The sequence below is a fragment of the Delftia sp. GW456-R20 genome (assembly GCF_001622915.1).
GTDB lineage: Bacteria > Pseudomonadota > Gammaproteobacteria > Burkholderiales > Burkholderiaceae_C > Comamonas > Comamonas acidovorans.
Map to the genome: position 1 here is coordinate 113,986 of NZ_LWCN01000005.1, position 54,719 is coordinate 168,704.

General features: G+C 66.2%; 56 protein-coding genes (2 of these 56 only partly in view). 29 read left to right on the forward strand and 27 right to left on the reverse strand.

The window, feature by feature from the left end:
- Together clpB and A4F85_RS24500 are read right to left on the reverse strand one after the other, a co-directional pair.
- Positions 1-2,299 carry the 5' portion of an ATP-dependent chaperone ClpB gene (gene clpB / locus A4F85_RS24495; protein WP_012207006.1) on the reverse strand. The gene continues 314 nt to the left of window position 1, outside the view, so only the first 2,299 of its 2,613 coding nucleotides appear in the window; it begins with the start codon at positions 2,297-2,299; the stop codon falls past the left edge of the window.
- 133 nt (positions 2,300-2,432) lie between these two features.
- A complete protein-coding gene (locus A4F85_RS24500) occupies positions 2,433-3,341 on the reverse strand; it encodes an AraC family transcriptional regulator (protein ID WP_063328118.1) in 909 nt (302 codons plus the stop codon).
- A gap of 68 nt (positions 3,342-3,409) precedes the next feature.
- On the opposite strand from A4F85_RS24500, the gene A4F85_RS24505 reads away from it, so the two are divergent.
- A complete protein-coding gene (locus A4F85_RS24505; RefSeq protein WP_063328585.1) occupies positions 3,410-4,336 on the forward strand; it encodes a DMT family transporter in 927 nt (308 codons plus the stop codon).
- A gap of 12 nt (positions 4,337-4,348) precedes the next feature.
- Here A4F85_RS24505 and A4F85_RS24510 read toward each other — a convergent pair whose 3' ends face one another.
- Positions 4,349-4,810, reverse strand: coding sequence for a molybdenum cofactor biosynthesis protein MoaE (locus tag A4F85_RS24510; RefSeq protein ID WP_047469218.1), 462 nt, complete (start codon positions 4,808-4,810; stop codon positions 4,349-4,351).
- A 105-nt stretch (positions 4,811-4,915) separates the two neighbouring features.
- Here A4F85_RS24510 and A4F85_RS24515 point away from each other — a divergent pair, with 105 nt between their 5' ends.
- The 3 genes from A4F85_RS24515 (at position 4,916) to dapA (ending at position 6,743) form a co-directional block, all read left to right on the forward strand.
- The gene (locus tag A4F85_RS24515) at positions 4,916-5,170 is read left to right on the forward strand and encodes a hypothetical protein (RefSeq protein ID WP_012207010.1); all 255 of its coding nucleotides are present in this window, start codon (positions 4,916-4,918) and stop codon (positions 5,168-5,170) included.
- 8 nt (positions 5,171-5,178) lie between these two features.
- The gene (locus A4F85_RS24520; protein WP_043789837.1) at positions 5,179-5,523 is read left to right on the forward strand and encodes a hypothetical protein; all 345 of its coding nucleotides are present in this window, start codon (positions 5,179-5,181) and stop codon (positions 5,521-5,523) included.
- Positions 5,524-5,807: 284 nt separating this feature from the next.
- Positions 5,808-6,743 carry a 4-hydroxy-tetrahydrodipicolinate synthase gene (gene dapA, locus A4F85_RS24530; RefSeq protein WP_063328119.1) on the forward strand — a complete coding sequence of 312 codons (936 nt, stop codon included), beginning with the start codon at positions 5,808-5,810 and terminating at the stop codon, positions 6,741-6,743.
- Here dapA and A4F85_RS24535 read toward each other — a convergent pair.
- The 7 genes from A4F85_RS24535 to A4F85_RS24565 form a co-directional block, all read right to left on the reverse strand.
- Positions 6,689-7,042: a recombinase family protein gene (locus tag A4F85_RS24535; RefSeq protein WP_016447744.1), complete on the reverse strand. Its 354-nt coding sequence runs from the start codon at positions 7,040-7,042 to the stop codon at positions 6,689-6,691. The genes dapA and A4F85_RS24535 overlap by 55 nt on opposite strands.
- A gap of 5 nt (positions 7,043-7,047) precedes the next feature.
- Positions 7,048-7,311: a molybdopterin converting factor subunit 1 gene (moaD, locus tag A4F85_RS24540; RefSeq protein ID WP_034396626.1), complete on the reverse strand. Its 264-nt coding sequence runs from the start codon at positions 7,309-7,311 to the stop codon at positions 7,048-7,050.
- On the reverse strand, positions 7,308-8,543 hold the full coding sequence (locus A4F85_RS24545) for a molybdopterin molybdotransferase MoeA (RefSeq protein ID WP_063328120.1): 1,236 nt from the start codon (positions 8,541-8,543) through the stop codon (positions 7,308-7,310). Before A4F85_RS24545 ends, moaD begins: the two co-directional genes overlap by 4 nt.
- A gap of 9 nt (positions 8,544-8,552) precedes the next feature.
- Positions 8,553-9,113, reverse strand: a complete 561-nt coding sequence (gene mobB, locus A4F85_RS24550) for a molybdopterin-guanine dinucleotide biosynthesis protein B (protein ID WP_034396637.1) — start codon at positions 9,111-9,113, stop codon at positions 8,553-8,555.
- 46 nt (positions 9,114-9,159) lie between these two features.
- Positions 9,160-10,587, reverse strand: coding sequence for a threonine synthase (gene thrC / locus A4F85_RS24555; RefSeq protein WP_063328121.1), 1,428 nt, complete (start codon positions 10,585-10,587; stop codon positions 9,160-9,162).
- 140 nt (positions 10,588-10,727) lie between these two features.
- On the reverse strand, positions 10,728-12,077 hold the full coding sequence (locus tag A4F85_RS24560) for a homoserine dehydrogenase (protein WP_012207018.1): 1,350 nt from the start codon (positions 12,075-12,077) through the stop codon (positions 10,728-10,730).
- Between the two features lie 108 nt (positions 12,078-12,185).
- Positions 12,186-13,421 carry a pyridoxal phosphate-dependent aminotransferase gene (locus A4F85_RS24565; RefSeq protein WP_013801028.1) on the reverse strand — a complete coding sequence of 412 codons (1,236 nt, stop codon included), beginning with the start codon at positions 13,419-13,421 and terminating at the stop codon, positions 12,186-12,188.
- A 170-nt stretch (positions 13,422-13,591) separates the two neighbouring features.
- Here A4F85_RS24565 and A4F85_RS24570 point away from each other — a divergent pair, with 170 nt between their 5' ends.
- From A4F85_RS24570 to A4F85_RS24585, 4 genes are all read left to right on the forward strand, one after another.
- Positions 13,592-13,960, forward strand: coding sequence for an Mth938-like domain-containing protein (locus A4F85_RS24570; protein ID WP_012207020.1), 369 nt, complete (start codon positions 13,592-13,594; stop codon positions 13,958-13,960).
- Between the two features lie 138 nt (positions 13,961-14,098).
- Positions 14,099-14,584 carry a peroxiredoxin gene (locus A4F85_RS24575; protein ID WP_013801026.1) on the forward strand — a complete coding sequence of 162 codons (486 nt, stop codon included), beginning with the start codon at positions 14,099-14,101 and terminating at the stop codon, positions 14,582-14,584.
- A gap of 176 nt (positions 14,585-14,760) precedes the next feature.
- Positions 14,761-16,572 carry a PhoH family protein gene (locus tag A4F85_RS24580; RefSeq protein ID WP_063328122.1) on the forward strand — a complete coding sequence of 604 codons (1,812 nt, stop codon included), beginning with the start codon at positions 14,761-14,763 and terminating at the stop codon, positions 16,570-16,572.
- A 3-nt stretch (positions 16,573-16,575) separates the two neighbouring features.
- Complete coding sequence (locus A4F85_RS24585) at positions 16,576-16,974, forward strand: hypothetical protein (protein ID WP_013801024.1); 399 nt, start codon at positions 16,576-16,578, stop codon at positions 16,972-16,974.
- A 73-nt stretch (positions 16,975-17,047) separates the two neighbouring features.
- On the opposite strand, the gene dnaB is transcribed toward A4F85_RS24585, so the two are convergent.
- The 5 genes from dnaB to rpsF form a co-directional block, all read right to left on the reverse strand.
- A complete protein-coding gene (dnaB, locus tag A4F85_RS24590) occupies positions 17,048-18,481 on the reverse strand; it encodes a replicative DNA helicase (RefSeq protein ID WP_012207024.1) in 1,434 nt (477 codons plus the stop codon).
- Between the two features lie 132 nt (positions 18,482-18,613).
- Positions 18,614-19,066, reverse strand: a complete 453-nt coding sequence (rplI, locus tag A4F85_RS24595; RefSeq protein WP_063328123.1) for a 50S ribosomal protein L9 — start codon at positions 19,064-19,066, stop codon at positions 18,614-18,616.
- Positions 19,067-19,077: 11 nt separating this feature from the next.
- The gene (gene rpsR, locus A4F85_RS24600) at positions 19,078-19,359 is read right to left on the reverse strand and encodes a 30S ribosomal protein S18 (RefSeq protein WP_012207026.1); all 282 of its coding nucleotides are present in this window, start codon (positions 19,357-19,359) and stop codon (positions 19,078-19,080) included.
- A gap of 18 nt (positions 19,360-19,377) precedes the next feature.
- Positions 19,378-19,668: a primosomal replication protein N gene (gene priB / locus A4F85_RS24605; protein ID WP_012207027.1), complete on the reverse strand. Its 291-nt coding sequence runs from the start codon at positions 19,666-19,668 to the stop codon at positions 19,378-19,380.
- A gap of 26 nt (positions 19,669-19,694) precedes the next feature.
- Positions 19,695-20,057 carry a 30S ribosomal protein S6 gene (rpsF, locus tag A4F85_RS24610; RefSeq protein ID WP_012207028.1) on the reverse strand — a complete coding sequence of 121 codons (363 nt, stop codon included), beginning with the start codon at positions 20,055-20,057 and terminating at the stop codon, positions 19,695-19,697.
- A 307-nt stretch (positions 20,058-20,364) separates the two neighbouring features.
- On the opposite strand from rpsF, the gene grpE reads away from it, so the two are divergent.
- The 3 genes from grpE to dnaJ all read left to right on the forward strand — a co-directional run bounded on the left by grpE (position 20,365) and on the right by dnaJ (position 24,217).
- A complete protein-coding gene (gene grpE / locus A4F85_RS24615; protein ID WP_063328124.1) occupies positions 20,365-20,910 on the forward strand; it encodes a nucleotide exchange factor GrpE in 546 nt (181 codons plus the stop codon).
- Between the two features lie 114 nt (positions 20,911-21,024).
- Entirely contained in the window at positions 21,025-22,974 is a 1,950-nt protein-coding gene (dnaK, locus tag A4F85_RS24620) for a molecular chaperone DnaK (RefSeq protein WP_063328125.1), read from the forward strand.
- A 100-nt stretch (positions 22,975-23,074) separates the two neighbouring features.
- Positions 23,075-24,217: a molecular chaperone DnaJ gene (dnaJ, locus tag A4F85_RS24625; RefSeq protein ID WP_013801020.1), complete on the forward strand. Its 1,143-nt coding sequence runs from the start codon at positions 23,075-23,077 to the stop codon at positions 24,215-24,217.
- Between the two features lie 69 nt (positions 24,218-24,286).
- Here the strand turns inward: dnaJ and A4F85_RS24630 are convergent, their stop codons facing one another.
- Complete coding sequence (locus tag A4F85_RS24630) at positions 24,287-25,549, reverse strand: tetratricopeptide repeat protein (RefSeq protein WP_170962008.1); 1,263 nt, start codon at positions 25,547-25,549, stop codon at positions 24,287-24,289.
- A 241-nt stretch (positions 25,550-25,790) separates the two neighbouring features.
- Here A4F85_RS24630 and A4F85_RS24635 point away from each other — a divergent pair, with 241 nt between their 5' ends.
- From A4F85_RS24635 to accD, 13 genes are all read left to right on the forward strand, one after another.
- Positions 25,791-26,735, forward strand: coding sequence for a LysR substrate-binding domain-containing protein (locus A4F85_RS24635; protein ID WP_012207033.1), 945 nt, complete (start codon positions 25,791-25,793; stop codon positions 26,733-26,735).
- A gap of 63 nt (positions 26,736-26,798) precedes the next feature.
- Positions 26,799-28,220: a 3-isopropylmalate dehydratase large subunit gene (gene leuC / locus A4F85_RS24640; protein WP_034396655.1), complete on the forward strand. Its 1,422-nt coding sequence runs from the start codon at positions 26,799-26,801 to the stop codon at positions 28,218-28,220.
- A 31-nt stretch (positions 28,221-28,251) separates the two neighbouring features.
- A complete protein-coding gene (locus A4F85_RS24645) occupies positions 28,252-28,377 on the forward strand; it encodes an entericidin A/B family lipoprotein (RefSeq protein WP_012207035.1) in 126 nt (41 codons plus the stop codon).
- Between the two features lie 20 nt (positions 28,378-28,397).
- On the forward strand, positions 28,398-29,051 hold the full coding sequence (gene leuD, locus A4F85_RS24650; RefSeq protein ID WP_063328127.1) for a 3-isopropylmalate dehydratase small subunit: 654 nt from the start codon (positions 28,398-28,400) through the stop codon (positions 29,049-29,051).
- Positions 29,052-29,147: 96 nt separating this feature from the next.
- Positions 29,148-30,218: a 3-isopropylmalate dehydrogenase gene (gene leuB, locus A4F85_RS24655; RefSeq protein ID WP_012207037.1), complete on the forward strand. Its 1,071-nt coding sequence runs from the start codon at positions 29,148-29,150 to the stop codon at positions 30,216-30,218.
- A 75-nt stretch (positions 30,219-30,293) separates the two neighbouring features.
- Positions 30,294-30,506 (forward strand): hypothetical protein, encoded by a 213-nt coding sequence (locus A4F85_RS30760; RefSeq protein ID WP_156517057.1) that lies wholly within the window; start codon positions 30,294-30,296, stop codon positions 30,504-30,506.
- A gap of 99 nt (positions 30,507-30,605) precedes the next feature.
- The gene (asd, locus tag A4F85_RS24660) at positions 30,606-31,718 is read left to right on the forward strand and encodes an aspartate-semialdehyde dehydrogenase (RefSeq protein WP_013801017.1); all 1,113 of its coding nucleotides are present in this window, start codon (positions 30,606-30,608) and stop codon (positions 31,716-31,718) included.
- A gap of 367 nt (positions 31,719-32,085) precedes the next feature.
- Positions 32,086-34,992, forward strand: coding sequence for a FimV/HubP family polar landmark protein (locus A4F85_RS24665; RefSeq protein WP_197485529.1), 2,907 nt, complete (start codon positions 32,086-32,088; stop codon positions 34,990-34,992).
- Between the two features lie 113 nt (positions 34,993-35,105).
- Positions 35,106-35,954 (forward strand): tRNA pseudouridine(38-40) synthase TruA, encoded by an 849-nt coding sequence (gene truA, locus A4F85_RS24670; RefSeq protein ID WP_013801015.1) that lies wholly within the window; start codon positions 35,106-35,108, stop codon positions 35,952-35,954.
- A 32-nt stretch (positions 35,955-35,986) separates the two neighbouring features.
- Positions 35,987-36,709 carry a phosphoribosylanthranilate isomerase gene (locus A4F85_RS24675; RefSeq protein WP_013801014.1) on the forward strand — a complete coding sequence of 241 codons (723 nt, stop codon included), beginning with the start codon at positions 35,987-35,989 and terminating at the stop codon, positions 36,707-36,709.
- Positions 36,687-37,943: a tryptophan synthase subunit beta gene (trpB, locus tag A4F85_RS24680; RefSeq protein WP_012207042.1), complete on the forward strand. Its 1,257-nt coding sequence runs from the start codon at positions 36,687-36,689 to the stop codon at positions 37,941-37,943. Before A4F85_RS24675 ends, trpB begins: the two co-directional genes overlap by 23 nt.
- On the forward strand, positions 37,940-38,749 hold the full coding sequence (gene trpA, locus A4F85_RS24685; RefSeq protein WP_043821492.1) for a tryptophan synthase subunit alpha: 810 nt from the start codon (positions 37,940-37,942) through the stop codon (positions 38,747-38,749). Before trpB ends, trpA begins: the two co-directional genes overlap by 4 nt.
- Before the next feature lie 65 nt (positions 38,750-38,814).
- A complete protein-coding gene (gene accD / locus A4F85_RS24690) occupies positions 38,815-39,690 on the forward strand; it encodes an acetyl-CoA carboxylase, carboxyltransferase subunit beta (protein ID WP_013801012.1) in 876 nt (291 codons plus the stop codon).
- 105 nt (positions 39,691-39,795) lie between these two features.
- Here the strand turns inward: accD and A4F85_RS24695 are convergent, their stop codons facing one another.
- Positions 39,796-40,353, reverse strand: a complete 558-nt coding sequence (locus tag A4F85_RS24695) for a YggT family protein (protein WP_013801011.1) — start codon at positions 40,351-40,353, stop codon at positions 39,796-39,798.
- A 90-nt stretch (positions 40,354-40,443) separates the two neighbouring features.
- Here A4F85_RS24695 and A4F85_RS24700 point away from each other — a divergent pair, with 90 nt between their 5' ends.
- The 5 genes from A4F85_RS24700 to A4F85_RS24720 all read left to right on the forward strand — a co-directional run bounded on the left by A4F85_RS24700 (position 40,444) and on the right by A4F85_RS24720 (position 46,002).
- Positions 40,444-41,118 (forward strand): LON peptidase substrate-binding domain-containing protein, encoded by a 675-nt coding sequence (locus tag A4F85_RS24700; RefSeq protein WP_063328129.1) that lies wholly within the window; start codon positions 40,444-40,446, stop codon positions 41,116-41,118.
- 245 nt (positions 41,119-41,363) lie between these two features.
- Positions 41,364-42,923: a lysine--tRNA ligase gene (gene lysS, locus A4F85_RS24705; protein WP_013801009.1), complete on the forward strand. Its 1,560-nt coding sequence runs from the start codon at positions 41,364-41,366 to the stop codon at positions 42,921-42,923.
- Between the two features lie 92 nt (positions 42,924-43,015).
- Positions 43,016-44,032 carry a hypothetical protein gene (locus A4F85_RS24710; RefSeq protein WP_063328130.1) on the forward strand — a complete coding sequence of 339 codons (1,017 nt, stop codon included), beginning with the start codon at positions 43,016-43,018 and terminating at the stop codon, positions 44,030-44,032.
- Between the two features lie 110 nt (positions 44,033-44,142).
- Positions 44,143-45,225: a GGDEF domain-containing response regulator gene (locus A4F85_RS24715; protein WP_012207049.1), complete on the forward strand. Its 1,083-nt coding sequence runs from the start codon at positions 44,143-44,145 to the stop codon at positions 45,223-45,225.
- 108 nt (positions 45,226-45,333) lie between these two features.
- Positions 45,334-46,002 (forward strand): mechanosensitive ion channel family protein, encoded by a 669-nt coding sequence (locus A4F85_RS24720; protein WP_013801006.1) that lies wholly within the window; start codon positions 45,334-45,336, stop codon positions 46,000-46,002.
- Between the two features lie 67 nt (positions 46,003-46,069).
- On the opposite strand, the gene purT is transcribed toward A4F85_RS24720, so the two are convergent.
- The 10 genes from purT to rnc form a co-directional block, all read right to left on the reverse strand.
- Positions 46,070-47,287: a formate-dependent phosphoribosylglycinamide formyltransferase gene (purT, locus tag A4F85_RS24725; RefSeq protein WP_063328131.1), complete on the reverse strand. Its 1,218-nt coding sequence runs from the start codon at positions 47,285-47,287 to the stop codon at positions 46,070-46,072.
- A 110-nt stretch (positions 47,288-47,397) separates the two neighbouring features.
- Positions 47,398-48,060, reverse strand: a complete 663-nt coding sequence (locus A4F85_RS24730) for an HD domain-containing protein (RefSeq protein ID WP_063328132.1) — start codon at positions 48,058-48,060, stop codon at positions 47,398-47,400.
- 18 nt (positions 48,061-48,078) lie between these two features.
- A complete protein-coding gene (locus A4F85_RS24735) occupies positions 48,079-48,738 on the reverse strand; it encodes a DUF1294 domain-containing protein (RefSeq protein WP_063328586.1) in 660 nt (219 codons plus the stop codon).
- A 7-nt stretch (positions 48,739-48,745) separates the two neighbouring features.
- Positions 48,746-49,843 carry a 6-phosphofructokinase gene (locus A4F85_RS24740; protein ID WP_063328133.1) on the reverse strand — a complete coding sequence of 366 codons (1,098 nt, stop codon included), beginning with the start codon at positions 49,841-49,843 and terminating at the stop codon, positions 48,746-48,748.
- Between the two features lie 111 nt (positions 49,844-49,954).
- Entirely contained in the window at positions 49,955-51,046 is a 1,092-nt protein-coding gene (nagZ, locus tag A4F85_RS24745) for a beta-N-acetylhexosaminidase (protein ID WP_034396680.1), read from the reverse strand.
- Between the two features lie 59 nt (positions 51,047-51,105).
- Entirely contained in the window at positions 51,106-51,501 is a 396-nt protein-coding gene (gene acpS / locus A4F85_RS24750; RefSeq protein ID WP_013801000.1) for a holo-ACP synthase, read from the reverse strand.
- Between the two features lie 20 nt (positions 51,502-51,521).
- On the reverse strand, positions 51,522-52,295 hold the full coding sequence (locus tag A4F85_RS24755; RefSeq protein WP_063328134.1) for a pyridoxine 5'-phosphate synthase: 774 nt from the start codon (positions 52,293-52,295) through the stop codon (positions 51,522-51,524).
- Positions 52,292-53,062, reverse strand: a complete 771-nt coding sequence (recO, locus tag A4F85_RS24760) for a DNA repair protein RecO (protein ID WP_012207058.1) — start codon at positions 53,060-53,062, stop codon at positions 52,292-52,294. Before recO ends, A4F85_RS24755 begins: the two co-directional genes overlap by 4 nt.
- Positions 53,063-53,089: 27 nt before the next feature.
- A complete protein-coding gene (gene era / locus A4F85_RS24765) occupies positions 53,090-54,124 on the reverse strand; it encodes a GTPase Era (protein WP_012207059.1) in 1,035 nt (344 codons plus the stop codon).
- Positions 54,121-54,719, reverse strand: the 3' portion of a protein-coding gene (rnc, locus tag A4F85_RS24770) for a ribonuclease III (protein WP_012207060.1). It continues 85 nt past the right edge of the window; 599 of the gene's 684 nt are visible here — the last part of the coding sequence; its start codon lies off the right edge, out of view; it ends in the stop codon at positions 54,121-54,123. Before rnc ends, era begins: the two co-directional genes overlap by 4 nt.

Here is a 54,719-nt window from a genome sequence, read left to right on the forward strand (position 1 = left end):
CCACGGTTTCGTCGATGCGGTTGAGGAATTCGGGTCGGAAATGGTTCTTGAGTTCCCCCCAGACCGCATCTTTCACATCATCGTAATCCTCGCCGACCATGGCCTGGATCAGCAAAGAGCCTATGTTGCTCGTCATCACGATGACCGTGTTCTTGAAGTCCACGGTGCGGCCCTGGCCATCGGTCAGGCGACCATCGTCCAGCACCTGCAGCAGCACGTTGAACACGTCGGGGTGGGCCTTTTCCACCTCATCGAGCAGCAACACGCTGTAGGGCTTGCGGCGCACGGCCTCGGTCAGGTAACCGCCTTCCTCGTAGCCCACGTAGCCCGGCGGCGCGCCAATCAGGCGGGCCACGGAATGCTTTTCCATGAACTCGCTCATGTCGATGCGCACCAGATGGTCTTCGCTGTCGAACAGGAAGCCGGCCAGCGCCTTGCACAGCTCGGTCTTGCCCACGCCCGTGGGGCCCAGGAACAGGAAGGAGCCCGTGGGCCGGTTGGGATCGGACAGGCCCGAGCGCGAGCGGCGAATGGCGTTGGCCACGGCCGAGATGGCCTCGTCCTGGCCGACGACGCGGTCATGCAGCCGGTCTTCCATGCGCAGCAGCTTGTCCTTCTCGCCCTGCATCATCTTGGCCACGGGAATGCCCGTGGCACGGCTGACCACTTCGGCAATTTCCTCGGCGCCCACATGGGTGCGCAGCAGCCTGTGGGCGGGCGCGCCGCCCTGCCCCTGCTCGTTGGCCTGGGCTTCGTTGAGCTGCTTTTCCAGCGAGGGCAGCTTGCCGTACTGCAGCTCGGCCACCTTGTTGAAGTCGCCCTTGCGCTTGAGCTCCTCGATCTGGATGCGGATCTGGTCGATCTCCTTGCGGATCTGCTCGGAGCCCTGGGCGCTGGCCTTCTCGCTCTTCCAGACCTCTTCCAGGTCGGCGTACTCGCGCTCCAGGCTGCCGAGTTCCTCCTCGATCAGCTGCAGGCGCTTTTGCGAGGCCTCGTCCTTTTCCTTCTTCATGGCCTCGCGCTCGATCTTGAGCTGGATCATGCGGCGCTCGAGCTTGTCCATGACCTCGGGCTTGGAATCGATCTCGATCTTGATCTTGGCCGCCGCCTCGTCGATCAGGTCGATGGCCTTGTCGGGCAGGAAGCGGTCGGTGATGTAGCGATGGCTCAACTCGGCCGCAGCCACGATGGCCGGGTCGGTGATGTCCACGCCATGGTGGGCCTCGTAGCGCACCTGCAGACCACGCAGGATGGCGATGGTGTCCTCCACGGAAGGCTCTTCGACCAGCACCTTCTGGAAGCGCCGCTCCAGCGCCGCATCCTTTTCGATGTACTTGCGGTATTCATCGAGCGTGGTCGCGCCGATGCAGTGCAGCTCGCCGCGCGCCAGGGCCGGCTTGAGCATGTTGCCCGCGTCCATGGCGCCATCGGCCTTGCCCGCACCGACCATGGTGTGGATCTCGTCGATGAACAGGATGATGCGGCCCTCTTCCTGGGCCACTTCCTTGAGCACGGACTTCAGGCGTTCCTCGAAGTCGCCACGGTATTTGGCGCCGGCCAGCAGGCCCGCCATGTCCAGCGACAGCACGCGCTTGTTCTTGAGGCTTTCGGGCACCTCGCCGGCCACGATGCGCTGGGCCAGGCCCTCGACGATGGCGGTCTTGCCCACGCCGGGCTCGCCGATGAGCACGGGGTTGTTCTTGCTGCGGCGCTGCAGCACCTGGATGGAGCGGCGGATTTCGTCGTCGCGGCCGATCACCGGATCGAGCTTGCCGATGCGCGCGCGCTCGGTCAGGTCCATGGTGTATTTCTTGAGGGCCTCGCGCTGGCCTTCGCCTTCGGCGCTGTCCATGGTCTGGCCGCCGCGCACGGCGTTGATGGCCGACTCCAGGCTGGAGCGCGTCACGCCGCTTTCCTTGAGCAGTTGGCCTGCGCGCGTGGAAGAGCCGCTGCTGTCGGTCAGCGCCAGCAGGAACAGCTCGCTGGCAATGAACTGGTCGCCGCGCTTGAGGGCTTCCTTCTCGGTAGCCTGCAGCAGCCGGCCCAGCTCGGAGCCGACCTGCACCTGGTCCTGGTGCTGCACGCGCGGCAGATCAGCCAGGGCCTTCTCGGCCGCGGCCTGCAGCTGGCCCACGTTGGCGCCGGCGCGCTGCAAGAGCGAGCGCGGGCCATCGTCCTGGCGCAGCAGCGCCACGAGCAGGTGCAGGGGTTCGATATTGGATTGGTCACCGCCCAGGGCCAGCGTTTGCGCGTCGGCCAGGGCTTCCTGGAACTTGGTTGTCAGTTTGTCGATTCGCATGGTGTTTCTTTTCGCTCCTGAAACAGGGTCATTGCGATTTATCTGATACCGGCAGGGCAAATTTCAAGCCATGCCCGGCCTGCAAGGGCAGACGCTTGCGCCAGATCAAGGCCGGCGAGGCCGGCCATCCTTCTCAAGCATTGCGCTGAAAGATCGAGAACTGCGTAGGCGTAACGCCCAAATGCGCCCGGAAGCTGCGCACCAGGTGGCTGGCGCTGGAAAAGCCGCAATCCAGCGCCAGCTCGGCCAGCGGCGGCACGTTGCGCGCAGACAGGGCACGCCGTGCCCGGGCCAGGCGCTGCTGCAGCACCCATTCGTGCACCGTGCAGCCCATGCTCTGGCGGAACATGCGTGCGAAATGGAATTCGGAGAGGCAGGCCTGTCTCGCCAGTGCCGGCAGCGACACGGCCTTGGAGTCATGCAGATGCGCCTCGACATGGGCCAGCACCCTGCGCCGCATGGCCGCAGAAAGCCCGCCCAGCGGCCGCTGCAGCGCCAGCAGCTGGCGCGGCGTGGCGGACTGCAGCACCAGCCGGTCCACCAGCTGCTGGCCAATGGCATCGGCCGCCAGTTGCTGCTGCGGGTCCTGCCAGTCCAGCTGCATCAGCGCACGGGCACCGGCGTGGAAGGCCTGATCGTCCCCGTAGATCTGCGCACGCAAGGTGCGCGAGCGGGGCTCGGCATCCAGCATGCGGACCACGCGCCCCGCCCAGGCCAGGTCGGACACATACAGGTGCAGGAACTGCACGGGCGAGCGCACCAGCCAGTGCGATTCGTCCTCTGGCGTGAAGATGCAGATGCGCCCGGGCGCCCCCATGGCCTCGGGCCGCGCCTTGAGCTGCGAGCCCTCGCCCCCGGCCAGGTAGACCGACAGCGTGTGGTGACCGGGCTGGCAGTAGCGCACCTCGTCGTCCACATTGGCCCAGACGGCCAGCTCCACCCCTTCGCTCAGGCGCACGCGCCGCTGCAGCCGGGCCTTGGAGCGTGACAGCACCTGGCACAGGTGGCTGGAGGGCAGCTCGGGCAGCGGCGTGGGCGTCATGGCAGCGATTGTGGTCCCGCAGCCATACCGACGCATGGCGCCAGGCCATCAAACCGCAGGAATCTGCCATGCCCGCCCAGCCTGCGGCGCGATCATCACCGGCCATGACTGCCACCCTCTATGCCCTGGTCGTGCTGATCTGGGGTTCGACCTGGATCGCCCTGAAGCTGCAGCTGGGCGCCGTGCCCGTGGAGCTGTCCATTGCCTACCGCTTTGCTCTGGCCGCCGTGCTGATGTTCGCCTGGCTGGCCTGGTCGCGGCAGCTGCGCGTGCCCCGCGGCCCGGCGCTGCCGCGCGTGCTGGCGCAGGGCCTGTGCCTGTTCAGCTTCAACTTCGTGTGCTTCATGCATGCCAGCGAGACGCTGGCCAGCGGCCTGGCCGCCGTGGTGTTCTCCAGCGCCAATCTCTGGAACGCGCTGCTGGCGCGCATCATCCACGGCCGCAGGCTGGCGCCCCATGTGCTGGCCGGCAGCCTCTTCGGCCTTGCAGGCCTGGTGGCGCTGTTCTGGCCCGAGCTGCGCGCAGGCCGGCATGCCAGCCTGCCTGGCCTGGCCTGGGCGGTGCTGGGCACGCTGTGCTTTTCCTGCGGGAACATGCTGTCTGCCTCGCTGCAGTCCATGGGCTGGCGGCCGGCACAGACCAATGCCTGGGGCATGCTGGCCGGCACGCTGCTGCTGACCGGCTATGCGCTGGTGGCAGGCCTGCCCTGGCGCTTCGATACCAGCTGGACCTATGTGGGCTCCTGGCTGTACCTGGCCATTCCAGGCTCGGTGATTGCGTTCACGGCCTACCTGACCCTGGTGGGCCGGCTGGGTCCGGAGAAGGCGGCCTATGCGACGGTGCTGTTCCCCATTGTTGCGCTCAGCATCTCGGCCCTGTTCGAGGGCTATGTCTGGACGCCGCTGGCCGTGGGCGGGCTGCTGCTGGTGATGCTCGGAAACCTGCTGGTGTTCCGCCCGCCGCAATGGTTGCGGGGCGCCGCGCTCAAGGCCTGAAGGCCCGCCGCTTCACTGGCGCCAGCGCGCCAGCGCCTCTTCGTCGCTGACGCGCGCATCCACCCAGCGCGCGCCCTCGGGCGTCTGTTCCTTCTTCCAGAAAGGCGCCAGCGACTTGAGGTAGTCCATGATGTATTCGCAGGCCTGGAAGGCCATGCCACGGTGCGATGCGGTGACGGCCACGAGCACGATCTGGTCCATGGGCTGCAGCGGGCCGATGCGGTGGATGACGCGCGCGCCATGGATGCCGAAGCGCTGGACCGCCTCGTCGATGATGGCCTCGATGGATTTCTCGGTCATGCCCGGGTAGTGCTCCAACTCCATGCTGGCCACGGCGGCGCCCTCGTTGCGGTCACGCACCGTGCCGATGAAGCTGCAGACCGCGCCCACGCGCGCGTCGCCGCCGCGCAGGGCGGCGAGTTCGGCCGATACGTCGAAATCCTCGGTCTGGATGGATACACGGGCTGCTTGCATGCCCGCATTGTCGCAGGCGGCGGCGCACCAGGGTGCACCAGGGACTGGCGAACGCGGTAGCATTGCCCTCCCCCGCCGCTGGCCTTTTGCTGCAGCGGGCCATGCATGGCCACACTCACGATCACCACCCCCGAATACACGCTCTACCCGTCGCCGCGCAACGAGCAGCGTGTGGTCTACGAGCACCAGCTGTTCGTGTCCCATCCCTACACCATCATCCATCTGCCCGACTACAACTTTCGCGGCAAGGCCACGCTGTTCGCAGCCCACCGCCTGGCCGACGGCAAGATGGGCCAGCTCGTGAGCTGCGAGCTGGCCGAGGACCTTGCACGCTTCGAGCGCCTGTTCGAACCCGATTGAGGCGCGCCATGGACGAGACCAGCCAGATACAGCCGCCGCCGAGCTTTGCCGCCCTGTATGCCGACCGGCACGGCCGGCTCAAGGCATCGATTGCAGACGTGGTCGGGCGCTATGAACTGTGCGAGGACCTGGCCAGCCACCTGGTCGAGCAGGCGCAGACGCTCTATCACTCCGGCAACTCCTCGGAGCAAGGCGTGCTGCTGGGCATGCACGCGGGCCTGGCGGCCGAGGGCTCCATCGTCAGCCCTGGCGAGGCGCGCTGGATCGTGCAGCGCCTGGCCGAGCTGCTGGAGTGGCAGGCACCGCTGCTGCCCGATGCATCACCCCCTACCGGCGCCGAAGGCGCAGCCTGAAGGCCACCACCCTGGCGCTCAGGCGCGCTACACTGCGCGCCATGCCTTCAATCTTTGCCTTCCCCACATGCCACGGTGATGCCGTGCGCCTGTGCCTGGGCAAAGCCTGCAAACCCCAGCTCGTCTGACCGGAGCTGAGGTTCCGTCCAGATGAGCGACGGAACCGGCCCGGCAGCCTCCATCTCCCCTTCCCGCATCCCTTCAGGCGCCTGCCTTTCCGCCCTCGGTCTGGCCGGTGGCTGCGTCCGGTCGTTCATTGTTTGAATCACCCGAAGGGATCTTCCATGTCTTTGCCTTCCACCACCTCGCCACAAGCCCGATTCCAGGGGCTGTGGCTTCCGCTGGTCACGCCCTTTATTCCTGGAGATGAGGCGGCGGTGGACCACGGGGCGCTGCGCGCCCTGGTGCAGCACTACAACGCCAGCGGCATCGCCGGCTACGTGGCCTGCGGCTCGACCGCCGAGGCCGCCGCGCTGAGCGAAGCGGAGCACGATGCCGCCCTGTCCACCATCCTCTCAGCGGCCCAGGGCATGCCCGTGGTCATGGGCGTTTCGGACTGCCACCTGGGGCATGCGCTGGCCCGTGTCCAGGCACTGAACGCCCTGCCGTTGGCCGGCATTCTGGTGCCCGCGCCGCATTACATACGCCCGTCGCAGGCAGGCCTGCTGCAGTGGTTCACGGCGATTGCCGAGCGCAGCGCCCATCCGGTCATCGTCTACGACATTCCCTACCGCACCGGCGTGGTGCTGGAGCTGGCCACGCTGCGTGCGCTGGCCGCACATGAGCGCATCGTGGCCATCAAGGATTGCGGGGGCGATGCCGCCAAGACCCAGGCACTGATCGCCGATGGGCAACTGCAGGTGCTGGCCGGCGAAGACGCGCAGATCTTTTCCACGCTGGCCCTGGGCGGTGCGGGAGCGATTGCTGCCAGCGCGCACGCGCATACACAGCACTTCGTTGAGTTGATGCAATGCCTGGAGCGTGGCGACCTGCCCGCTGCCCGGGCGCTGTGGCAGCCGCTGCAGCCGCACATCGCCGCCTGCTTTGCCGAGCCCAATCCCGCACCCATCAAGGCCTTGCTGGCGCAGCAGGGCCGAATGCGGGCAACGCTGCGGGCGCCCATGCAGCCGGCATCGGCCGCGCTGGCGCAACAGCTGGCCGGGATTCAGCTGCCGCTGCTGCCGTCTGCAGACGGTGTTGCGGAGCGCAGGTCGGCATAGCGGTTCAGGATGCGTTGCACCTGACCGTGCGTCCACTCGCCGCCCCGGGCCGCGGCAATGCCGCGGGCATTGAGTTCGGCGGCCATGGCGCGGTGCGTCAGGCCGCGCGCCTGCAGTTCGGCGAACAGCGCCTCATGCTGCTGGGCGAAGGCATCGGCCGTGGATTTGCGCTTTTCCACGGTGGCGCGCAGGTTGTCTGCGCCTGCGCGGCCCAGTTGCACGCCGCGCGCCTTGGCTTCGGACAGGGCCTTGCGCGTGCGCGCACTGATGGCCTGGTCCACGGGCTTGTCGGTGGTCATTTGGGTCAACCTCCGGTCACGGGAGGGAAGAAAGCCACCTCGTCCCCCTGGCGAATGGCGGCACCGGCATCGCACAGGACCTGGTTCAGCGCCATGCGCACGGCCTTGCCCGGGGCCAGCGCTTCGGCGGCTGCACCGCCACGCGCAATCAGTTCCTCACGCAGCGCGCCCACGGTGGCGGCCTCGGTGGACAGGGTTTCGCTGCCCGTGCCCAGGGCTTCGCGGATGGAGGCGAAATAGCGCACGGTGATGGTGATGGCCTGGCTCATGACAGCAGCTCCGAAAAGGCGATGAAGCGCACCCGGTCGCCCGGCGCAATGGCCTGGCCCGGCGGGTTGTCCACCACGCCATCGCCCCAGGCCGCCGAGGTCAGCACGCCCGAACTCTGGTTGCGGAACAGCTCCAGCCCGCCGCTGTCGTTGTAGCGCACGCGCAGGAATTCGCGGCGCTTGTCCCCGCGCGGCCAATGGAAGTCGGCGCGCACCTCGACCGAGCGCGGCAGCGCCTGCTGCACGCCCTGCAGGCGCAGCACGAAGGGGCGTACCAGCAAAAGGAAGGTGACGAAGCTGGAGACCGGGTTGCCGGGCAGGCCGATGAAGTGGGCAAAGCCTTCGTCCTCGCGGTTCACGCGGCCATAGGCGAAGGGCTTGCCGGGCTTGACGGCGATCTGCCAGAGGTCGAGCTGGCCCAGCGCCTGCACGGCGGGCTTGACATGGTCTTCTTCGCCGACAGACACCCCGCCGCTGGTCAGGATCAGGTCATGCGCGCGGGCCGCCTCGCGCAAAGCATCCACAGTGGCTTCGCGCCGGTCGGGGACGATGCCGAAGTCGGTGACCTCGCAGCCCATGCGCTGCAGCAGGGCGCGAAGGAAGAATCGGTTGCTGTTGTAGATGCTGCCGGGCGGCATCTGCTCGGGCGCCACGGTGCCCGGCATGACCAGCTCGTCGCCTGTGGAGAACAGAGCCACGCGCGGCTTGCGTGCCACGCGCAAAGAGGCCAGGCCAATGCTGGCGGCCAGGCCCAGCTCGGCCGGCGACAGGCGCGTGCCGGCCGCGATGACGGTGGCGCCGCGCCGGATGTCTTCGCCAGAGCGGCGTATCCATTGCCCGGCCTCGGGCCGCGCCTTGATGCGCACGCGACCGTCTTCCAGGACTTCGCAGTCTTCCTGCATGACGATGGCATCGGCACCTTCGGGCACCGGAGCGCCCGTGAAGATGCGCGCCACCGTGCCCACGGCCAGCGGCTGGCCCATGGCGCCTGCGGGGATGCGCTGCGAGACGGGCAGCTCGGCATTGCCCTGGGTGCATTCGGCGCTGCGCACGGCGTAGCCGTCCATGGCGCTGTTGTCCTGGGGCGGCACTTGCAGCGGAGAGACGGCATCGGCCAGCAGCACACGGCCATCGGCATCGAAGCTGTCCACGGTGTCATCGCCGGCCAGCGGCAGTGCCTGGGCCAGCAATTCGGCCAGCGCTTCGTCAAGGGGCTTGAGCGGGGCTCGCATGGTGTTTTCCTAATTTCGAGGGAGGCCTGGGGCACGGTAGCGCAGTTGCTGCGCATGCTCCAGCAGCCATTGCAGTATTTGCCCTGGCGCATTGAGATCGAGCACGGGCTGGCGTGGCGGCTCTGGCAGGCGCTGCGGTGCGTCGGTCGCAATGGCCAGCACATGGGGGTCGTGCGGATACAAGGGCGCCTGGGTCTTGCCGGCGCTGGCGCGCTCGGGCTGATCGCGCCAGATCTCTATCTTGGGCAGGTCGGCGTGCTTGAAGCCTTCGACCAGCACCCAATCCACGCGCGGATCGAGTTCGGCCAGCATGTCATGCACCGACAGCTCCGTGGGACGGGGGAATTCGCGCATCAGCGCCAGACGGCGATCCGAGGCCAGCACCACTTCATAGGCGCCCGCCTTGCGGTGGCGCCAGCTGTCCTTGCCCTCGTGATCGACATCGAAATGGTGGTGGGCATGCTTGACCACCGAAACGCTGAGCCCCTGCGCACGCATCAGCGTGATCAGGGGCTCCACCAGGCTGGTCTTGCCCGAGCCCGAGTAGCCGGCGAAGCCTATGACCTTCATCGCCATGCACTCCTGCTGCGGACCTTTGGGCAGCCCGGCTGCCGCATCAGTCGCAATGCCGGGCGATATAGGCCTTGACCTGCTCGGCGTCGGCCGGCAAGTCGGTCACGCGCTTGGGCAGGTCCTCGATGCCTTCGAACTTGGCCGGGCGATCGGGCAGGCGGCCCAGGGCCTCCTCGATGGTGGCGGCGAACTTGATGGGCAGTGCCGTCTCCAGCACGATCATGGGCACGCCGGCCTGCAGCTGCTCGCGCGCCACCTTGACGCCGTCGGCCGTGTGCGTGTCGATCATGGTGCCGAAGCGCTCGAAGGTATCGCGGATGGTGGCCAGGCGGTCGGCATGCGTGCTCTTGCCGCTGACGAAGCCGTAGCGGGCAGCAGCTTCCTGGAACAGCGGATTGCCGCCCAGGTCGAAGCGGCCCTGGCGCGCCACGCCCTCGGCGAACAATTCGCGCGTGGCCTGGCCATCGCGGCCCAGCAGGTCGAACACGAAGCGCTCGAAGTTGCTGGCCTTGGAGATGTCCATCGAGGGGCTCGAAGTCTCGTAGGTATGTTCGCTGCCGCGCACCACGTAGGCGCCCGTACGGAAGAACTCGTCGAGCACATCGTTCTCGTTGGTCGCCACCACCAGGCGCGCTATCGGCAGGCCCATCTGGCGCGCCACGTGGCCGGCGCAGATGTTGCCGAAGTTGCCGCTGGGCACCGTGAAGCTGACCTTCTGGTCATTGCTCTGCGTGGCCTGCAGGTAACCGGCGAAGTAGTAGACGACCTGGGCCAGCAGGCGGGCCCAGTTGATCGAGTTGACCGTGCCGATCTTGTACTTCGCCTTGAAGGCGTGGTCGTTGGAGGCGGCCTTGACGATGTCCTGGCAGTCGTCGAACACGCCCTCGATGGCGATGTTGTGGATGTTGGCATCCTGCAGGCTGAACATCTGGGCCTGCTGGAAGGGGCTCATGCGGCCGCGCGGGCTGGTCATGAACACGCGCACGCCCTTTTTGCCGCGCATGGCGTACTCGGCCGCGCTGCCGGTGTCACCACTGGTGGCCCCCAGGATGTTCAGTTCCTCGCCACGGCGGCCCAGTTCGTACTCGAACAGGTTGCCGAGCAGCTGCATGGCCATGTCCTTGAAGGCCAGCGTGGGGCCGTTGGACAGGGCTTCGAGCCACAGGCCGTCTTCCAGCGGGCGCAGCGGCGTGATCTCGGCCGTGCCGAACACCTGCTGCGTATAGGTCTTGGCGCACAGGGCACGCAGATCCTCGGCCGGGATGTCGTCGATGTACAGACTCAGGATCTCGAAGGCCAGGGCCGCGTAGCCCTGCTCCTTGTAGATGCTGCGCAGCTCGCCCAGGCGGGCGGCATCGATCTGCGGATAGTGCTCGGGCAGGTACAGCCCGCCATCGGGCGCCAGGCCCTCGAGCAGGATGTCGCAAAAGCGCTTGCGGTCCGCGTGGCCGCGCGTGGAAAGATAAAGCATGTCGCTTCCTCGTCAGTATTCTGTGAGACGGGGCGCGGCCGATGCCAGGGATGCCGAGCAAGGGCCGCCCCGCAGCGAGGGCGTCGTCCCCCTCCCGCGTGCGAGAGAGGGGGAAGCGGCGCAGCCGCTCAGGGGGTGTCTTAGTTCAACTCTTCCTTGCGGATGCGGTTGATAGGGGCCAGCACCGTGGGCAGTTGCTGGATCTGGGCCAGGGCCGTGTCCATATCGCCTTCGCGCGTGGCATGGGTCAGGATGATCAGGTCGGTCTGCGGCACGCCCTGGCTGCCTTCGCTGTCGCCGCTCACTTCGCCGGCCTCTCGCTGCAGCAGGGCGTCGATGCTGATGCCCATGCCCGCGAGGATGCTGGTGATCTTGGCCAGCACACCGGCTTCGTCGGCCACGCGGATGCGCAGGTAGTAGCTGGTGACCACCTCGCTCATGGGCAGCACGGGCAGCTCGCCACCTGCGGCGACCAGCGTGTTCGACTGGAAGGCCAGCGGGGGCACGCGGTGCTCGGGGTCGGCCGTGTGCAGGCGGGCGATGTCCACCAGATCGGCGATCACGGCGCTGGCCGTGGGCTCGGAGCCCGCACCCTTGCCGTAGTACAGCGTGGTGCCCACGGCATCGCCATGGACGACAACGGCGTTCATCGCGCCTTCCACGTTGGCGATCAGGCGCTTGGTCGGCACCAGGCTGGGGTGCACGCGCAGCTCGATGCCCTTGTCCGTGCGCTTGGTGATGCCCAGCAGCTTGATGCGGTAGCCCAGTTGCTCGGCGTACTTGATGTCGGCCGCAGACAGCTTGGTGATGCCTTCCACATGCGCCTTGTCGAACTGCACGGGAATGCCGAAGGCGATGGCGCTCATCAGCGTGACCTTGTGGGCGGCGTCCACGCCTTCGATGTCGAAGGTCGGATCGGCTTCGGCATAGCCCAGGCGCTGGGCTTCCTTGAGCACCACGTCGAAGTCCAGGCCCTTGTCGCGCATTTCGGACAGGATGAAGTTGGTCGTGCCGTTGATGATGCCGGCCACCCACTGGATCTGGTTGGCCGTCAGGCCTTCGCGCAGCGCCTTGATGATGGGGATGCCACCAGCCACGGCCGCTTCGTAGGCCACCATCACGCCCTTCTCGGCGGCGGCCTTGAAGATTTCGCTGCCATGCACGGCCAGCAGGGCCTTGTTGGCCGTGACCACATGCTTGCCGGCGGCAATGGCTTCCAGCACCAGGGCCTTGGCAATGCCGTAGCCGCCGATCAGCTCGATCACCACGTCGATCTCGGGGTTGGCGATGATCTCGCGCGCATCGCCGACCACCTTGGCCGTGTCGCCCACGACGGAGCGGGCGCGTTCCGTATCCAGGTCGGCCACCATGGCAATCTCAATACCGCGGCCCGCACGGCGGCGGATCTCTTCCTGATTGCGCTGCAGCACGTTGAAGGTGCCGCTGCCCACGGTGCCAATGCCCAGAAGGCCTACTTGGATCGGTTTCATAAACTACTTGCCAGTCAAAAAACGCTGCGGCGCCCAGAGGGTGCGCGCCGGCAGCCGGTAAAAAGCAATGGCCGGCGGAAGGCCCTCTCCTCCACCGGCCCGCACAGCTCAGCCGCGGTCCGTGCCGTGGCGCTTGCGGTATTTCTCGAGGAACACTGCGAGACGGCGGATGGCCTCGCGCAGGTCGGTGTCGTGCGGCAGGAAGACGATGCGGAAATGGTCGGGGTGCGGCCAGTTGAAGCCTGTTCCCTGCACCAGCATGACCTTGGTCTCTTGCAGCACTTCCAGGAAGAACGCCTGGTCATCCTTGATCGGGTAGATCTCGGGGTCCAGGCGCGGGAACATGTACAGCGCGGCTTGCGGCTTGACGCAGCTCACGCCGGGGATTTCGGTGATCAGCTTGTGGGCCAGATCGCGCTGCACGCGCAGCCGGCCGCCCTCCTGCACCAGCTCGTCGATGCTCTGGTGGCCGCCCAGCGCCGTCTGCACGGCCCATTGGCCGGGCACATTGGCGCACAGGCGCATGTTGGAGAGCATGTTCAGGCCCTCGATATAGTCCCGGGCCGCCTTCTTGTCGCCCGAGACCACCATCCAGCCGGCGCGGTAGCCGCAGCTGCGATAGGCCTTGGACAGCGAGTTGAAGGTCAGCGTCAGCACATCGGTGGACAGGCTGGCAAGCGGCGTGTGCACGACATCGTCGTACAGCACCTTGTCATAGACCTCGTCGGCAAAGATCACCAGGCCATGCTCGCGGGCCAGCGCCACGATGCTTTGCAGCAGCTGCTTGCTGTACAGGGCGCCCGTCGGGTTGTTGGGATTGATGACGACGATGCCCTTGGTGCGCGGCGTGATCTTGGCGCGGATGTCGTCCAGGTCGGGCATCCAGCCGTTGGACTCGTCACACATATAGTGCACGGGCGTGCCGCCCGACAGGCTGGTGACGGCGGTCCACAGCGGATAGTCGGGCGCCGGCAGCAGCATCTCGTCGCCGTCGTCCAGCAGCGCGTTCGTGGCCAGGCTAATCAGCTCGGATGCGCCATTGCCCAGGTAGATATCGTCCAACGTCACGCCCAGGATGCCCTGGCGCTGGGTCTCATGCATCACGGCCTTGCGCGCCGCGAAGATACCCTTGCTGTCCGAGTAGCCTGCCGAATTGGGCAGGTTGCGGATCATGTCCTGCTGCACTTCCTCGGGGGCATCGAAGCCGAACACGGCCAGGTTGCCGATATTGAGCTTGATGATCTTCTGCCCGTCCTCTTCCATCTTCTTCGCCGCGTCCATGATGGGCCCGCGGATGTCATAACAGACGTTGGCTAGTTTTGCGGATTTGAGAACGGTTTTCATGCTGAGAATATGAAAGTGGCCGGCGCGGGCTTGCGGCCTTCATGCACGCCAAAGTGCCCCATGCACCCTGGTCAAACCTATAATTTGACCACAGTTCCGCAATGCAGCATCGCCCTGGCCCCGGCCATGTGGCGGCCACCCCCATCGCGCAGACCGCGCCACCCTCATCCATGAAATTCCACGCCGACAAATCCGAAGCACAGAGCATCACGGGCTATGGCCCCGGCTGGGTCGCCGTGGACAGGGAAAAATTCGAGCACAGCCTGCTGGTAGGCGCCAAGGGCCTGCGCCAGGCCTGGGACTGCGTCCGCTTCGAGGACCTGACGCCCGAGCATTTCGAGGCGCTGTCCCAACTGGATGCCGAGGTCATCATCCTGGGCAGCGGCCAGCGCAACCGCTTCCCGCCGGCGGCCTGGCTGCGCCCCCTCATGGCCCGGCGCATAGGCCTGGAAAGCATGGACACGCAGGCCGCGTGTCGCACCTACAACATCCTTGCCAGCGAAGGCCGTAACGTCGTCGCGGCCCTACTCTTGGAGTAGACTCCTGCCCCCCTGATTGGGTGAAATCCCGTTTTCAGGGTAAAATTGCAGGTTGCGGTTGGGGGCATTTCCGATAAAAGCAAAAACACAAACACGGCCCTCGGCATTTCAACGACTACACCCGAGAGATATAAGCGCATGGCGATCGTTGTCAACAAACCCCTTCCCGAATTTGAAGCCAACGCTACCGGCGGGATCAAGGTGACCAACACCTCCCACACGGGCCAGATTCTGATCCTGTATTTCTACCCAAAGGACAATACGCCTGGCTGCACCACTGAAGCCATGCAGTTCCGCGACAAGTACAAGGACTTCGTGAAAGCTGGTGCCACCGTGTTTGGCGTCTCGCGCGACAACATGAAGTCGCACGACGACTTCAAGGAAAAGCTGGAACTGCCGTTCGAGCTCATCGCCGACACGGAAGAGAAGATGTGCCACATGTTCGGCGTGGTCAAGAACAAGATCATGTACGGCAAGAAGGTGAAGGGCATCGAGCGTTCCACCTTCCTGGTGGGCACCGATGGCCTGCTGGTGCAGGAATGGCGCGGCCTGAAGGTCCCCGGTCACGTTGACGAGGTGCTCAAAGCTGTCAAGACCCTGAAGGCACTGAAGCAGGCCGCCTGATAGCGACAATCTGACAGGCGACAAAGCGCCGGCCGACATATTCAGGCCATCAGCCTATGCATAATGGGACGATGCCTCTTAGCAAAGACGCTTTTCCCTGTCACCCCACCAAAGCCGCCTCGGTTTCCAGGCGGCTTTGTGCTTTTTGATCCCTGTTGAGGAACGGTTCGTCCACTATGCCCCTGCCCCCCGCACCCGGCCGCCGTGCCGCCAAGCTCTCCCCCGAAGCCTTTCTTCCCGTGCGCGGTGCCCAGCACGCAGACCCCCTGCCCGCTGACGATCTTCCCGATGCAGCCGAGGCCGTAGCTGCCGCCGCGACGCGCAAGCGCAAGCCGGCCCCGGCCGCCGCCTCCAACAACACCGCCACAACTGCAAAGCCCGCACCGGCGCGCGGCCGCAACACCAAGCCCGCATCACCGGCACCGGCTCCTGCGCCCGCGACTGCAGCCCCTGCCAATCGGCAGCGCCGCGCAACCGACAATTCCAACGCAACGGCAGCGCCGTCCAGCACCCGCTCGGCCAAAAGGTCCTCCACAGAAGCCAAGCCGGCAGCATTGCTGGCAGCGCCGGTTCGCCCGCGCCGCACGCGCACAGGGCCGAAGACGCTGTTCGTGCTCGACACCAACGTGCTGCTGCACGACCCGACCAGCCTGTTCCGCTTCGAGGAACACGACATCTTCCTGCCCATGGTGGTGCTGGAAGAACTCGACGGCCACAAGAAGGGCATGACCGAAGTGGCGCGCAACGGCCGCCAGGTCAGCCGCACGCTGGATTCGCTGGTCGCCTCCCAGCCCTCCGAAACGCTGGACAAGGGCCTGCCGCTGAATGCCACGGGCCAGCGCAGCGCCACGGGCATGCTGTATTTCCAGACGGAACCGCTGGAAACCTCGCTGCCCGACAGCCTGCCCCAGGGCAAGGCGGACAACCAGATCCTGGGCGTGGTCGCCGCGCTGCGCAAGAAGTTCAGCGAGCGCGAAGTCGTGCTGGTGTCCAAGGACATCAACATGCGCGTCAAGGCACGCGCGCTGGGCCTGGCGGCCGAGGACTACCAGAACGACAAGGTACTGGACGACGGCGACCTGCTGTACGCAGGCGCCCTGGCCCTGCCCCAGGACTTCTGGGCCAAGGCGGGCAAGAACGTCGAGAGCTGGCAGGAAGGCGCCATCACCTACTACCGCATCAGCGGCGCCATCGTCGACCAACTGATGATCAACCAGTTCGTCTACCACGAGGCACCGGGCGAGCCCAGCCTGTTCATGCGCGTGACCGAGATCCGCGACAAGACGGCCGTGCTCAAGACGCTCAAGGACTTCGGCAATCCCAAGTACGCCGTCTGGGGCGTCACGGCACGCAACCGCGAACAGAACTTCGCGATGAACCTGCTGATGAACCCGGACATCGACCTGGTCACGCTGACCGGCACGGCCGGCACCGGCAAGACCCTGCTGGCCCTGGCCGCCGGCCTGTCCCAGGTGCTGGACGACCGCCGCTACACCGAGATCATCATGACGCGCGCCACGGTGAGCGTGGGTGAGGACATCGGCTTCCTGCCCGGCACCGAGGAAGAGAAGATGGGCCCCTGGATGGGCGCACTCGACGACAACCTCGAATTCCTGGCCAAGGGCGATGGCGGCAATGCCGGCGAATGGGGCCGCGCGGCCACCAATGAGCTGATCCGCAGCCGCATCAAGATCAAGAGCATGAACTTCATGCGCGGCCGCACCTTCCTGAACAAGTACGTCATCATCGACGAGGCCCAGAACCTGACGCCCAAGCAGATGAAGACCCTGATCACGCGCGCCGGCCCCGGCACCAAGATCATCTGCATGGGCAATCTGGCGCAGATCGATACGCCCTACCTGACCGAAGGCTCCTCGGGCCTGACCTACGCCGTGGACCGCTTCAAGGGCTGGCCGCACAGCGGCCACATCACGCTGGCGCGCGGCGAGCGTTCGCGCCTGGCAGACTTCGCCAGCGAGGTGCTCTAAGCCATGGCGATCAGCTGGATCACCGCGTTGAAGCTGGTGCCCTGGGGCGATGTCATCGAGGCCACGCCCCAGGTCGTCAAGGCCGCCAAGAACCTGCTGCGCAAGAAGGACGCTGCGCAGGAGCTCGATGCACAGCATCCTGCGGCCGTCGAGCCGCTGGCACCGCCGCGCTCGGCTGGCGAACAGGCGCTGCAGCTGATCCAGGCCCAGGACGCACGCATCGTGCAACTGGAACAATCCCAGCGCCAGTCGCTGGAGTTGATCGAAAAGCTGGCGGAGCAGAACGCCCAGATCGTGGCCACCGTGGGCGCGCTGCGCACGGGCGCCCAGCGGCTGGCGTGGGCATGCGCCATCCTTGGCGTCTGCGTGGCGGGCCTGCTGATCCAGGTCTGGCGCATGTAGATCGCCAACCACCCAAAGCAAACGGCCCCTCGGGGCCGTTTTTCATTGCGGGCACAAAGCCGGGGTATCCCGGTCAGTACTCGTCGCCGCCACCGTAGCCCACGGCCAGGTTCTCGAAGCGCGTCTGGTTCTTCTGGAAGAACACCTTCACCGTTCCCGTGGGACCGTTACGCTGCTTGCCGATGATGACTTCGGCAATGTTCGGCTCCTTGCTGTCCTTGTTGTAGTAGTCATCACGGTAGATGAACATGATGATGTCGGCATCCTGCTCGATGGCGCCCGATTCGCGCAGGTCGGACATCATGGGACGCTTGTCGGTGCGCTGCTCCACCGAGCGGTTGAGCTGGGACAGGGCAATCACCGGGCACTGCAGTTCCTTGGCCAGCATTTTCAAGCCCCGCGAAATCTCGCCCAGCTCGGTCGCACGGTTGTCGGAACTGGCAGCCGAGCCCGAGCCGCTCATCAACTGCAAATAGTCCACCACGATCAGGCCCAGCTTGCCGCAGGTGCGCGCCAGGCGCCGCGCATTGGCGCGCAGTTCCGTGGGGGACAGGCCCGGTGTCTCGTCGATGTGCAGGGACACCGTGCGCAGCCGCTCGATGGCTTCCGTCAGGCGCGGCCACTCGTCGTCGTTGAGCTTGCCCGTGCGCAGATTGCCCTGGTTGACGCGGCCGATGGAGCCGACGATACGCACCGCCAGCTGAGCCGCGCCCATTTCCATGGAGAAAATGGCGACCGGCAGGCCCTCGTTGAGCGCCACATGCTCGGCGATATTCACCGCAAACGAGGTCTTGCCCATCGAGGGACGGGCAGCCAGCACCACCAGGTCACCGGCCTGCAGGCCGCTGGTCATGCGGTCCAGATCGACGAAACCCGTGGGCACGCCGGTCACGTCCATGGGGTTGTCGGCCATCTCCTGGACACGATCCAGCAGATCCACCACCAGCGTGTCGAGCGACTGGAAACCCTGCTTGTTGCGCGCACCCTCCTCGCCGATGGCCAGGATCTTCTGCTCGGCCTCGTCCAGGATGCGATCGACCGTCTTGCCCTGCGGATTGAAGGCATTGGTGGCGATGTCGTCGCTGGCGGTCACCAGTTTGCGCAGGATGGAGCGCTCCCGCACGATCTCCGCATAGCGCCGGATGTTGGTGGCGCTGGGCACGTACTGCGCCAGCTGGTTCAGGTACAGCAGGCCGCCGATTTCCTCGGCCTTGCCCATGCTCTGCAAATGCTCGTAGACCGTGATCACATCGGCCGGCTTGCTGCCATTGATCAGCTTGCCGATCGCCTCGTAGATCAGCTTGTGCTCATGGCGGTAGAAATCACCATCCACCAGCAGATCGCCAACACGCTCCCAAGCGTTGTTGTCCAGCAGCAGCCCCCCTAGAACGCTGGACTCGGACTCCATCGAATGCGGCGGCACGCGCAACTGGGCCACCTGCTGGTCGCCAGCAGGCAGCGGTGCGAACGCATCATCGAGATCGAGCGGGGGCATTACGGACGACATGGAATTCCTGGAGATGAGCCCGCCATCGTAGCGGCTGGCAAAAGGCCGCGCCACCCGGCGTCATCACCCTGGCACGGCAAAGCAAAAAGCCGCCCTAAGGCGGCTTTTTGGTGATACGGGACAAGCCCCGGATCAGGAGTGGTCGCCGTAGACCGACACCGTCACTTCGACGCTGACGTCGGTGTGCAGTGCCACGACCACGGTGGCGTCGCCCACGGTCTTGATGGGACCGTTGACCAGGCGAACTTGCGACTTGGCGACGGCAAAGCCGGCCTTGGCCAGTTCTTCGGCGATGTCGGCGTTGGTCACCGAGCCGAACAGGCGGCCGTCAACGCCAGCCTTCTGGGTCAGCTTGACGTTTGCGCCGTTGAGCTTTTCGCCCAGTTGCTGAGCAGCAGCCAGCTTTTCAGCCGCTTGCTTTTCCAGTTCGACGCGCTTGGCTTCGAACTCGGCCTTGGCGGAAGCCGTGGCACGACGGGCAGCGCCCGTGGGGATCAGGAAGTTGCGGGCGTAGCCGTCTTTGACCTTGACGATGTCGCCGAGGCCACCGAGGTTCACAACCTTGTCGAGCAGAATGACTTGCATGGTTGTATTCCTTAGATCTTGTGCTGGTCAGAGTAAGGAACCAGAGCCAGGAAGCGGGCGCGCTTGATGGCCGTGTTCAGCTGACGCTGGTAGATGGCGCGCGTGCCGGTCAGGCGAGCGGGCACGATCTTGCCGTTTTCACCGATGAAGTCACGCAGGGTGTCCACATCCTTGTAGTCGATTTCTTCGACGCCGGCGACGGTGAAGCGGCAGAAGCGCTTGCGCTTGAACAGCAGCGACTGCGTGTTGCGCTTGGGGCGCTTGTCCTTGTTGAATTTCTTGAACGTGGCCATTTCTGGACCTCTTGAAAATTAGTTTTGTTGAATGTCCTGGATGTGGAAAACCAGCAATTTGCCGTTGCGGGGCGTTGCCAGGAAGCCTTGGAACTTCCACTGGCTGCCGAGCGCCTGGCGGGCCAGCTTTTCAGCCAGCGCGCCAAAGGCCACCGCCTTGACAGATGCCGTCACGCTGCGTTCGCTTCCTGCTTCCTTTTGCCGCGACGCGTGTTCGAGTCGCAGTTCAAGGGCGGGCAGCCCTGCCGGCGTGTAGCGCAGTGCTTGAAGCTCTGCGATGGCGGCCGTCAGTGCAACGTGGTTCTCCACTCCTTCAGGTTCTGAAAGGGCTGGGCTCAGGCCTGTTCGGTCTGGCTGGCCTTGCGGGCTTCTTCACGCTCGACGGTCTTCATCATCGAGGAAGGCGCAGTGTCGGCCTTCTTCTTCTGAACCGTCAGGTGACGCAGCACGGCATCGTTGAACTTGAAGGCATGCTCCAGCTCAGCCATCACAGCCTGGTCGGCTTCGATGTTCAGGCACAGGTAGTGGGCCTTGGCGAGCTTGTTGATCATGTAAGCCAGTTGGCGACGGCCCCAGTCTTCTTCGCGATGGACCTTGCCACCGCCAGCGGTGATCATGCCCTTGTAGCGTTCCAGCATGGCGGGAACCTGCTCGCTCTGATCCGGGTGGATCAACAAAACGATTTCGTAATGACGCATATCGACTCCTTTTGGGAAAACGCCGCCCACTGCGTCTTGTAGCGGTGCGGCAAGGCAAAGCATTGGATTCTAGCGCAGCCCTCTTCCATCTGTACACTCCGCACTGCCCGAGACCCCGGATTCGTGTGGGGCTTTTGCCCCTTCGCCCGGCTTTTGCCCCCACCGTGTGCACCTGCAGTGCGCATGCACAGGCACAAAGCCCTTGAAAATACACCGATCCGCTCGCATCTCGATTCAAGATCGTGCAATCGCCAAGCCTGGCCTCCAGCGCGGCGATCTTTTTGTTTTGTAGCTGAAGTCTCCATCCATGTCCGAACAAAACTCCAAACCCTTTCAAGACGCAGCCCCGGAAGAAATCGAAGCCGCCATGGCGGCCAACGCCGCCGACGAGCTGCAGCGCCTGCAGGCCGAGCTGGCCGAACTCAAGGCCAAGAGCGCCGAGCTGGCCGACCAGTTCCTGCGCGCCAAGGCCGAGGCAGAGAATGTGCGCCGCCGCGCGGAAGACGAAGTCTCCAAGGCCCGCAAGTTCAGCATCGAGAGCTTTGCCGAAAGCCTGCTGCCCGTCTGCGACAGCCTGGATGCCGCACTGGCCATCCAGCAGGCCACGCCAGAGCAGCTGCGCGAAGGCGCCGACGCCACGCTGCGCCAGCTGACCTCGGCCCTGGAGCGCAACAAGGTCGTGACCATCAACCCGGCAGCCGGCGAGAAATTCGACCCCAACCTGCACCAGGCCATCAGCATGGTGCCTGCCCAGCAGGAAGCCAACACCGTGGTGTCGGTGCTGCAAAAGGGCTACCTGATTGCCGACCGTATCCTGCGCCCGGCCCTCGTGACCGTGGCCCAGCCCCAGTAAGCGTGCGCTCACGGCATCGCTGACAAAAAAGAGGCAAAGCCCCTTGAAGCAGCGCCTGCCGGCCACAAGTTAGCAGTCATTCAAACATTTCACAGAACGCGGAGAGAACTCAAAATGGGAAAAATCATCGGTATTGACCTGGGCACCACCAACAGCTGCGTGGCCATCATGGACGGCAACACCACGCGCGTGATCGAGAACAGCGAAGGTGCACGCACCACGCCTTCGATCATTGCCTACCAGGAAGACGGCGAGATCCTCGTCGGCGCCTCGGCCAAGCGCCAGGCCGTCACCAACCCCCGCAACACCATCTACGCCGCCAAGCGCCTGATCGGCCGCAAGTTCGACGAGAAGGAAGTGCAAAAGGACATCGACCTGATGCCCTACACCATCTCGCGTGCCGACAACGGCGACGCCTGGGTGGAAGTGCGCGGCCAGAAGCTGGCCCCGCCGCAGATTTCCGCCGAAGTGCTGCGCAAGATGAAGAAGACCGCCGAGGACTACCTGGGCGAGCCCGTGACCGAGGCCGTGATCACCGTGCCCGCGTACTTCAACGACGCCCAGCGCCAGGCCACCAAGGATGCCGGCCGCATCGCCGGCCTGGAAGTCAAGCGCATCATCAACGAGCCCACGGCAGCTGCGCTGGCCTTCGGCCTGGACAAGATCGACAAGGGCGACCGCAAGATCGCGGTGTATGACCTGGGCGGCGGCACGTTTGACGTGTCCATCATCGAAATCGCCGATGTGGACGGCGAAAAGCAGTTCGAAGTGCTGTCCACCAACGGCGACACGTTCCTGGGCGGCGAAGACTTCGACCAGCGCATCATCGACTACATCATCACCGAGTTCAAGAAGGACCAGGGCGTTGATCTGGCCAAGGACGTGCTGGCCCTGCAGCGCCTGAAGGAAGCTGCCGAGAAGGCCAAGATCGAGCTGTCGAACTCGGCCCAGACCGACATCAACCTGCCCTACATCACGGCCGATGCCTCGGGTCCCAAGCACCTGAACATCAAGCTGACCCGCTCCAAGCTGGAAAGCCTGGTCGAAGACCTGATCGAGCGCACCATTGCGCCCTGCCGCACGGCCATCAAGGACGCAGGCGTGTCCGTGTCCGACATCGATGACGTGATCCTGGTCGGTGGCATGTCCCGCATGCCCAAGGTGCAGGAGAAGGTCAAGGAATTCTTCGGCAAGGAACCCCGCAAGGATGTGAACCCCGACGAAGCCGTGGCCGTGGGCGCCGCCGTGCAGGGCCAGGTTCTGTCGGGTGACCGCAAGGACGTGCTGCTGCTGGACGTCACGCCGCTGTCGCTGGGCATCGAGACGCTGGGTGGCGTGATGACCAAGATGATCACCAAGAACACCACCATCCCGACGAAGTTCGCACAGACCTTCTCGACGGCCGACGACAACCAGCCTGCCGTGACCATCAAGGTGTTCCAGGGTGAGCGCGAGATGGCTTCGGGCAACAAGATGCTGGGCGAGTTCAACCTCGAAGGCATTCCGCCCGCAGCGCGTGGCGTGCCGCAGATCGAAGTGGCCTTTGACATCGACGCCAACGGCATCCTGAACGTGTCCGCCAAGGACAAGGCATCGGGCAAGGAAAACAAGATCACCATCAAGGCGAACTCGGGCCTGTCCGAGGACGAGATCCAGAAGATGGTGAAGGACGCCGAGCTGAACGCAGCCGACGACAAGAAGAAGCTGGAACTGGTCCAGGCCCGCAACCAGGGCGAGGCTGCCGTGCACAGCGTCAAGAAGAGCCTGGGCGAGCATGGCGACAAGCTCGACGCTGGCGAGAAGACCGCCATCGAGAGCGCCGTCAAGGAGCTGGAAGAGGCCCTGAAGGGCGAGGACAAGGACGCCATCGACGCCAAGACCACGGCGCTGATGACGGCCAGCCAGAAGCTCGGCGAGAAGATGTACGCCGATGCGCAGGCAGCCGGCGGCCCCGAGGCAGCAGCCGCCGCCGCAGCGGCCGGTGCAGCAGGCGCCTCGGCCGGTGCAGCAGCCGCTGACGACAACGTCGTTGACGCCGAAGTCAAGGAAGTCAAGAAGGACTGAACCCAGCGCGTGGTCCCTTGACGACCGCTTGCCGCCGCGCTCGGCCCTGCCAAGGGGCTGACGCGGCGTTCCTGTTCTCACTGACTGGCTAGCAAACACCATGTCCAAACGCGATTTTTACGAGGTCCTCGGCGTTGCCAAGAACGCCTCGGACGACGACATCAAGAAGGCTTATCGCAAGCTGGCGATGAAGTACCACCCTGACCGCAACCAGGGGGATGCCGCAAGCGGGGCGGAAGAGAAATTCAAGGAGGCCAAGGAGGCCTATGAGATGCTCTCCGACAGCAACAAGCGCGCGGCCTACGACCAGTACGGCCATGCAGGCGTGGACCCCAACCGCGGCATGGGCGGCGGCGCCGAAGGCTTTGGTGGCTTTGCCGAAGCCTTTGGCGACATCTTTGGCGACATGTTCAACCAGGGTGGCGGAAGACGCGGCGGCGCCGGTGGCGGCCGCCAGGTCTACCGCGGCAACGATCTCAGCTATGCCATGGAGATCACGCTGGAGGAAGCCGCCCACGGCAAGGATGCGCAGATCCGCATCCCCAGCTGGGATGGCTGCGACACCTGCCACGGCAGCGGCGCCAAGCCCGGCACCAGCGCCAAGACCTGCACCACCTGCAACGGCATGGGCAGCGTGCAGATGCGCCAGGGCTTCTTCAGCGTGCAGCAGACCTGCCCGCACTGCCGGGGCACGGGCAAGATCATTCCCGAGCCCTGCACCAGCTGCGGCGGCCAGGGCAAGGTCAAGCGCCAAAAGACACTGGAAGTGAAGATTCCAGCCGGCATCGACGACGGCATGCGCATCCGCTCCTCCGGCAATGGCGAACCCGGCACGAATGGCGGGCCTGCGGGCGATCTCTACATCGAGATCCGCATCAAGGACCACGACATCTTCGAGCGCGACGGCGACGACCTGCACTGCAACGTGCCCGTGAGCTTCATCACGGCGGCGCTCGGCGGCGAGATCGAGGTGCCCACCCTGTCGGGCAAGGCGGCCATCGACATCCCCGAAGGAACCCAGGCCGGCAAGCAGTTCCGCCTGCGCGGCAAGGGCATCAAGGGCGTGCGCTCCAGCTATCCCGGCGACCTTTACTGCCACATCGTGGTCGAGACGCCCGTCAAGCTGACCGAGTACCAGCGCAAGCTGCTGCGCGAGTTGGAGGAATCGCTCAAGAAGGGCGGCGCCAAGCACTCGCCCAGCGGCGAGAGCTGGACCGACAGGCTCAAGAGCTTCTTCAGCTGATGCAGCACTGAGCCCCCAACAAAAACGCCTCTTCCGAGGCGTTTTTCATTGGTGCATGCTCAACAGGACTCAGGGAGCGGGTTTGGCCTTCCAGGCCGCCGCCTGGCGCTCGGTGCGTGCACGCTCGGCCGCGCTCAGCGGCTGGGCCATGCTGTCACGCTTGGCAGCCAGCGAGCTGTCCCTGCCCGCCGCCAGCAGCATCCAGAAATAAGCCTGGGACGGGCTGCGCTCCACGCCCTTGCCCGACGCATAAAGACTGGCGAGATTGGATTGCGCCAGCGCATCGCCCTGCTGGGCGGCACGCTCCAGCCAGCGCGCGGCCTTCTCGTCGCTGGCGGGCACGCCCTGGCCATTGGCATACAGCACGCCCAGGTTGGACTGGGCTGCGGCATTGCCCTGCTCGGCCGCCTTCTCCAGCCAGTGGGCGGCCTGCGCCATGTCGCGATCGACCACGCCACCCTCGGCATAGAGCATGCCGGCATTGAATTGCGCATCGGCATGGCCCTGGCCTGCCGCCGCTACAAACCAGCGCAGCGCCTGCGCCACGTCCTCGGCCACGCCCCGGCCCGTGGCATACATCACGCCCAGGCTGTACTGGCCGGCCGCTTCGCCTTGCTCGGCCGAGCGCTGGAACCACTGCACGGCCTGCGCGGGGTCCTTGGCGGCTCCGCGCCCCTCGGCCAGCATCAGGCCCAGGTTGTTCTGGGCCACGGCATCGCCCTGCTCGGCAGCCTTGCGATACCACTGCACGGCCTGGGCATCGTCACGCGCCACGCCACGGCCATTCGCATACATCAACCCCAGGTCGGACTGGGCTGGCGCATAGCCCTGCTGCGCAGACTTCTCATACCACTGGGCCGCCGTCTCGGCACTCAGGGCAACGCCCTGGCCGCGCTTGTACAGCGAACCCAGCGCGTACTGGGCGCTGGCCTCGCCCTGTTCGGCGTGCTGGTGCAGCGCTGCAACCTCGGCCGCACTCAGGCCGGGCTCGCCCTTGGGGGCATGGCCCACTGCGGCTGCGGCAGTTCCGGCCGCAACGGCCCCTGCCGCCACGCCAGCGGCGGCGGCCTTGGCCGGCGCATTGCGGGTTGGAGAGGGCGCCGACTTGCCCCCGGTCTTGACGGCGGCCTTGCCCGCTGGCCTAGCTGCCGCTTTGGCTGCAGGTCTGGCGGCAGGTTTGGCCGGTGCCTTCGCACCGCTCTTGGCCGTGTTCTTCGCTGGTGGCTGCGGCTTGGCAGACGCCGGGACGGCCATGCAGGACAGGGCTGCGGCCAGCAGCAATGACAGGCCTGCAGGCAGGGCTCGCAGGCCCGTCGGGTATCGATCGTTCATATGCTCTTATTTTTGCAGCAATCCATGCAGGCGACTGGCGCAAAGATTGACAAATTCTTTCAGTATGCAACCGGCGTTCCGACAGGAAAGGCCGACCGCAGCCATCGCCAGGGAGCATGACCCCCATCTCCATGAAATCGCATGACATCACCAAAGACATCGCGCTTGAAGATGACAGGTCGATGACTTGTGCGAGAAAATCCATCCAGCTTCTCCTAATGAGAAGCCTGAACCCCACCACATGAAGAATTCAGAGCGCAGTTTTGCACGGCGCATAGACCTTACCTCCCTGCAGCTGTTCGTGGCTGTCTGCGAACTTGGCAGCATCGGCCGCGCGGCCGAGCGTGAGTTCATTGCAGCCTCGGCGGTGAGCAAGCGCCTGTCCGATCTCGAAGCCACGGTGGACACAGCCCTGCTGTACCGACACAGCCGTGGAGTGACCTTGACGCCGGCCGGCGAAAGCCTGCTGCACCATGCCCGCAACGTGCTGTACGGCCTGGAGCGCATGCAGGGTGAACTGTCCGAGTACGCCGATGGCGTGCGCGGCCATGTGCGCATCCACGCCAACATGTCTGCCATCGTGCAGTTCCTGCCGGAAGACCTGGGCGTGTTCGCGCGCAAGCACGGCCAGGTCAAGATCGACCTGCAGGAGCAGCTCAGCCCCGCCGTACTGGCTGCCGTACAGGAAGGCACGGCCGACATCGGTATCTGCTCCATGGCGTACATGCCGCTGGGCAATGGCCAGGCCACTCCCGTACTGCAGCACCGCCCCTACCGCGAGGATCGCCTGGTCGTCGTGGTGCCCGAGCAGCACGCGCTGGCGCACAGCGACAGCGTGGCCTTTGCCGATGTGCTCGAATGGGACATCGTCAGCCTGCAGGCCGGCTCCTCCATCAGCCTGGCCATGCGTGCGGCCGCCGCACAGGCGGGGCATGCGCTGCACCAGCGCATCCAGGTCACCAGCCTGGATGCCATGTGCCGCATGATCGACAACGGCCTGGGCGTGGGACTGATCCCCGACCGCGCCTTCGAGCTCATGCACGGCGTGGGCCATCTGCGCGCACTGGAGCTCAGCGACGACTGGGCTCGGCGCGAGCTGAGCATCGTGGCGCGTGACTTCGACGCGCTACCCGTCACGGCCCGCCTGCTGGTCGAGCACCTGAGCCCGCCGGCCAGCGCATCCTGAAGGCCACTTGGCCGCTGGATGCCCCCAAAAATTTCCCCACGACACCAACCATTCGAGAACGCCATGGGACGCACCCTCTACGACAAGATCTTCGACGAGCACGTCATCCACACCGAGGATGACGGCACCGCCGTCCTCTACATCGACCGCCACCTGGTGCACGAAGTCACCAGCCCCCAGGCCTTCGAAGGACTGCGCATGGCCGGCCGCAAGCTGTGGCGTATCAGCTCCGTGGTCGCCACGGCCGACCACAACACCCCCACCGACGGCTGGGAGCGCGGCTATGACGGCATTGCCGACCCCATCAGCAAGGAACAGATCACCACGCTGAACACCAACATCGGCGAGTTCGGCTCTGCGGCCTTCTTCCCCTTCATGGACAAGGGCCAGGGCATCGTCCACGTCATGGGCCCCGAGCAGGGCGCCACCCTGCCCGGCATGACCGTGGTCTGCGGCGACAGCCACACGTCCACGCACGGCGCCTTCGGCGCACTGGCCCACGGCATCGGCACGTCCGAGGTCGAGCACGTGATGGCCACCCAGACCCTGCTGGCCAAGAAGGCCAAGAACATGCTGATCAACGTCAGCGGCAAGGCGGCCCCCGGCATCACGGCCAAGGACATCGTGCTGGCCATCATCGGCAAGATCGGCACGGCCGGCGGCACGGGCTACACCATCGAGTTCGCCGGCGAAGCCATCCGTGACCTGAGCATGGAAGGCCGCATGACGGTCTGCAACATGGCCATCGAAGGCGGCGCGCGCGCAGGCCTGGTGGCCGTGGACGACAAGACCATCCAGTACGTCAAGGGCCGCCCGCTGGCCCCCACCGGCGCCGAATGGGATGCCGCCGTCTCCTACTGGAAGACGCTGCACTCCGATGCCGATGCGAAGTTCGACCGCGTGGTCGAGCTGCAGGCCAGCGAGATCGTGCCGCAGGTCACCTGGGGCACCTCGCCCGAGATGGTGCTGGGCGTGGATGCCCGCGTGCCGGACCCCGACAAGGAAAAGGATGCCAGCAAGCGCGGCGCCATCGAACGCGCGCTGACCTACATGGCGCTGGAGCCCGGCAAGGCGATCGACGACATCTTCGTGGACAAGGTCTTCATCGGCTCGTGCACCAACAGCCGCATCGAAGACATGCGCGAGGCCGCCGCCGTGGTCAAGAAGCTGGGCCAGAAGGTGGCGCGCAACATCAAGCTGGCCATGGTCGTGCCCGGCTCCGGACTGGTCAAGGAACAGGCCGAGCGCGAAGGCCTGGACCAGATCTTCAAGGCGGCAGGCTTTGAATGGCGCGAGCCCGGCTGCTCCATGTGCCTGGCCATGAATGCCGACCGCCTGGAGCCCGGCGAGCGCTGCGCCTCCACCAGCAACCGCAACTTCGAAGGCCGCCAGGGCGCGGGCGGACGCACCCACCTGGTGAGCCCGGCCATGGCTGCAGCCGCCGCCATCCACGGCCACTTCGTGGACATCCGCAGGTTCTCCTGATCCGATCCCGCAACTGCCCCGCCTGCACACCATGAAGCCCTCCTTCTCGATCCTCCTGATCGGCCTGGCCTTCACCCTGGCCGCCTGCAATACCGTCAAGGGCATTGGCCAGGACGTGCAAAGCGCGGGCAGCGCCATCGAACGCGCCGCCCGCTGAACCCTGAATCCGATACAGCCATGCAACAATTCACCGTGCACAAGGGCCTTGTCGCCCCCATGGACCGCGAAAACGTCGATACCGACGCCATCATTCCCAAGCAGTTCCTCAAGTCGATCAAGAAGACCGGCTTCGGCGTGAACCTGTTCGACGAATGGCGCTACCTGGACCATGGCGAGCCCGGCCAGGACCCGGCCTCGCGCAAGCCCAACCCCGACTTCGTGCTCAATCAGCCGCGCTATGCGGGCGCCTCCATCCTGGTCGCACGCAAGAACTTCGGCTGCGGCTCCAGCCGCGAGCACGCGCCCTGGGCGCTGGACCAGTACGGCTTTCGCGCCATCCTGGCGCCCAGCTTTGCCGACATCTTCTTCAACAACTGCTTCAAGAACGGCCTGCTGCCCATCGTGCTGCCCGAGGCCACGATCGACACGCTGTTCAACGAGATCGCAGCCTTCCCCGGCTACGAGCTGACCATTGATCTGGATCGCCAGGTGATCGTGCGCCCGCAGGGCGAGGAGATCCCTTTCGATGTCATCGCCTTTCGCAAGTTCTGCCTGCTCAACGGCTTTGACGATATCGGCCTGACGCTGCGCCACGCCGACAAGATCCGCGCCTACGAGTCCGAGCGCCTGGCCACCAAGCCCTGGCTGGCACACACGCTGGTGCAGCGCTGATCGATCTCCACTTGCGCGCATCAATGGGCCGCAGGCGTTGCTGAACCAGCCGCCGGCGGCCTTCCACCATCCGAACAGTCTCTCAAAAGGAACACCATGAAAATCGCAGTCTTGCCCGGTGATGGCATCGGCCCCGAAATCGTTGCGGAAGCCGTGAAGGTGCTGGGCGCCCTGGGCCTGGACTTCGACATGCAGACGGCCCCCGTGGGCGGCGCTGCCTACGAAGCTGCCGGCCACCCGTTGCCCGAATCCACGCTGAAGCTGGCCATGGAGTCCGACGCCGTGCTGTTCGGCGCCGTGGGCGACTGGAAGTACGACACACTGGACCGCCCGCTGCGCCCCGAGCAGGCCATCCTGGGCCTGCGCAAGCACATGGGCCTGTTCGCCAACTTCCGCCCGGCCATCTGCTATGCGGAACTGACCCACGCCTCCAGCCTCAAGCCCGAGCTGGTCGCGGGCTTGGACATCCTCATCATCCGCGAGCTGACCGGCGACATCTACTTCGGCCAGCCGCGCGGCCGCCGCGTGGCCACCGACGGCCACTTCCCCGGTGCCGAGGAAGCCTTCGACACCATGCGCTACTCCAAGCCCGAGATCGAGCGCATCGCCCATGTCGCCTTCCAGGCCGCGCAAAAGCGCAGCAAGCGCGTGACCAGCGTGGACAAGGCCAACGTGCTGGAAACCTTCCAGTTCTGGAAGGACGTGGTCACCGAAGTGGGTCAGCAGTACCCCGATGTGCAACTGGACCACATGTACGTGGACAACGCCGCCATGCAGCTGGTCAAGGAACCCAAGCGCTTTGACGTGGTGGTCACGGGCAACATGTTCGGCGACATTCTGTCCGACGAAGCCTCCATGCTGACCGGCTCCATCGGCATGCTGCCCTCGGCATCGCTCAACTCCAGGGGCCAGGGCCTGTACGAGCCCAGCCACGGCTCGGCCCCCGACATTGCCGGCAAGGGCATTGCCAATCCGCTGGCCACCATCCTGTCGGCCGCGATGATGCTGCGCTTCTCGCTGAACCAGGAAGCCGCCGCCCAGCGCATCGAAGCCGCCGTGCAAAAGGTGCTGGCCCAGGGCCTGCGCACGGCCGACATCTACAGCGAAGGCACGACCAAGGTCTCCACCCGCGAGATGGGCGATGCCGTGGTGGCCGCACTGGCCTGAAGTCCATGACGGCCGCCAGCCTCCAGGTTTGCGGCCGTCCCTGTGGCGGGCAGGCACTGCCTGCTTCGCCACAACATGGCAAAACGTCAAAATAGACGTTCGGTTTTCGCCGATTCGACGAAGATATTCATCAAAACAGACATTCTCTTTCCTGGCGTATTCGATAGAATGACGTCTCTTATGTTTGCCGCCCGCCCGTTCCTCCTGCTGAACATTGCACCCGCCGCCCTGGCTGGTGTGGCTGCGCGCGCAATCACCTCCACAACCATTACGACAATCAAAGGCTGACCCAGCCCGGTTCGTCGTGCGCCCTCACCTGGCCTAGACGAGCCGGGCGACAACAGTCTTGATCAAGCACTGTTTTCACACTGAAAGGGCGTTTCAAAAATGAGCAAGCAATTGGTAGGCCTCGTCGGCTGGCGCGGCATGGTCGGCTCCGTGCTGATGGACCGCATGCAGGCAGAGGGCGACTTCGACCTGATCGAGCCCGTGTTCTTCTCCACTTCCAACGCCGGCGGCAAGGCCCCGGCCATGGCGAAGACCCACACCGAGCTGCGCAATGCCAACGACATTGCCGAGCTGTCCAAGTGCGACATCATCATCACCTGCCAGGGCGGCGACTACACCAAGGAAGTCTTCCCCCAGCTGCGCGCCTCGGGCTGGAACGGCCACTGGATCGATGCCGCCTCGTCGCTGCGCATGGAAGGCGATGCCGTCATCGTGCTCGACCCCGTCAATGAAGGCCTGATCCAGTCCAAGCTCGCCGCGGGCGGCAAGAACTGGATTGGCGGCAACTGCACCAACTCCATCTTGCTGATGGGCCTGGGCGGCCTGTTCAAGGCCGGTCTCGTGGAATGGGTCAGCTCCATGACCTACCAGGCAGCCTCCGGTGGCGGCGCCAACCACATGCGCGAACTGCTCAAGGGCATGGGCGTGGTGCACGCTGCCGTGGCCGACGAACTGGCCACGCCCGCATCCGCCATCCTGGACATCGACCGCAAGGTGGCCCAGACCATCCGCACCGACGTGCCCACCGAATTCTTCGGCGCACCGCTGGCCGGTGGCCTGATCCCCTGGATCGATGCACAGCTGGACAACGGCCAGTCCAAGGAAGAGTGGAAGGGCCAGGCCGAGGTCAACAAGATCCTGGGCACCGAGCAGACCATCCCTGTCGATGGCCTGTGCGTGCGCATCGGCGCCATGCGCTGCCACAGCCTGGCACTGACCCTCAAGCTCAAGAAGGACCTGCCCCTGGAAGAGCTGGAAGCCATCATCAAGTCCGGCAACCCCTGGGTGAAGTGGGTTCCCAACGACCGCGCCATCACCGTCAAGGAACTGACCCCTGCCGCCATCACCGGCGGCCTGGAAGTCGGCGTGGGCCGCGTGCGCAAGCTGAACATGGGCCCCGAGTACCTGTCGGCCTTCGTGATCGGTGACCAACTGCTGTGGGGCGCCGCCGAGCCGCTGCGCCGCATGCTGCGCATCCTGCTCGCCGCCTGAGCATCGCCGGCTTGAGCCAACACAAAAAGCGCCATGTCCCGGGCCGGGACATGGCGCTTTTTTCGGCTTTAAGCCCTGGGCAATTGGGCACAATGCCCAGGTCTCTTGTCCATTGGTTGTAGGTGGTTGCCTACAATCACCAAAGATACATTGTGTTTCTTCTCGTTGCCGTTCGACAACAACTATTGGCGTTCGCCGGCAACCAGACGCTTGCGATCCTATAGCGTGGCCGACAATGCGACCCAAGCACCTTGGTAGATGGCGTGCCATCTATCCCCGGGTAAATTTCAATTACATGTGCAAGCGCGGGCATTCCCACAATAAAAATAGTGCCTGCCCAATTGCATCCACACAGGTTTGACGCTTTATGCATCGTTGGAAACTCTCTGTGCTGGCCACTGCGGCCGTCGTCTCGGTCGCACTGCCCGCCTCCGAGGCCTGGGCACTGGCTCTGGGCCGGGTGAACGTGCAATCGGCCCTGGGCGAGCCCCTGCGTGCCGAAGTCGAAATCCCCCAGATCACCGCCGCTGAAGCCGAAGGCCTGCGCGTGGGCGTGGCCTCTCCCGGCGTCTTCCGCACCCAGGGCATGGAGTACAACGCCACCGCCAGCCAGGTGCGCGTCAGCGTGCAGCGCCGCGCGGATGGCTCGGCCGTGCTGCGCCTCACAAGCACACAGCCCGTCAACGAACCCTTTGTCGATCTGGTGATCGACGCCAGCTGGGCTTCGGGCAACCTGCAGCGCAACTACACCCTGCTGCTGGATCCGCCCACCCTGCAAAAGCTCCCGCCTGCCGTGACGGCTGCAGCCCAGGCCTCGGCACCCGAGCCCGCCGCAGCGCCGCGCCGCGCAGCCCCCACCCCCTCGCAAGCTCCATCGCAAGCCGCTGCAGGCAACACCGAGGAAAGCCGCCCCGCGCCAGCAGCCGCGCGCCGTGCCGCCCCGGCAGCCCGCGAGCGCGCCGCAGCGGCTCCCGCGTCGTCCGAGGCCTCCGAAGTCCGCATCAAGGCTGGGGACACGGCAGGCCGCATCGCCGCCGCCCACCTGCCAGCCGGCGTTTCGCTGGACCAGATGCTGGTGGCCATGCTGCGCACCAATCCCAAGGTCTTCATCAACGGCAATGTGAACCGCATGCGCTCCGGCGCCGTGCTCACCGTGCCGGACGAAGCCACGGCCCAGGCCACCTCGCCGCGCGAAGCGCGCCAGATCGTTGCCGCCCAGTCCCGCGATTTCAACCAGTTCCGCCGCCAGCTGGCCAGCGCCGCGCCGGCCGCGCCCGTGGCATCGGCCAACCGTGAAGCATCGGGCAGCGTCCAGGCCCAGGTCGAAGACCGCAAGCCGTCCACCGCAGCACCCGACAAGCTCACCCTGTCCAAGGGCGCCGTCAAGGGCGTGGAGGCCGACGAGCGCCTGGCCAAGCAAAAGCAGTCGGACGACCAGGCATCGCGCACGGCCGAGCTGCAGCGCAACATGTCCGAGCTGAGCCAGATCGCCGCCGCCACCAAGCCGGCCGAAGGTGGTGCTGCAGCACCTGCCTCGGCAGCCAGCGGCACGGCAAACGGCGTGGCTGTGCCGGGCGCGCCGAACGTGCCTGCAGCGCCTGAAGCTGCAGCACCCCAGACAACTCCCGCGGCCCCGGCGGCGCCCACCGATGCAGCTGCTGCGGCCGCTGCGCCCACCGCTGCTCCAGACGCCGCAGCCAATGCAGCCGGCTCGGCAGCGCCCGCAGCAGAAGCCGCGCCCGCCACGCCCGCTCCGGCCGAGCCGCCGAAGCCCAAGCCGGCACCCGCCCCCGTCGCGCCGATCGCCGAGCCCAGCTTCATCGATACGCTGCTGGAAGACCCCACCATCCCGCTGGCCGGTGCTGCCCTGCTGGCCCTGCTGCTGGGCTATGGCGGCTACCGCGTCATGCAGCGCCGCCGCGCCGCTGCCGCCTCCAGCGAAAGCGCCTTTGGCGACAGCCAGCTGGCAGCCGACTCCTTCTTTGGCGCCAGCGGCGGCCAACGCGTGGACACCGGCACTTCGAGCCAGCTGTCCGGCACCTCCATGCATTACTCGCCCAGCCAGCTTGATGCGGGCGATGTGGACCCCGTGGCCGAGGCCGACGTCTACCTGGCCTATGGCCGCGACCTGCAGGCAGAGGAAATCCTCAAGGAAGCGCTGCGCACCGACCCCAACCGCACCGCACTGCACCAGAAGCTGGCCGACATCTACGCCAAGCGCCATGACCGCAAGGCCTTCGAGGCCGTCGCGCAGACCCTGCATGGCCTGACCCAGGGCAAGGGCGTGGACTGGCAGCGCCTGGCCGACCAGGGCCGCATCCTGGACCCGGAAAACGCCCTCTACCAGCCTGCAGGCGCCGCGCCCCTGTCCGGTGCCGCCGTTGCCGGTGGCGCCGCAGTGGCCGCTGCCGGACTGGCTGCCGCCTCGCTGGCCAGCCGCCCCCTGGACATGGATGCGCACCGCGAAGGCCCCGCCACCCTGCCCATGGACCTGGACATGGACCTCAACATGGACCTGCCCGGCGGCCTGGCCGATGCCAGCCTGCCCGCGCAGCACGCCAGCCCCCTGCCCGCACCGGCCCCCATGCCCAGCGAACAGGACTTCGCAGCGCTGGAGCCCACGCTGCGCGCGCCGCTGGAAGCCACGCCCTCCGCAAAGGACGACACACCTCGCATCGAGCCCCACGTCGAGCCACCCGTTGCATCGCTGGACATGCCCGGCTTCCAGCCCACGGCCCACGCCTCGCTGACGGACGCCCTGAACCACAGCAACGCCATGGACGGCATGCAGCCGACCGAGATGCTGTCGCTGGACATGCCCGGCACGCAGGCGGCCGACAGCTTCCCGGCCACCGAGCCCTCGCCCCTGACCAGCTCCACCACGGACGACAGCCATGCCAAGACCGAGCTGCTGTCGCTGGACGCCATGGAGTTCAACCTGGAAGGCCTGAGCACGGAGGCACCTGCCCCAACGCCGGCAACACCCCAGGCAGGCGGCGTGCTGGAGACGGCGGCCAAGGCCAAGCCGGAACCGGCCGAGTCGCTGGAATTCGACTTGGGCAGCCTGTCCCTGGACCTGGGCAACGACGCCCCTGCCGTGGCAACCCCGCCCTCGGCTCCTGAAGACCCGCTGGCCACCAAGCTGGCACTGGCCCAGGAATTCAACGCCATCGGCGACAGTGACGGAGCCCGTACACTGATCGAGGAAGTGATCGCCGAGGCCCACGGCGATCTCAAGGCCAAGGCCCAGCGCCTGCTGGCCGAGATAGATTGAAGCCCGGCGGCGCCTGCCCAGGCGCCGCACCGGTTTCGCGTGACAGGGTGGTGCAAGCCGCCATGGAAAACTGACAACTTGATGCACACCCAACCCATGCCGGAGGCCTCGCAATGCGCGTAGCCCTCGGCGTCGCCTACAACGGCCAGCGCTACAGCGGCTGGCAAAGCCAGCTGTCTGGCAACACCATTCAAGACCATCTCGAAGCGGCCCTGGGCCGCTTTGCCGCTCAGGAGGTGCACACCCTCTGCGCGGGCCGCACCGATGCCGGCGTGCACGGCCTCATGCAGGTCGTCCACTTCGACACGCCGCTGGACAGGGCCCCGTTCTCCTGGGTCCGTGGCACCAACACCTTCCTGCCGCCGGACATTGCCGTGCAATGGGCCCAGCCCGTGCCCGATGCCTTCCATTCGCGCGCCTGTGCCACGGCAAGGCGCTATGCCTATGTGCTGCTGCAATCGCCCGTGCGCCCCAGCGTGGAGGCCGGGCGCGTGGGCTGGGTGTTCCATGCGCTCGATGGTGATGCCATGCAGGCCGCCGCCCAGCACCTGCTGGGCGAGCACGACTTCAGCTCGTTCCGCGCATCGGGCTGCCAGGCCAAGTCCCCCGTCAAGACACTGCACCGCCTGTCCATCACCCGCCGCATGGCAGGCGATGGCGCCCAGATGGCCGCAGCCAGCTCCATGCGGCCCGGCGATGCGGCCATGGAATGCTGCTACTGGCGCTTCGAGTTCGAAGGCAGCGCCTTCCTCCACCACATGGTGCGCAACATCATGGGCTGCCTGATCGCCATCGGCCAGGGCGCGTATGCGCCGCAGTGGATGCAGCAGGTACTGGACGCCCGTTCCCGCGATGCCGCCGCGCCCACCTTCTCGCCCGACGGCCTGTACTTTCTGGGCCCCGTATACGATCCTTCATGGGGCCTTCCTTCGCGCAGCCCGGCCTATGATTGGCTCCCGTGAACGGACAAGCCCTCCCCCATTCTTCAGTCCCCATGCAGCGCACTCGAATCAAGATCTGCGGACTCACCCGCGAACAGGACGTGGACGCCGCCGTGGCTGCGGGCACCGATGCCGTGGGTTTTGTGCTCTACGCCCCCAGTCCGCGCGCCGTGACGGTGCAGCGCGCTGCAGAACTGGCGCGGCGCCTGCCGCCCTTCGTGACCCCGGTGCTGCTGTTCGTCAATGAAAGCGCCGCCAACGTGATGGCTGCCTGCGCCGCCATCCCGGGCGCCTGCGTGCAGTTCCACGGCGACGAGTCCCCCGAGGACTGCCTTGCCGCCACATCGGGCGGCACCCGCGCCTTCCTGCGCGCCGCACGCATTCCCCTTGGTCCCGACGCCGCGCGCTTCGACCTCGTAGAATATGCCCAGCGTTACTCGAAAGCCCAGGCCATACTGCTCGACGCCCATGTCGACGGCTATGGTGGTGGCGGAAAAGCATTCAATTGGTCACTCCTTCCACCAAACGTCGCCTCTCACCTCGTTTTGTCTGGTGGACTCACGCCTGCAAACGTGACCGATGGCATCTTGCAAGTGCGCCCGCGAGGACTCTCGCTGGCCGTTGATGTCAGTTCCGGCGTCGAGGCCGATGGTCCCGACGGCAAGCCCCTCAGGGGCATCAAGGACGCCGGCAAGATACACCGATTCATCGCCGCCGTGCGCGCGGCCGATGACCAACTTTTGCAGACAAGCCATGTTCGAATACCAGTACCCTGACGCATCCGGCCACTTCGGCCGCTTCGGCGGCAGCTTTGCCAGCGAAACCCTGACACACGCTCTGACCGAGCTGCGCGACGCCTACGCCAAGTACCAGAACGACCCGGAATTCGTTGCCGAATTCCAGTCCGAGCTGGCCCACTTCGTCGGCCGCCCCTCGCCCGTCTACCACGCGGCACGCATGTCGCGCGAGATGGGCGGCGCGCAGATCTACCTCAAGCGCGAAGACCTCAACCACACGGGCGCGCACAAGATCAACAACGTGATCGGCCAGGCCATGCTCGCCCGGCGCATGGGCAAGCCCCGCATCATTGCCGAGACGGGCGCCGGCCAGCACGGCGTGGCCACGGCCACCATCTGCGCACGCTACGGCCTCGAATGCATCGTCTACATGGGTGCCGAGGACGTGAAGCGCCAAAGCCCCAACGTCTACCGCATGCGCCTGCTGGGCGCCACCGTGGTGCCGGTGGAGTCGGGCAGCCGCACGCTCAAGGACGCGCTCAACGAGGCCATGCGCGACTGGGTGGCCAACGTGGACAACACCTTCTACATCATCGGCACCGTGGCCGGCCCCCATCCCTACCCGGCGATGGTGCGCGACTTCCAGAAGGTCATCGGCGAGGAATGCCTGACGCAGATGCCCGAATTCCTGGGCGCCGACCGCCAGCCTGATGCCGTGGTCGCCTGCGTGGGCGGCGGCAGCAATGCCATGGGCATCTTCCACCCCTACATCCCGTTCGAGAACACGCGCCTGATCGGCGTGGAGGCTGCCGGCGAAGGCCTGGACAGCGGCAAGCACTCGGCCTCGCTGCAGCGCGGCAGCAGCGGCGTGCTGCACGGCAACCGCACCTTCATCCTGCAGGACGAGAACGGCCAGATCACCGAAACGCACAGCATCAGCGCCGGCCTCGACTACCCCGGCGTCGGCCCCGAGCACGCCTGGCTGCAGGAACTGGGCCGGGCCCAATACGTGGGCATCACCGACCAGGAGGCGCTGGACGCCTTCCACTACCTGTGCCGCACCGAAGGCATCATTCCCGCCCTGGAGTCCAGCCATGCCGTGGCCTATGCCATGCAACTGGCCAAGACCATGCGCGCCGACCAGTCCATCCTCGTGAACCTGTCCGGTCGCGGCGACAAGGACATCGGCACCGTGGCCGACCTCTCGGGCGCCGATTACTACGACCGTCCCTCCATGCGCGGGCTCACGGTCAAGGGAGGAGCAGCTCAATGAGCCGCATCACCACGACTTTCGCCAAACTCCAGGAAGAAGGCCGCAAGGCCCTGATCCCGTACATCACCGCAGGCTTCCCGTTCGCGGCCATCACGCCGTCGCTGATGCACGGCATGGTGGAGGCCGGCGCCGACGTGATCGAGCTGGGCGTGCCCTTCTCGGACCCCATGGCCGACGGCCCCACCATCCAGAAGGCAGGCGACCGCGCCATCGCCAATGGCGTGGGCCTGGTGCAGGTGCTGGCCTATGTGCGCGAGTTCCGCCAGAAGAACCAGACCACGCCCGTGGTGCTGATGGGCTACGCCAACCCGGTGGAGCGCTACGACCAGATCCACGGCAATGACCGCTTCGTGGACGATGCGGCCGAGGCCGGCGTCGACGGCCTGCTCATCGTGGACTACCCGCCCGAGGAGTGCGAGGCGTTCGCCGCGCAACTGCGTGCGCGCGACATGGACCTCATCTTCCTGCTGGCGCCCACCTCCACCACCGAGCGCATGCAGCAGGTGGCGCGCGTGGCCAGCGGCTATGTCTACTACGTCTCGCTCAAGGGCGTGACCGGAGCAGGCACGCTCGACACGGCGGCCGTGGAAGCCATGCTGCCGCGCATCCGCGAGCATGTGAGCATTCCCGTGGGCGTGGGCTTCGGCATCCGAGACGCAGCCACGGCCCAGGCCATATCCCGCGTGGCTGACGCCGTGGTCATCGGCAGCCGCATCATCGAGATGCTGGACGGCCAGCCCCACGAAAAGATCGTCCCCCTGACCATCGACTTCCTGCGCGGCGTGCGCAAGGCACTCGACGCGTAGGTCGCATAATGCAGCCCTTGCATGCGGCCCGGTGCCGCATGCCCTGCGCCTGAAAAGGAAACACCATGTCCTGGCTTGAAAAACTCCTGCCTGCCAAAATCCAGCAAACCAACCCCACGGATCGCCACCAGCAGATCCCCGAGGGTCTGTGGATCAAGTGCCCGAGCTGCGAGACCGTGCTCTACAAGGCCGATCTGGAGAAAAACCAGAACGTCTGCCCCAGCTGCAGCCACCATCACCGCATCGGCGCCCGCGCCCGCCTGAACCATTTCCTGGATGCCGAAGGCCGTTATGAAATCGGCCAGGAAGTCATCCCCGTCGACGCCCTGAAGTTCAAGGACAGCCGCAAGTACCCCGAGCGCCTCAAGGAAGCGCTGGAGAACACCGGCGAGACCGATGCCCTGGTCGTCATGGGCGGCGCCATCAAGAGCGTCAACGTGGTCGCAGCCTGCTTCGAGTTCGAGTTCATGGGCGGCTCCATGGGCTCCGTGGTCGGCGAGCGCTTCGTGCGCGGTGTCGAGACCGCCATCGAGCAGAAGGTCCCCTTCATCTGCTTCACCGCCACGGGCGGTGCGCGCATGCAGGAAGGCCTGCTGAGCCTGATGCAGATGGCCAAGGCCAATGCAGCGCTCACGCGCCTGGCCAAGAAGGGCCTGCCCTACATCTCGGTGCTGACCGATCCCACCTTCGGTGGCGTCTCCGCCAGCTTTGCCTTCGTCGGCGATATCGTCATTGCCGAGCCCAAGACCCTGGTCGGCTTCGCCGGCCCGCGCGTGATCGAGACCACCGTGCGCGTGAAGCTGCCCGAAGGCTTCCAGCGCGCCGAGTTCCTGCAGGACAAGGGCGCCGTGGACATGATCGTGGACCGCCGCGAGCTGCGCGACCGCATCGCCGCATCGCTTGCCATGCTGCAGCGCCTGCCGGCCGACGCGGTCCAGTAAAGCCTCGCGCAGACACAAAAAAAGCCGCCGCAGGTTGGTGCCTGCGGCGGCTTTTTCACGTCCAGGAAATCAGGGAAATCAGGGAAATCATGGAAATCAGGGAAATCAGGCCAGCAGCATCAAGCCCGATCCCTGGATATACCCCAGCACCATCAGCGCGATCTGCAACAGCACCAGAGCCACCAGTGCCGACAGATCGATACCGCCGATCAGCGGAACAACACGGCGGATGGGCCGCAGCATCGGCTCGGACAGGCGCTGCAGAACGCCATACATCGGCGACTGCGGCTGCACCCACGACAAGATGGCATAGATCAGCAGCACGCCCACCATGCCCGACAGCGCCACGCGCGCCAGGCCGCACAGCGCCAGCCAGGGCAGGGCAACCACGGTGGACTGCCCACCCATCAACAGCCACAGCAGCACGAACTGCAGCATCTGCAGCAGGAAGGCGGCGATCAGGCTGGACATGTCCCAGCGCCCGGCCGGCTTGATGATGCGGCGCAGCGGCATCACGATCCAGTCGGACAGCGCAAACACCAGCTGCCCCACGGGGTTGCCGAAGGGCACGCGCTGGGCCTGCATGTACATGCGCAGCAGGCAGACGCCGGTCAACAGGCCAACGACCACGTCGAGCAAAAAGGAAACGATCTGAAAAAGCATGGCGTTGTAGGACTGCGGGAGGAAGATCGGACCACGGCCATCCGGCCCTGGCACAGCATGGGATGATAGCTGCCGCATCCCGCCCATCACATGACCGCCCCTACCGCACTGCACTCCCTGCCGCTGTTCCCCCTGGGCAGCGTCCTCTTTCCTCAAGGCCTGCTGAGCCTTCGCGTCTTTGAAGTCCGCTACCTGGACATGATCCGCAAGTGCGAGCGCACGGGCGCTCCCTTCGGCGTGGTGGCGCTGCAGGCCGGCAGCGAAGTGCGCAAGGCTGGCGCGGCCGCCGAGCAATTGCACGCCGTGGGCACGCTGGCCCGCATCGTCCAGTTGCAGCAGCCCCAGCCCGGCCTGCTGCACCTGCAGTGCGAAGGCACGCAGCGCTTTCGCATGCAGGAGCACCGCCAGCTGCCCCACGGCCTGTGGGTGGCCGATGTGCAGATGCTGCCTGCCGATGCCGTTGTGCCCATCCCCGGCCACCTGCTCGCCACCGCCCAGGCCCTGGCCCAGGTGCTGATGCAGCTGCACGCGCGCTCCACAGACGCCGACCATGCCCGGCTGCCCAGCGCCGAACAGATGGGCGACTGCGGCTGGGTGGCCAACCGCTGGACCGAGCTGCTGCCCATGCCGGTCTCCATCAAGCAGCAACTGATGGCGCTGGACAGCCCGCTGGTGCGGCTGGAGCTCGTGGCCGATGTGCTGGAGCGTAGCGGCATAGGCCATGCCCAGGGCCCGGCACCCGGCGCCCCGTCCGCCGGGCACTGACGAATTGGCAGGACTGCGGCGTCATACCGCAGCGGCTTCCGGCACATTGGCAGCACCGCGCACCGAAAGCGCGCCAAAAAACTTAAAATCGCGGATTCAGCCCGCCAGCTGCGGGGCTTGCCGGTGGCATTTGCCGCCGCCTCTGCACCCTCCAGCCCTTTGCGCCTGGCTTTTTTCGGCTTTTCCCGCTTTTTTCCCCCGGCTTTTTTCCGGCCCCTCGGCGTTTTGCGCTGGCGCTCATTGTCATGACCGAACACAACACCCCATCCGCAGCGGACCAGACCGCTCCCCAGGACGAAAACCAACTCATCGCCGAGCGCCGCGAAAAACTCAAGGCCCTGCGCGAACAGGTCCGTGAACAGGGCGGCGTGGCCTTCCCCAACGACTTCAAGCCCGCCGACCGCGCCGAGGCGCTGCAGCAGGCCCATGCCGACAAGAGCGCCGAGCAGTTGGACGCCGAAGCCGTGCAGGTCAGCCTGGGCGGCCGCATGATGCTCAAGCGCGTCATGGGCAAGGCCAGCTTTGCCACCATCCAGGACGGATCGCTGGGCCCCACGCACGGCCGCATCCAGCTGTACATCACGCGCGACACCGTGGGCGAGGAGGTCTATGCGGCCTTCAAGCGCTGGGACCTGGGCGACATCCTGGGCGCCGAGGGCACGCTGATGAAGACCAAGACCGGCGAGCTGTCGGTCAAGGTGCAGACGCTGCGCCTGCTCACCAAGAGCCTGCGCCCCATGCCCGACAAGTTCCACGGCATGGCCGACCTGGAGCAGAAGGTGCGCCAGCGCTATGTGGACCTGATGATGGACGAGCAGGCCCGCCGCCGCTTCATCGCACGCAGCAAGGCCGTCTCGGGCATCCGCGAATTCATGGTGGAGCACGGCTTCCTGGAAGTGGAAACGCCCATGCTGCACCCCATTCCCGGCGGCGCCAACGCCAAGCCCTTCGTCACCCACCACAACGCGCTGGACCAGGAGATGTACCTGCGCATCGCGCCCGAGCTGTACCTCAAGCGCCTGGTGGTCGGCGGCTTCGAGCGCGTGTTCGAGATCAACCGCAACTTCCGCAACGAAGGCATCTCGGTTCGCCACAACCCCGAGTTCACCATGATGGAGTTCTACGCGGCCTACTGGAACTACCGCGACCTGATGGATTACACCGAGGCCCTGGTGCGCGACGCCGCGCAAAAGGCCGTGGGCACGCTGCAGCTGACCTACGGCGGCAAGCCCGTGGACCTGTCCCAGCCCTTCCAGCGCCTGACCATTCCCGAGGCCATCGTCAAGTTCACCGAGGCGGGCGACAAGGTGGCCGACCGCGAATGGCTGACCAATGCGCTGCGCAAGCTGGGCATGACGGAAGAAAAGGACCGCCTGTCCGCCCGCACCCTGGCCAGCCTGCAGGTGCTGTACTTCGAGGAAGTGGTGGAAGAAAAGCTCTGGCAGCCCACCTTCATCATGGAGCACCCCACCGAGATCTCGCCGCTGGCACGTGCCAATGACGAGCGCCCCGAGGTCACCGAGCGCTTCGAGCTGTACATCACGGGCCGCGAATTCGGCAACGGTTTTTCCGAGCTCAACGACGCCGAGGACCAGGCCGCGCGCTTCAATGCCCAGGTCCAGGCCAAGGACGGTGGCGACGACGAAGCCATGTACTTCGACCACGACTTCGTGCGTGCCCTCGAGTACGGCATGCCCCCCACAGGCGGCTGCGGCATCGGCATCGACCGCCTGATGATGCTGCTGACCGACAGCGCCAGCATCCGCGACGTGATCCTGTTCCCCGCCCTGCGCCGCGAACAGTAAAAACCACGGCATCCAGCGCCTGCGCGCATTGCCAACTGAAGCCGCCTGCGTTCCCTTGGGAGCCAGGCGGCTTTTCCCTATACTGGCTCGCCATGCACATCCCCACCTACTGGGCGCAGGCGCGCCTGCGGCATGAAAGCCGCCCCACCCACGGCATCACCGTCCAGCGCTGGGGATGGTCCGACACCAGCCAGGAAGCCGCCCAGGCCCACGCACAGGAGCGTGCTGCCCAGGCCCTGGAAGCCGCCCGCAATGCGGCGCTGCCAAAGGGCGAGCCCCGCATGGAATGGAAGAACGAGTACGCGCTCGACGGCTTCACCACCCCCATCCGCGAAGAAGTCCTGCAGCGCCGCGACGGCACGGTGATGACGCGCAACAGCTACGGCGCCCACTGCCTGAACACCGAGCGCGTGGCCATCGCCGATATCGACCTGCCCGAGCCGCCCAGCGCCGTGCGCTTTCCCGTCGTGACCCTGCTGTTGTTGGCTTCGGTCGCCATCTGGCTGGCCCGGCTGGCACCGCACAAGAACAATTCGCGGATGGTGGCCACGGCACTGGTCGTGCTGCTGCTGTTCCTGGCCATGCGGCGCGTACAGCGCTGGTGGGAAGCACGCCAGGCGCGCCAGCGTGCGGCCACGGACTCGCCGGCCGCGCGCGCCATGGAGCGCGTCCAGACCTTCCACCAAAGCCACCCCGACTGGGGACTGCGCGTCTACGAAACACCCAAGGGCCTGCGCGTCATCGTCACGCATGCCGATTTCGCATCGGACGATCCGGCCGTCGGGCGGCTGTTCGACGTCCTGCAGGTGGATCCGCTCTATGCCCTGCTGTGCGAGCGCCAGCAATGCTTTCGCGCACGTGTCTCCGGCAAGCCCTGGCGCATGGGCCTGACCGGCCTATCCACCTCGCTGCGCAGCTGGCCCGTTCCCGAAGACCGGCAGGAGGAGCGCCGCCAGTGGGCACTTGCCTATGACAGCAAAGCCCAGGGCTTTGCGGCCTGCAGGCTTCTGCAGCAACTGGGCAACCCGCGCATCTGCCCGGCTGCCGACGCCTTTGTGCAGTGGCATGACGAGGCCAGCCGCGCCCGCACGGATCTGCCGCTGGCCTAGCAAAAGCCCCGTGCACACAATCGCACACGGACGCGACACCCGACTTACACTGGCGCCATCCCCACGCCGCGCACTGCGCGGCCCCTTGATCCATTCCTGGTTTCGCAACCATGAAGGCCATGCCCCCCGCCCCACCTCCCCTGCCCACCGACAGCGCCGACTCCCCCGCCATCGAGCCCAGCGGAGCACGCTTCGCCAAGCCAACGGACGAGTCCGCGCCCTTTTGCGTGCTGGTCGTGGAAGACCAAGCCTCGGTGCGCACCAGCCTGGTCAGCGAGCTGCTGCACGCGGGCGTGACCCGCGTGCTGGAGGCCGCCGATGGCCCCAGCGCCCTGGTCCTGTTCCGCGAGCAGCGCCCCGACCTGGTGCTGCTGGACATCCGCCTGCCCGGCGAGGATGGCTACTGGGTCGCCCGCCAGCTGCGCGAGGCCGAGCCCGGCGAGTGGACGCCCGTCATCTTCCTGTCCGGCCTGGACAATGACCTGGATGTGTGGCGCGGCATCGAGGCCGGAGGCGACGACTACCTGGTCAAGCCCGTCAAGCCCATCGTGCTCGTGGCCAAGCTGCGCGCCATGCGCCGCCTGCTGGACATGCGCAGGCGCCTGGTATCGCTGTCGGCCGAGCTGCACGAGGCCAACCAGAAGCTCAATGAAATGGTCGAGCTCGACCAGCTCACGGGCCTGGTCAACCGCCGAGGCTTCGACCGCATCCTGCATGCCGAGATCGCCTCGGCCCGGCGCGAAGGCCAGCCGCTGACGCTGATGCTCTGCGACCTGGACCATTTCAAGCGCTACAACGACACCTATGGCCACGTGCATGGCGATGAATGCCTGAAACAGATCGGACGCCTGCTGCGCGAGGTCTGCGTACGCCCCCGTGACGTGGCGGCGCGCTATGGCGGCGAGGAATTCGCGCTCATCCTGCCGCGCACGCCACGCTCGGGCGCCATGACGTTTGCGCGCGCCGTGGGCCAGATGCTGCGCGTGCTGCGCATACGCCACCCCGACTCTCCCCATGAATCGGGTCTCACGCTGTCGGGCGGCATCACCACCTGCATTCCCGACGAATACACCAGCGCCGAAGCCATGCTCATGCGCGCCGACCAGGCACTGTACGCGGCCAAGGCGCAGGGGCGCGACCGCTTCTTCAGCTTCGAGATGCAGATGGACACGGTGGAGCAGCGCCGCACCTGACTGCCGGGCCTTGCGCCTGCGCTTACGATCGCAGCTCAATGCCGGGCGCGCGCGAGCTGCGCATCCGGGTCCCGAAAGCGGATTCCTGTTTCCTGAATGTTTGAAGTTATGCGTCGTTTTCAAGCGCACCTGCCCACCTGGATGCAGGATTGGCTGGAGTTCATCATCCCCGGTGCCCAGATCCTGCTGATCATCGGTGCGGCCTGGCTGCTCAATCGCCTGGTTCGCCGGCTGATCGCACGCGCAGGCCGGCACTACGGCCTGCCGCCGGAGCTGCTGGTGCCGCTGCGCGGCGTGTTCCGCTGGATTCTCATCGCCGCCACCGTGCCCCTGGTACTGGAGCGCCTGGGCGTCTCGGCCACCGTCCTGTGGACGGCCTTCACCGGCTTTGCCACCGTGGGCGCCGTGGCCTTCTTCGCGGCCTGGAGCGTGCTGTCCAACCTGTTCTGCGCCCTGCTCATCGTCATCGTCGGGCCCTTTCGCCTGGGTGACTACATCGAGGTGCTGGACACGGCTGAAAAGCCCGGCGCCAAGGGCCGCGTGATCGACATCAACATGCTCTACACCACCTTGCAGGACGCCCATGCGCCCGATGGCTCACCCAACCTGCTGCAGATCCCCAACTCGCTGATCTTCCAGCGCGTGGTCCGGCGCTGGAAGGGTGGTCTGGGTGTGGATGGCGAGCATGCCAGCCATGGCGAGGAGGAGCGCGCCATCCGCCTGACCACGCCGCATGATGCCCAGCCCTCGCAGCCGCCCATGCACACGACCAACTAAGCTCACCTTCCCACGAAAAAAGCCGCCGCCCGGTGCAGGGACGGCGGCTTTGTCGTTCAGCAGAGCCTCAGGGCTTGCGCGGCTTGACCTTGCTGGCGGCCAGCTTGGCGTTGGTGCGCGCCTGCTCCACGTCCTGGGCGCGCGCCAGGGCCACGCCCATGCGGCGCTTGACGAAGCTCTCTGGCTTGCCGAACAGGCGCAGGTCCGTGCCCGGCACGGCCAGGGCTTCGTCCACGCCGTCGAACACCAGGCCTTCGGCATCCTGCCCGCCATAGATCACGGCGCTGGCTCCGGGGTTGCGCAGCGAGGCATCCACGGGCAGGCCCAGAATGGCGCGCGCATGCAGCTCGAACTCGCTTTGCCACTGCGTGGCCAGCGTGACCAGCCCCGTGTCGTGCGGGCGCGGCGAGACTTCGCTGAACCAGACCTGCTCGCCCTTGACGAACAGCTCCACGCCAAACAGGCCCAGGCCGCCCAGGTCATCGGTCACCGCCTTGGCGATGTCGCGCGACTTCTGCAGCGCCGCCGGGTGCATGGGATGGGGCTGCCAGCTCTCCACATAGTCACCGGACTGCTGGATGTGGCCGATAGGATCGCAGAAATGCGTCTGCACCTGGCCGTCCGGCCCCTTGGCGCGCACCGTGAGCTGGGTGATTTCGTAGTCGAAGTCGATGAAGCCTTCGACGATCACACGGCCATGGCTCACGCGGCCGCCAGCCATGGCGTAGTCCCAGGCCTTGGCCACGTCGTCCGGGCCGTCCAGCTTGCTCTGGCCCTTGCCCGAGCTGCTCATCACGGGCTTGACCACGCAAGGGAAGCCGATGGCGGGCTGGCCATCGGTGCCGTCGATGGCGGCCTGCAGCTCCTGCTGCGAATCACAGAAGCGATAAGGGCTGGTGGCCAGGCCCAGCGTCTCGGCGGCCAGGCGGCGAATGCCTTCGCGGTCCATGGTCAGGCGCGCGGCGCGGGCCGTGGGGATCACGGTGACCACACCGGCTGCTTCCAGCTCTTCGAGCATGGACGTGGCAATGGCCTCGATCTCGGGCACGACCAGGTCGGGCTTCTCGGCCTCGATCAAGGCCTTGAGCTGGGCCGGATCGCTCATGGTGATGGTGCGCGCGTGGTGGGCCACCTGCTGGCCGGGCGCGTTCTCGTAGCGGTCCACGGCAATGGTTTCCACGCCCAGGCGCTGCAGCGCGATCAGCACTTCCTTGCCGAGTTCGCCGCTGCCCAGCAGCATGACTTTGGTGGCATGGGGGGAGTAAGGGGTTCCAAGGGTGGTCATCTGCGCGTCCTGTGAGCCAGGCGGAGCCTGGGCAAGATAAGAAAGAGAGGGAGGCAGGCCTGCACGGCCCGCAGCAGCCCCCGATCATAGGACGCCGACGCAGGCGCCGCCTACAAACCCAGCGCCTGCGCGAGGTTGCGCCGCGCCCGCGCCTCCAGCCGTTGCCGGAACCAGTCGGTGCAGTAGATGGCCTCGCGCTGCATGAAGCCCAGCAGCACCTCGCGGCGCTTGGCGCGGTACAGCGGCAAGGGCACCCATTCGTACTCGGCCCGCACCTGCACTTCGTACTCGGCAAACCGCAGGGGGTCGGCCGCGAGAATGCCCAGGTCGGCATCCACCAGCAGTTGGGCGTCGATTCCGGGTGGCTGTGCAGCGTGGCAGGTCGCCATGATCAGGCCGTGCACGCGCCCGGCCACATCGGCAGGCAGACCCTGCTCACGCAGCACGGCGGCGGCCCAGTCGGCGCTGCGCGCCTCGTTGTCCTTGGCTTGTGTTTGGTAGACAGCGTCATGGAACCACAGCGCCAGTGCCACCTCGCCGGGGTGCTCGGCCAGGCCCAGCGCCGGTTGCAGCAGGCCCATGGCCTCGCCCAGATGCTGCAGCGTGTGGTAGTGGCGCTGGGGCTCGCTGTAGCTTTGCAGCAGTTGGGCCAGCACAGGCTGCGGAGCGCTGGCACCCAGTGCGGACCAGGCGCTATCCCAAGACGCCTGCCAGGTCTGCAGCGATGCATCGTTGGCGGAGGGCATTTGGGGCCGTGGTCCAGCATGGGTCATCGCCAGTTCCTTCAATTTTCAGAAGATGCCGGGCGCCAGCGCCCGCAGCGGCGCACCTGCCGATGACAGCAGCCATGCCAGCAGGCCGCAGTTGAGCACCACGGTGATCCAGAACACCAGTTGGAATGAAGCCTTGCTGGACTTGTGCCGCAGCAGCCCCTGCGCGAGCAGCGCGCCGGGCCAGCCGCACAGCAGTGCCAGCAGGTGCAGACGGCTTTCGCTGGTGCGCCAGCGGTCGTTCCTGGCGGCGGACTTGTCGAATCCATAGACCATGAAGGTCACAAAGCTTGCCGCCGCATACAGGCCGACCAGTGTCCAGGGCATGCGGCCGCTCGAGGCAACAGCCAGCAGCACGCAGAAGAAGGCAGCGGCCAAGCCTACCGCCACCGGGCCTCGCACAGGCGGCAGAGGCCGCGAAGGCATGCCGGCACGGCTTCGCCGCGCAGGCTGCGGGCGGCCGGTCCTTGGTTCGCCAATGAAGGCCACATCCTGCGCGCGCCATTTTCCCTGGGCGTTGCGGCTGGGCACGTAGCTGACGCGCTCTCCGCCCTCGGGCCTGCGGCGGCGATCGGTGAAGGACTTGATATGGACAAAGACCTGCGCGCCGCCTCCATCGGGTTCGATGAAGCCGAAGCCCTGCTCGTCCTTCCAGCCGATGAGACGTCCCTGCTGCCGCATGGCGGGCTCAGTGGCTGCCGGCTGCGGCCGGCCGCGCATCCTGCTTGCATGGCTCGCCCAGGCAAATGCCTATGTCGCGCGCCATGGTGAGCAGGCCGTGGTCCAGGGGCACGGTGCGCTGGGTGTTGGCCACGCGGGAGATTTCCACGCTGCCGATCTCGCCACCCTGCAGGGTGACCATGCGGCCGAAGCGCCCCGACAGCACCAGTTGCGCCGCATGGTGGCCGTACTGCGTGGCCAGCACGCGGTCAAAGGGCGTGGGGTCGCCGCCGCGCTGTACATGGCCGAGGACCGTGGTGCGCACCTCGCTCCTGAGGTGGGGCTGCAGGCGTTCGCGCAGCACATGGCCGACGCCGCCCAGGCGGACCGGGTCGGGGCTTTGCTCGATGCGCTCGCGCACCGTGAGGCTGGCGCCGCTTTCCTTGGCGCCCTCGCCGATGCAGATGATGGTGTAGCGCTGGCGCTGCTCGCGGCCCCGGCAGAAGTCGACGATGGCCTGCAGGTCGTAATCGATCTCGGGCAGCAGGATGACGTCGGCCGCACCGGCAATGCCGGCCTCCAGCGCCAGCCATCCGGCATGGCGCCCCATGGTCTCGACGATCATCACGCGGTGGTGGCTGTTGGCCGTGCTCTCGATGCGGCGCAGCGCCTCGGTGGCCGTGGCCACGGCGGTGTCGAAGCCAAAGCTGCGCTCGCAATTGGCAATGTCGTTGTCGATGGTCTTGGGCACGCCCACGCAGGTCAATCCCACCTGTTCGGCCAAGCCATGCGCCAGACTCATGGTGCCGTCGCCGCCGATGGCCACCACCACGTCCAGGCCCAGCGCCCGAACATTGCGGCCCACATGCTCCAGCGTGGCCGCATCGCGCAGGGGGTTGGCGCTGTTGCTGGTGCCCAGGATGGTGCCGCCCACATGCAGGATGCCCGAGACCTCGTCCCAGCCCAGGGGCTTGACGCCGGGCGGGTCGAGCATCAGGCCCTCGAAGCCGTCGGCAATGCCCAGCACCTCGCACTGGCCGTGGTTGATCAGGGACTTGGTGACCGCACGGATCACCGCATTCAGGCCGGGGCAGTCGCCACCTCCGGTCAGCACGCCAACGCGCATGGGAAAACTCTCCTGTGAAACACCGGCCGACGCGCCCTTTACGACACGCACATGCCTTTGCAAAGCCCGCCTTGGCCCTCGGAGCGGCCAGCGGCGGCGTCCTTCAAGCCATCAAGGCAGCAGGTCCAGCGCCTGCAGATAGGCAGGCTGGCGCATGAGGTCGTCCCAGGGCTGGGGCACGGTCTCCGGCAGCAGGGCCACGCGGCGCGATTCGCTGTCGGCATCGGGCTGCCAGCGGCCGCTGCGCTGCGCGGCCTCCATGCCGGCCAGCAGCTCGTCCACATGCTCGCCCAGGCCCAGGCTCTGGTTGCACAGCAGCACCATGTCGCAGCCCGCCTCCAGCGCGGCCAGGGCCGCGTCGGTATAGCCGATGAGCTGGCCGTCGATGCGGCGCGCGCCCTCCATGCTCAGGTCGTCGCTGAAAATGGCGCCGTCGTAGCGCAGGCGGCTGCGCAGGATGTCCTTGAGCCACTTGGCAGAAAAACCGGCCGGGCGCTTGTCGACCTTGGGGTAGATCACATGGGCCGGCATCACGGCCGTGAGCACGCTGGACAGCCAGGGATAGGGCGCGGCGTCCTCGCCCAGGATGGCGGTGAGGCTGCGGCCATCGACCGGAATGTCCACATGCGAATCAGCCTTGACGAAGCCGTGGCCGGGAAAGTGCTTGCCGCAGTTGCCCATGCCGGCCTGCAGCAGACCGTGCATGAGGCTGCGGGCCAGCGCGGCCACCACGCGCGGGTCGCGGTGGAAGCTGCGGTCGCCGATGACGCTGCTGGCACCGTAGTCAAGGTCCAGCACCGGGGTGAAGCTGAAATCCACGCCGCAGGCACGCAGCTCGGTGCCCAGCACGTAGCCGGCCGCCGTGGCGGCATTCATGGCGGCCAGGGCGCCGCTGCCTTCGCGGTGCTTGCTGCCCTTGCCGTCGTCCATCCACATCTGGCCGAAGGCGCGCATGGGCGGCAGGTGCGTGAAGCCGTCGGCACGAAAACGCTGCACGCGCCCGCCCTCATGGTCCACGCAGATCAGCAAATCGGGCTTGACCGCCTTGATATCGGCGCACAGCTGCACCAGCTGATCGCGGCTTTCCCAGTTGCGGGCAAAGAGGATGATGCCGCCGACCAGCGGATGCGCCAGGCGCTGGCGGTCCACATCGGTGAGTGCCTTGCCGGCGATGTCGATGATGAGGGGTGCGTGCTCGGTCATGCCGGGAGTTCCTATGAATCCTGTGGAGTCAAAAAAGCCAGCGTCACGCTGGCCGGGTATCAGGCGCGGCGCTCGACCACGCAGAAGCTGGCCGCGTAGTCGCTCTCGTCGGTTACGGACAGGTGCACCTGCAGGTTGCGCGCCTCGAACCATTCCTTGAGCGCGCCGTGCAGCACGATGGCAGGCTGGCCACTGGGCAGCTTGACGACCTCGCAGCTGCGCCAGGTCATGGGCATGACCATGCCCATGCCTATGGCCTTGGAAAAGGCCTCCTTGGCGGAAAAGCGCGTGGCCACGAAGCGGATACCGCGCTCAGGCCAGCGCGCGCGGCGGGCACGCCAGGTGGCCAGCTCGCCCTCGGCCAGCACCTTCTCGGCGAAACGGTCGCCATGGCGCTCCAGGCTGGCGCGGATGCGGCGCACGTCGCAGATGTCGGTACCGATGCCGTAGATCATGGATTCGCTCCGCGAAAGCTTCAGGCGCGCGCCGCCATGCCCTGGTCTATGCACTGCTGGTAGGCGCGCACGGTTTCGGCGTAGCCCAGCTCCAGCGCGTCGGCAATCAGCGCATGGCCGATGGAGACTTCGAGCAGGCCCGGCACGCGCGCCACGAAGGCGGCCAGGTTGTCACGGCTGAGGTCGTGGCCAGCATTGATGCCCAGCCCGGCATCCAAAGCCGCCTGGGCCGCCGCCGCATAGGCCTGCAGTTGCGCTTCCTGGTCTGCCGTGCCCCAGGCAGCTGCATAGGGTTCGGTATACAGCTCGACCCGGTCGGCGCCCACGGCGCGCGCAGCGGCCATCTGGGCGGGCAAGGGGTCCATGAACAGGCTGACGCGCACGCCCAGCTGGCGGCATTCGGCAATCAGCGGCTTCAGGCGCTCGGCGTCCTGCGGGAAGTTCCAGCCATGGTCGCTGGTGAACTGGTCCTCGCTGTCGGGCACGAAGGTGGCCTGGTGCGGGCGCGTGTCGCGGATGAAGTCCATGAGGTTCTGCGTCGGGTTGCCCTCGATGTTGAACTCCGCCTGCGGCCACTGTTTCATCAGCGCCTGCAGTTCATAGACATCCTCGCTGCGGATATGGCGCTGGTCGGGACGCGGATGGATGGTGATGCCCTGGGCACCGGCCTCCAGGCAGATGCGCGCGGCGCGCGTCACGCTGGGAATGCCCAGGTGGCGCGTGTTGCGCAGCAGCGCAACCTTGTTGACATTGACCGACAGCGCCGTGCGCTGCGAAGCGTGGGAAAGATTCATAGCGATTGCAGATCCATCATCAGCTGGCGGGTGCGCAGCATGGGACTGCCGCAATGGTATTGCAGCAGGGCCCTCAGTTGGGGCTTGAGGGCCAGCGCCTGCTCGGGTTGGGCCACCACATGCAGCGTGGCATTGAAGGCCTGCCGGGCCTGCAGCGCGCTTTCAATGGCCTGCCATTGCGCAGCGCCCAGCACGGCGCGCTCGCCCTGCAGCGCCGGGCGCAGGCCGCCTTCGGCCACCAGCGCATAGCGGCGGCCTTCGGCCAGCGGCGCCAGCGTGGCGCTTTCCTCATTCAAGGCGGGCAGATGGCCCAGTTCGCGCAGCAGCAGCAGCTCGAAGGTGCGCAGCACGGGCTCGATGGCATCGCCATGCTGGCCCGCCAGCACGCGCACCACGCCGGCATAGATGTCGAACAGCGCCGCATAGGGATCGTCTCGCGCCAGCAGGCGCATCAGCAGCTCGTTGAGGTACAGGCCCGACATCAGGGCGTCGCCCTGGGGCATGACATGCCCGCCCACCCACTCGGCACCCTTGAGGGTGTGGATCTCGGCATTGCCCTCGCCGCCCAGGCTGTAGCTCAGGCTCAGCGGCTGCAGCGGCAGCAGCACGGGGCGAAAGTTCGAGGTCGGGCGCTTGACGCCCTTGGCCGCCAGCGCCACGCGGCCCCGGTGCCGCGTGAAGACCTCGAGGATCAGGCTGGACTCGCTCCAGTCATAGCTGTGCAGCACATAGGCCGGCTCATCCGAGACACGCTTGGCGCTAGCCATGGACAGAGGGCCTTGCGGGGAGGTTTCTCACTCGTAGCCGAAGGAGCGCACGCGGGCCTCGTCGTCGGCCCAGCCCGAGCGCACCTTGACCCAGACTTCGAGGAAGACCTTGGCATCCATGAGCTTTTCCAGCTCCTGGCGGGCCTCGGTGCTGATGCGCTTGAGGCGCTCGCCCTTCTCTCCGATGATCATGGCCTTGTGTCCGTCGCGCTCGACCACGATGGTGGCCGCCACGCGGATGAAGCGCTTGTGCTGCTTGCTGGCCTCTTCCTCGAACTTGTCGATGACCACCGTGGAGGTGTAGGGCAGCTCGTCGCCCGTGAAGCGGAACAGCTTCTCGCGCACGGTTTCCGAGGCGAGGAACTTCTCGCTGCGGTCGGTCAGCTCGTCGGGCGCATACATCCAGTCCTGCTCGGGCAGGTACTTCTCGCAGATGCCGAACAGGCGCTCGATGTCGCCCTTGCTCTTGGCCGACATGGGCACGAACTCGGCAAACGGATGGCGCTCCTGCATGCTCTTGAGCCAGGGGGCGATCTCGGCACGGCGGCCCACGGTATCGAGCTTGTTGGCGATCAGCAGCGTGGGAATGCCGGGCTTGAATAGCGACAGCACCTTGGCATCGGCCAGCGTGAACTGGCCGGCTTCCACGACGAACAGGATCAGGTCCACGTCGCCGATGGCGCCCATCACGGTCTTGTTGAGCGACTTGTTCAGCGCCGTGCTGTGCTTGGTCTGGAAACCCGGTGTATCGACGAAGATGAACTGCGTCGCGGCGCGCGAGCGAATGCCCGTGATGCGGTGGCGCGTGGTCTGCGCCTTGCGCGAGGTGATGCTGATCTTCTGGCCCACCAGCGCATTCATCAGCGTGGATTTGCCCACATTGGGCTTGCCGACGATGGCGATCAGGCCGCAGCGCTGCGGGCCTGTCGGCACCTCGGGCGCCTGGGCTTCATCAGGGGCGGATGCCGTGCGTGCTGCGCCGGCGCCGGGCTTGGCCGCAGCCAGCAGGGCATCGAGTTCGGCGGCGGTCTGTGCCGGCGCCGGAGGTTTGTCTTGGTTCATGCGTGTCTTGCTTTCAATAGTTCCAGCATGGCTGTGGCAGCCGTCTGCTCTGCGGCTCTGCGCGAGGCACCCGTTCCCCGCGCCTGCAATTGCAGCTCGGCAATCGCGCAGGCCACTTCAAAGGTCTGGCGGTGGGCGGCTCCCGTGGTGGCGACCACCTCGTACTGCGGCAGCTTCATGCGCCGTCCCTGCAACCATTCCTGCAGGGCCGTCTTCGCATCCTTTTCGGCTGCACGCATGTGGGGATTGATGTCCACGCCCTCGAAAAGATGGTGTACCACCTTCTCGCCCGCCGCGTAGCCGGCATCCAGATAGACCGCGCCGATCAGGGCCTCGACCGCATCGGCCAGGATGGAGGGGCGTTGCTTGCCGCCCGACTTGGATTCACCCTCGCCCAGGCGCAGCAGATCGGGCAACTGCAGCCTCAGCGCGATCTGGTGCAGCGTGCCTTCCTTGACCAGGTTGGCGCGCACGCGGGACAGATCGCCCTCGGGCATGGAACTGAGCCGCTGGTAAAGCAGGCTGGAAATGGCAAGGTTCAGCACCGAGTCACCGAGGAATTCCAGGCGCTCGTTGTTGTCTGCCGAGAAGCTGC

What these genes read in the sequence shown, in the direction of transcription:
- A4F85_RS24500 (WP_063328118.1), bottom strand. Translation starts at nt 3,341, where the DNA reads ATGACGCCCACGCCGCTGCCCGAGCTGCCCTCCAGCCACCTGTGCCAG.
- A4F85_RS24505 (WP_063328585.1), top strand. Translation starts at nt 3,410, where the DNA reads ATGCCCGCCCAGCCTGCGGCGCGATCATCACCGGCCATGACTGCCACC.
- A4F85_RS24510 (WP_047469218.1), bottom strand. Translation starts at nt 4,810, where the DNA reads ATGCAAGCAGCCCGTGTATCCATCCAGACCGAGGATTTCGACGTATCG.
- A4F85_RS24515 (WP_012207010.1), top strand. Translation starts at nt 4,916, where the DNA reads ATGGCCACACTCACGATCACCACCCCCGAATACACGCTCTACCCGTCG.
- A4F85_RS24520 (WP_043789837.1), top strand. Translation starts at nt 5,179, where the DNA reads ATGGACGAGACCAGCCAGATACAGCCGCCGCCGAGCTTTGCCGCCCTG.
- dapA (WP_063328119.1), top strand. Translation starts at nt 5,808, where the DNA reads ATGTCTTTGCCTTCCACCACCTCGCCACAAGCCCGATTCCAGGGGCTG.
- A4F85_RS24535 (WP_016447744.1), bottom strand. Translation starts at nt 7,042, where the DNA reads ATGACCACCGACAAGCCCGTGGACCAGGCCATCAGTGCGCGCACGCGC.
- moaD (WP_034396626.1), bottom strand. Translation starts at nt 7,311, where the DNA reads ATGAGCCAGGCCATCACCATCACCGTGCGCTATTTCGCCTCCATCCGC.
- A4F85_RS24545 (WP_063328120.1), bottom strand. Translation starts at nt 8,543, where the DNA reads ATGCGAGCCCCGCTCAAGCCCCTTGACGAAGCGCTGGCCGAATTGCTG.
- mobB (WP_034396637.1), bottom strand. Translation starts at nt 9,113, where the DNA reads ATGAAGGTCATAGGCTTCGCCGGCTACTCGGGCTCGGGCAAGACCAGC.
- thrC (WP_063328121.1), bottom strand. Translation starts at nt 10,587, where the DNA reads ATGCTTTATCTTTCCACGCGCGGCCACGCGGACCGCAAGCGCTTTTGC.
- A4F85_RS24560 (WP_012207018.1), bottom strand. Translation starts at nt 12,077, where the DNA reads ATGAAACCGATCCAAGTAGGCCTTCTGGGCATTGGCACCGTGGGCAGC.
- A4F85_RS24565 (WP_013801028.1), bottom strand. Translation starts at nt 13,421, where the DNA reads ATGAAAACCGTTCTCAAATCCGCAAAACTAGCCAACGTCTGTTATGAC.
- A4F85_RS24570 (WP_012207020.1), top strand. Translation starts at nt 13,592, where the DNA reads ATGAAATTCCACGCCGACAAATCCGAAGCACAGAGCATCACGGGCTAT.
- A4F85_RS24575 (WP_013801026.1), top strand. Translation starts at nt 14,099, where the DNA reads ATGGCGATCGTTGTCAACAAACCCCTTCCCGAATTTGAAGCCAACGCT.
- A4F85_RS24580 (WP_063328122.1), top strand. Translation starts at nt 14,761, where the DNA reads ATGCCCCTGCCCCCCGCACCCGGCCGCCGTGCCGCCAAGCTCTCCCCC.
- A4F85_RS24585 (WP_013801024.1), top strand. Translation starts at nt 16,576, where the DNA reads ATGGCGATCAGCTGGATCACCGCGTTGAAGCTGGTGCCCTGGGGCGAT.
- dnaB (WP_012207024.1), bottom strand. Translation starts at nt 18,481, where the DNA reads ATGTCGTCCGTAATGCCCCCGCTCGATCTCGATGATGCGTTCGCACCG.
- rplI (WP_063328123.1), bottom strand. Translation starts at nt 19,066, where the DNA reads ATGCAAGTCATTCTGCTCGACAAGGTTGTGAACCTCGGTGGCCTCGGC.
- rpsR (WP_012207026.1), bottom strand. Translation starts at nt 19,359, where the DNA reads ATGGCCACGTTCAAGAAATTCAACAAGGACAAGCGCCCCAAGCGCAAC.
- rpsF (WP_012207028.1), bottom strand. Translation starts at nt 20,057, where the DNA reads ATGCGTCATTACGAAATCGTTTTGTTGATCCACCCGGATCAGAGCGAG.
- grpE (WP_063328124.1), top strand. Translation starts at nt 20,365, where the DNA reads ATGTCCGAACAAAACTCCAAACCCTTTCAAGACGCAGCCCCGGAAGAA.
- dnaK (WP_063328125.1), top strand. Translation starts at nt 21,025, where the DNA reads ATGGGAAAAATCATCGGTATTGACCTGGGCACCACCAACAGCTGCGTG.
- dnaJ (WP_013801020.1), top strand. Translation starts at nt 23,075, where the DNA reads ATGTCCAAACGCGATTTTTACGAGGTCCTCGGCGTTGCCAAGAACGCC.
- A4F85_RS24630 (WP_170962008.1), bottom strand. Translation starts at nt 25,549, where the DNA reads ATGAACGATCGATACCCGACGGGCCTGCGAGCCCTGCCTGCAGGCCTG.
- A4F85_RS24635 (WP_012207033.1), top strand. Translation starts at nt 25,791, where the DNA reads ATGAAGAATTCAGAGCGCAGTTTTGCACGGCGCATAGACCTTACCTCC.
- leuC (WP_034396655.1), top strand. Translation starts at nt 26,799, where the DNA reads ATGGGACGCACCCTCTACGACAAGATCTTCGACGAGCACGTCATCCAC.
- A4F85_RS24645 (WP_012207035.1), top strand. Translation starts at nt 28,252, where the DNA reads ATGAAGCCCTCCTTCTCGATCCTCCTGATCGGCCTGGCCTTCACCCTG.
- leuD (WP_063328127.1), top strand. Translation starts at nt 28,398, where the DNA reads ATGCAACAATTCACCGTGCACAAGGGCCTTGTCGCCCCCATGGACCGC.
- leuB (WP_012207037.1), top strand. Translation starts at nt 29,148, where the DNA reads ATGAAAATCGCAGTCTTGCCCGGTGATGGCATCGGCCCCGAAATCGTT.
- A4F85_RS30760 (WP_156517057.1), top strand. Translation starts at nt 30,294, where the DNA reads ATGGCAAAACGTCAAAATAGACGTTCGGTTTTCGCCGATTCGACGAAG.
- asd (WP_013801017.1), top strand. Translation starts at nt 30,606, where the DNA reads ATGAGCAAGCAATTGGTAGGCCTCGTCGGCTGGCGCGGCATGGTCGGC.
- A4F85_RS24665 (WP_197485529.1), top strand. Translation starts at nt 32,086, where the DNA reads ATGCATCGTTGGAAACTCTCTGTGCTGGCCACTGCGGCCGTCGTCTCG.
- truA (WP_013801015.1), top strand. Translation starts at nt 35,106, where the DNA reads ATGCGCGTAGCCCTCGGCGTCGCCTACAACGGCCAGCGCTACAGCGGC.
- A4F85_RS24675 (WP_013801014.1), top strand. Translation starts at nt 35,987, where the DNA reads ATGCAGCGCACTCGAATCAAGATCTGCGGACTCACCCGCGAACAGGAC.
- trpB (WP_012207042.1), top strand. Translation starts at nt 36,687, where the DNA reads ATGTTCGAATACCAGTACCCTGACGCATCCGGCCACTTCGGCCGCTTC.
- trpA (WP_043821492.1), top strand. Translation starts at nt 37,940, where the DNA reads ATGAGCCGCATCACCACGACTTTCGCCAAACTCCAGGAAGAAGGCCGC.
- accD (WP_013801012.1), top strand. Translation starts at nt 38,815, where the DNA reads ATGTCCTGGCTTGAAAAACTCCTGCCTGCCAAAATCCAGCAAACCAAC.
- A4F85_RS24695 (WP_013801011.1), bottom strand. Translation starts at nt 40,353, where the DNA reads ATGCTTTTTCAGATCGTTTCCTTTTTGCTCGACGTGGTCGTTGGCCTG.
- A4F85_RS24700 (WP_063328129.1), top strand. Translation starts at nt 40,444, where the DNA reads ATGACCGCCCCTACCGCACTGCACTCCCTGCCGCTGTTCCCCCTGGGC.
- lysS (WP_013801009.1), top strand. Translation starts at nt 41,364, where the DNA reads ATGACCGAACACAACACCCCATCCGCAGCGGACCAGACCGCTCCCCAG.
- A4F85_RS24710 (WP_063328130.1), top strand. Translation starts at nt 43,016, where the DNA reads ATGCACATCCCCACCTACTGGGCGCAGGCGCGCCTGCGGCATGAAAGC.
- A4F85_RS24715 (WP_012207049.1), top strand. Translation starts at nt 44,143, where the DNA reads ATGAAGGCCATGCCCCCCGCCCCACCTCCCCTGCCCACCGACAGCGCC.
- A4F85_RS24720 (WP_013801006.1), top strand. Translation starts at nt 45,334, where the DNA reads ATGCGTCGTTTTCAAGCGCACCTGCCCACCTGGATGCAGGATTGGCTG.
- purT (WP_063328131.1), bottom strand. Translation starts at nt 47,287, where the DNA reads ATGACCACCCTTGGAACCCCTTACTCCCCCCATGCCACCAAAGTCATG.
- A4F85_RS24730 (WP_063328132.1), bottom strand. Translation starts at nt 48,060, where the DNA reads ATGACCCATGCTGGACCACGGCCCCAAATGCCCTCCGCCAACGATGCA.
- A4F85_RS24735 (WP_063328586.1), bottom strand. Translation starts at nt 48,738, where the DNA reads ATGCGGCAGCAGGGACGTCTCATCGGCTGGAAGGACGAGCAGGGCTTC.
- A4F85_RS24740 (WP_063328133.1), bottom strand. Translation starts at nt 49,843, where the DNA reads ATGCGCGTTGGCGTGCTGACCGGAGGTGGCGACTGCCCCGGCCTGAAT.
- nagZ (WP_034396680.1), bottom strand. Translation starts at nt 51,046, where the DNA reads ATGACCGAGCACGCACCCCTCATCATCGACATCGCCGGCAAGGCACTC.
- acpS (WP_013801000.1), bottom strand. Translation starts at nt 51,501, where the DNA reads ATGATCTACGGCATCGGTACCGACATCTGCGACGTGCGCCGCATCCGC.
- A4F85_RS24755 (WP_063328134.1), bottom strand. Translation starts at nt 52,295, where the DNA reads ATGAATCTTTCCCACGCTTCGCAGCGCACGGCGCTGTCGGTCAATGTC.
- recO (WP_012207058.1), bottom strand. Translation starts at nt 53,062, where the DNA reads ATGGCTAGCGCCAAGCGTGTCTCGGATGAGCCGGCCTATGTGCTGCAC.
- era (WP_012207059.1), bottom strand. Translation starts at nt 54,124, where the DNA reads ATGAACCAAGACAAACCTCCGGCGCCGGCACAGACCGCCGCCGAACTC.